The organism is Microbacterium sp. SCN 71-21 (assembly GCF_001725695.1).
Classification (GTDB): Bacteria; Actinomycetota; Actinomycetes; order Actinomycetales; family Microbacteriaceae; genus Microbacterium; species Microbacterium ginsengisoli.
The window spans coordinates 1-44,330 of sequence record NZ_MEGA01000013.1 but is presented as its reverse complement, the minus strand read 5'-3'; the positions used below and the strand labels follow the sequence as shown (position 1 = coordinate 44,330).

Here is a 44,330-nt window from a genome sequence, read left to right as displayed (position 1 = left end):
GCGTCGGCGGCTCACCGGCACCGTCCCAGTGCGCGCTCAGCCAGTCCCGCACGATCTGCTTGTCGAAGCTCGCCATGCGCTCGGCCGGGGTCTCGCCGGTGCGCCAGGCCGCGGCATCCCAATAGCGCGACGAATCGGGGGTCAGCACCTCGTCCGCGAGCGTCATCACGCCGTTCGCGTCGAGGCCGAACTCGAACTTCGTGTCCGCGAGGATCAGTCCGCGCTCCTCCGCCGCTGCGGCCGCGCGGCCGTAGACCTCGAGCGAGAGGGCGCGCAGCGTCTCGGCGTTCTCGACCCCGACGAGCTCGATGGTGCGCTCGAAGGTGATGTTCTCGTCGTGCTCGCCGAGCGGCGCCTTGTACGCGGGCGTGAAGATGGGCTCGGGCAGCCGGTCGCCGTTGGTCAGACCCGCCACGATCGGGATGCCGCACACCGTGCCCGACTGCCGGTACTCCGCCCAGCCCGACCCGGTGAGATAGCCGCGCACGACGCACTCGATCGGCTGCATGTCGAGGGCGGCGACCACCATCGCGCGGTCGGCGACCGCCGCCGGGGGCTCGTCTCCCGTGAGGTGATTCGGGATGCCGCGCCCCCCGTCGCCGCCCGCGAGGCGGTCGAACCACCACAGGCTCAGCTGCGTCAGCACGGCGCCCTTCCCGGGGATGCCCGGCTCGAGCACATGGTCGAAGGCGCTCACCCGATCGCTCGCCACGACGAGGAGGCGGGAGGCCGCGGCATCCGCTGCCGTGTCGTCGGGCACATACAGGTCGCGGACCTTGCCGGAGTACACGTGTCGCCAGCCGGGGAGTGCGGGGGTGCTCGTCACCCGCCCATTATCGCGGGCGCGCCCGTCACGCGTCGGCGATGAGGCGCTTGCCGGTCACCGTCACGTCGACGCGTTCGTATCCGAGCGCATCGTAGAAGCCCAGCACCTGCTCGTTGCCGGCGCGCACCATGAGCTGCACCTTCGGACAGCCGAGAGCGGTGAGACGGGACTCGGCCTCGGCGACCAGCGCGCGGCCGATGCCCTCGCCACGGTTCCGGGGGCTGGTCGCGAGGTACGACAGCCACCCACGGTGCCCGTCGTAGCCCGCCATCACCGTCCCGACGATCGCATCGTCGTCCGCGGCGACGAGCAGCAGGTCGGGCCACAGCGTGCGTGCACGTTCGATGTCGCGGCGCGGGTCGTTCCAGGGCCGCGTGAGCCCGCTCTCCTCCCACAGTGCGACGACGGCCTCGATGTCGGCGGGCCGCAGGGGTCGGATGTCGCGGGGCATGCCCCGAGGCTAGCGGGGGCTCACTCGGTGAGTTCGTCGACGAACGCGAAGGCTTCTCCGACCGCGGCGTCCCAATGCGCGAGTTCGGCGACATCGAGCACCGCCCACTCCCGCATCGGCCGCCCTCGCATCGCCATGCGTGTGCCCCAGCCCTCTGCGGAGATCTCGTCCACGCGGGCCTCGGGGAGTTTGAGGATGAGGCCGCCGTCGAACCCGACGAAGGCGAACACCTTGCCCCTCACGCGCAGACCCTCGGAGCCGAACATGCGCCCGATGTCGACCCCGTCGCGCGCGAGATAGCGCTGGGCGATGGGGTCGAATGCCTCGTGGGCGCGGTCGCGCGCGGCGTGATCGACCATGCGCACATCGTAGGGCGCGGATGTCGGTGCCCCCGAGCACGATCTTTCCGGAGCGGCTTCCGATGCCGCCGGCGGGGTATATAGTCCACATGGACTAATCAACTCGGAGTAATCATGTCGGACCACGTCGATCGCCTCAGCCCCATGGGGGTCATGGTGCTCGCTCTGTTGCGCGAAGGCCCGATGCATCCCTACGAGATGATGCGGCTGCTGCGCGAGCGACGCGAAGACCGCCTCCTCACACTCGCGAACGGCACGCTCTACCACGCGGTGGCCAAGCTCGCCGCCGCCGAGCTGATCGTCGAGACCGGTGTCGACCGCGACGGCAACCGCCCCGAGCGAACCACGTACGCCCTCACCCCCGAAGGGGACGAGACGGTCGCAGCCTGGGTGCGTCGCGAGCTTCCCCGCATCGACCGGCCCGCCTCGTTCCGCATCGCGCTCGCCGAGGCCCACAACCTCGACCGCACCGAGACCGTCGCGCTGCTGCGTGAGCGCCGCGCCGCGCTCGAGGCCGAGGCCGACGACATCGCCCGCATGCGCTGCGATGCCGACGCCCGCGGGTCCGAGCCCCAATACCTCGTCGAGATCGTGCGGCAGCAGGCGCTGCTCACCGCCGACCTCGCCTGGATCGACCGACTCCTCGACGACCTGGTCACCCAGGCCTACCCGTGGGGCGTGCACGCGTCCGCGTGAGCCCCGACCCCCCGCATCCTCTTCGCCAGAAAGGCACCCCGTGAGCCAGACCTCCACCGGAGCGACCCGCACCCCCGCGGCCGCCCACCCGCGCAGCCCGTGGCCCGCGCTGTGGGCCCTCATCATCGGCTTCTTCATGATCCTGGTCGACACCACGATCGTCTCCGTCGCCAACCCCGCCATCAAGGCGGCGCTCGATCCCGCGACCTCCAACCTCGACAACGTCGTGTGGGTCACGAGCGCCTACCTGCTCACCTACGCCGTGCCGCTGCTGATCACCGGACGTCTCGGCGACCGATTCGGCCCGAAGAACATCTACCTCATCGGTCTCGCCGTCTTCACGCTCGCCTCGGTCGGCTGCGGACTGTCCACGACCCTTCCGATGCTCATCGCGATGCGCGCCGTGCAGGGCCTCGGCGCGGCCCTGGTCACGCCGCAGACCATGGCCGTCATCACGCGCACCTTCCCGCCGAACCAGCGCGGTGCCGCCATGGGCCTGTGGGGCGCGACGGCCGGTGTGGCCATGCTCGTCGGCCCGCTCGCCGGCGGCCTGCTCGTCGACGGCCTCGGCTGGGAGTGGATCTTCTTCGTCAACCTGCCGGTCGGCATCATCGGCTTCGTCATGGCCGTCATCCTCGTGCCGAAGCTGCCCACCCACCCCCACAAGTTCGACCTCGTCGGGGTCGTGCTGAGCGCCGCCGCGCTGTTCCTCATCGTCTTCGGCCTGCAGGAGGGGGAGAGCTACGACTGGAACGGCTGGATCTGGACGATGATCGCCGGGGGCGTGGTGCTTCTCGTCCTCTTCGTGTGGACCCAGGCGCGCACCAAGAGCGAGCCGCTCGTGCCGCTCGGGCTGTTCCGGGATCGCAACTTCTCCGCCGCCAACCTCGGCATCGCCGCCGTCGGCTTCACCGTGACGAGCATGTCGCTGCCGCTGATGTTCTTCTACCAGCTCGCCCTCGGGCGAACGCCGACCGAGTCGGCGCTGCTGCTCATCCCCATGGCGCTGTTCGCGGGCGGTCTCGCGCCGGTCGCCGGTCGTCTCCTCGACCGCATCGACCCGCGCCTCATGCTCGTTCCCGCCCTGCTCGCGGTCGCCGGATCCCTCGTCTGGTACGCCCTCATCATGAAGCCCGACACCCCGGTGTGGGCATTCCTGCTGCCCTCGGCGCTCATGGGTATCGGCAACGCGGGAATGTGGGGGCCGCTCGCCACCTCGGCGACCCGCAACCTGCCGCCCCGCCAGGCGGGCGCCGGCGCGGGCATCTACAACACCACCCGCACGATCGGCTCGGTCATCGGCTCCGCCGCGGTCGCCGCCTTCATGCAGGGGCGGCTCCAGGACAACCTTCCCGGAGCGGGCTCGCACACGGGCGACTTCACCGCCGGCGCCCTCCCGAGCATGATCGCGGGACCGTTCGCGACGGCGATGGCGCAGACGATGATCCTGCCGATCGTGGTGATCTTCGTCGCGGTGATCGCCGCGCTGTTCCTGCGCAAGGTACCGGCGCCGACCTACGGCGCGGGCGCTCCCGCCGGCGAGCCTGCTGCCTCGGCCGGCGGCCACTGACCCGACACCACGAGGCCCGCACCCCGATCAGGGTGCGGGCCTCGTGGTGTGCAGGGGCGGATGCCGCGGCTCAGTGCTCCACGACGCGCGCGGCGATGTCGGTGCGGTACTGGCCGCCGTCGAGCTCGATGCGGGACAGGGCGTCGTAGGCGCGCTCCCGCGCCTCGCCGAAGGTGGATCCGAGCGCGACCACGTTGAGCACGCGACCCCCGGTGGCGATGAGTCCCTGCTCGGTGTCGGCAGTCGCGGCGTGCGCGACGTGGACGCCGTCGACGGCGTCGGCGGCGTCGAGCCCGCGGAGAGCGCGTCCGGTCTGCGGGGCATCCGGGTAGCCCTCGCTCGCCAGCACGACCGTCACCGCGACCGCGTCGGCGAAGGCGGGCTTCGGCTGGTCCTCGAGCGTGCCGGATGCCGCGGCCAGCAGCAGCCGCGACAGCGGATCGATGAGGCGCGGCAGCACGATCTGGGTCTCGGGGTCGCCGAAGCGTGCGTTGAACTCGATGACCTTCACGCCCGCCTCCGTGATGATGAGGCCCGCGTAGAGGAGCCCGATGAACGGGGTGCCCTCGGAGTCGAGCTGACGGATGACGGGCTCGGCGACGTCCCGGGTCACGAGCTCGACGAACTCCTCCTCGCCACCGAAGCGCTCCGACAGCCAGGGGAGGGGCGAGTAGGCGCCCATGCCGCCGGTGTTCGGGCCTTCGTCGCCGTCGCGCAGACGCTTGAAGTCCTGGGCGGGGGAGAGCGGCAGCACGTGGTCGCCGTCGCTGAGGAAGAAGAGCGACACCTCGGGTCCGTCGAGGAACTCCTCGACGAGCACCGGTCCCGACGGCAGGTAGCGGGCGGCGTGGGCGAGGGCGGCCTCGCGGTCGCTCGTCACGATCACGCCCTTGCCGGCGGCGAGCCCGTCGGCCTTGACGACGTGGGGGGCGCCCAGATCGTCGAGCGCCGCGGCGGTCGACGCCAGATCGTGCGCGCGGATCGCCCGCCCGGTCGGCACGCCCGCGGCATCCATGATGCGCTTCGCGAACGCCTTCGAGCCTTCGAGCTGGGCGGCAGCGCGGCTCGGGCCGAAGACGGGGATGCCGCGCTCGCGCACCGCGTCGGCGACGCCGGCGACGAGCGGCGCCTCGGGGCCGATCACCACGAGGGCGATGTCGTGCTCGAGTGCGAAGGCGGTGACGGCCGCGGGGTCGACCGGGTCGAGGTCGACGAGGGCGGCGTCGCGGGCGATGCCGGCGTTGCCGGGGGCCGCGAAGATGACGTGCTCCTCGTCCTCCGAGCGCAGCGAGAGGATGATGGCGTGCTCGCGCGCGCCCGAGCCGAGGACGAGGATTCTCACCCGGTCAGCCTACCGACGGGCTACCGTCGAGCTGTGCCCCCGAAGATCGACACCGGCGACGGCCGGGCCGCCCTCGCGGCGGTCGCCGCGACCGACGCGCCGGCCCGCGCCGATCTGGCGACGGCGGTGCGCTACCTGCTGCAGCTGCTCCTCGAGAAGGCGCCCGGGCACACGGTCGAGGTGCGGGTGCCGCCGTTCGGGGCCGTGCAGGTCATCGAGGGTCCGCGGCACACGCGCGGCACGCCGCCGAACGTCGTCGAGACCGACGCGCGCACCTGGATCGCCCTCGCGACGGGCCAGCGGTCGTGGGCGGATGCCGCGGCCGCCGGCCTCATCGTCGCGTCGGGCGTGCGCGCCGACATCTCCGATCTGCTGCCGCTGCGCCCCTGAGCCGCGGCGCTCCGCCGCGCGCGGCACTGGAAGGCACGCCGCGCGCCGCGCGGAACCCCGCCCGCCGCGCGGCGTGCCTTCTCACCGGCGTCGCGGCACGAGCACAGGCATGCCGGCGGCGTCGGTCAGGCGATCGACCGGCTGCCCGTAGACCTCGCTCACCCGCTCCGGGGTGAGCACGTCGGCGGCGCTCCCGGTCGCAACGACGCGCCCCGCGGCGAGCAGGGTGACCGTGTCCGCATAGGCGAGCGCCGCGTTGAGGTCGTGCAGCACGACGACCACGGCGTCGCCCGCCCGGGCTCGATCCCTCGCGATGCGCAGCACGTCCTCCTGGTGGCGCAGGTCGAGCGCCGCGGTCGGCTCGTCGAGCAGCAGCACATCCGCGCGTTGCGCGAGCACGCGCGCGAGCCCCACCCGGGCGCGTTCGCCGCCCGAGAGCGAGGTCACGACGCGGTCGGCGAGGTGGGTCACATCGGTGGCGGCGAGTGCCTCGGCGATCACGTCGTCATCCTCGGATGCCGCGGCGCTCCCCTGCCACGGAGCGCGACCCATCGCCACCACCTCCCGGGCGCGGAACGCGAACGACACCGTGTTCTGCTGCAGCAGCACGGCCCGGCGCCGGGCGAGCGCTCGAGACCCGAGACGGTCGAGCGGGGTGCCGTCGAGCGTGACCGCGCCGGCGGATGGCCCGATGTCGCCGGCGAGCACGCCGAGCAGGGTCGACTTCCCCGCGCCGTTCGGGCCGACGAGGGCGTGGAAGGTGCCGGGGCGCACTGCGAGGTCGACGTCGGCGAGCAGAGACGTCGCACGCCCGGCGATCTGCACGTGCACGCCCGCGGCGCGCAGCATCCGTTCGGTCATCCCCAGCCCCCCGCCTGCCGACGCGTGCGCACGAGGAGCCAGAGGAAGAACGGCCCTCCGACGAGGGCGGTGAGCATGCCGATCGGCAGGTCCGCGAGAGGCACCGCGGTGCGCGCGATGAGGTCGGCGATCGCGAGCAGCAGGGCGCCGCCCAGTGCGCTCGCAACCGTGAGGCGCAGATGGCCGGGGCCGATGAGCATGCGCATGAGGTGCGGGACGACGAGCCCGACGAAGCCGATGATGCCCGCGAACGACACCGCCGCGCACACCAGCACGGCGACGACCACGATCACGAACAGCCGCAGCGCCTCGACGCGCACCCCGAGATGGCGCGCCGTGCGCTCGCCGAGGGCGAGCAGGTCGAGGCGCCGAGCCACCACGATCGTCGCGACGACACCGGCGATCACGAGCGGGGCGACGAGCGCGATGCTCGACCAGAGCGCGCCGTTCAGGCTGCCGAGCTGCCAGAAGACGATCTGCTCCCGGGTCGACGACGTGCCGAGGAAAGTGAGCAGAGCGAGGCCGGCGCCGCCGATCGCGTTGATCGCGATGCCGGTGAGCAGCAGGGTCACGACTTCTGTGCGCCCACCCGACCGGCTGATGGCGTACACGGCGAGCACGGCGGCGAGTCCGCCGACGAAGGCGAGTGCGGGAGTCGTCCACGTGCCGAGCACGCTGAGCCCGAAGGTGAGGCTGGCCGCGGCGCCGAGGGCTGCGCCGGACGAGACGCCGACCACTCCGGCGTCGGCGAGCGGATTGCCGAAGATGGCCTGCATCGCGACACCCGAGACGGCGAGGGCCGCGCCCACGAGCACGCCGAGCACGATGCGCGGCAGGCGCACGCTCGTGACGACTCCGGCGGCGGGGGAGGGGGCGGCATGCCCGGAGAGCGCATGCCAGAGCGCCTCGACCACCTGCATCGGGCTGAGAGGGTACTGACCCGCCCCGAGCGAAATGACGAGGGTGACCAGGAGCGCGACGGCGAGCACGACGACGGTGGTCGCGAAGCGCCCGCGGCCCGCGCGTGCGGGCGCCGGCAGCACGGTCTCGCCGCTCATGAGGCGGGGGTTGCGCTCGCGCCGGCACCCGGGGCGTCGTCGCCGGGAGTGCGCAGCGCCGCGGCGAGCGCGCGCACCACGTCGGCGGAGTGTGGCCCGAACGCCAGGATCTGCCCGTCGGCCATGTCGACGACCCGGCGGTGCTCTCCGGCGGGCGTCTGCTGCAGGGCCGGCACCCGCTCGAGCAGTCCGTCGATGCCGCCGACTGAGGCGAGCCCGTCGGTCATCATCAGCAGCACGTCGGGCTGCGCGGCGGCGAGAGCCTCCGCTGTCATCGGACGCATCCCCTCCCAGCCGATCTCGCCGGCGACGTCGATGCCGCCGATCGCCTCGATGAGGGAGTCGGCGCCGGAGTCCCGGCCGAAGATGTAGTACACGTTCGCGCTGCCGCGCACGTAGAGGAACAGCACGCGGGGGCGGGCGGATGCGGCATCCGTCGCCGCGACCTCGGCCTGCGCCGCCGCGACGTCCGCCGTCAGCCGTGCCGCGAGGGCGGAGCCCCGGCTCGGCACCCCGAGAGCGCGCGCGATCTCGTCGGTGAGAGCCGCCGTGCCGTCGAGCCTCCGCTCGGATGAGATCACGACGACCGCGATGCCGGCGTCGCGCAGCTGCTGGCGCACCTCCTTCGGGCCGATCGTCGTGTCGGTGAGCACGACCGTCGGCGCGAGGGACAGGATCGCCTCCGCGTTGAGCGTGTGGCCGCCCTGCGTGACGACGGGCAGGTTCTCCGCGCCCGGAAAGGTCGTCGACGAGTCACGGCCGACGACGTGGTCGCCGAGTCCGAGTCCGAAGACGGTGGCGGCGATCGTGCCGGAGATGTCGATAGGCAGGATGCGTTCGATCGAGGCGACGGTGACGCTCCGGTCCTCGGCGTCGACGACGGTCGTGGGCAGCACGGCCGCGGTCTGATCGGCGACCGGGGTGATTGCCCGGTCATCGAGGCAGGCGGTGGTGACGCCGGTGAGGCCGCGCGCGTCGACGACGGCGGCGGCCGATGCCGGGGTGTCGCAGGTCGCTGATGCCGTGCTTCCGGCGCTCGCGCACGCGGTGAGGGTGATCGCGAGGGCCGTGGCAGCGAGCGCAGCCGACGTCGAACGGATGCGGTGAGAGAGGCTCATATTTAGGCAAGGCTAACCTAAAACTTGACGATCTCTCAGCGGGACCTCTAGCGTGCAAGGGAGGTTAGGTCACCCTAACTCGTTCCTTCCCATCCCGATCCGCGCCGTGTCCCGGCGCCCGCAGGAGCATGCCGTGAGTTCCCTCGCACCACCCCGTTCTCCCCGTCCCGTCATCGCGTCCGTGGTCGCGATGCTGCTCGTGATCATGGGCCTCGTCGTGCCGACGCAGCTCGCCGTCGCGGCCGATTCGCCCACGCTGTCGGCCGGTCTCGTCCCGCGCGCCGGCGGTGCCGTCACCGTGACCGGTTCCGGCTTCAGCTCCGCATCCCCCGGGCTCTACCTGGGCGTTCGAGCGGAGGGCGCATCGAGCGACACCTTCACCGTCTGGCTCGACGTCGCGAACACCGACGGCGACCTTCCCGGCCTGGGTCGCACGGCGCCGATGAACGCCGACGGATCCTTCCAAGTGGATGTCACGGTGCCCGCCGCGACGGACGGCACGTCCTACGTGCTGTTCGCCCGCAAGGCTCACGGCATCCCTGACGCGTCGCAGCGGGTCACGCAGTCCTTGACCTACGCGCCGGTGCCCGCGACCCCGTCGCTGACCGTCTCTCAGACCTCCGGTCTCGACCCGCAGGGCCAGACCCTCACGGTCATCGCCAGCGGCTACGACGGTTCCGCCGTCTCCCGCTACGGGGCCGGCAAGGCGGGCTTCTACATCCAGGTCGGCTGGCTCGCGCCCACGTGGCGCCCGTCCGAGGGTGCCCTGTCGTCGGCGCGCTCGAACGCCGCATCGACGTGGGTCGCCGACGCCGCCAACTCGTTCGCCCCCACGAAATGGACGGTCGCCGCCGACGGCACCGTCGGAGCCGAGTGGACCGTCGACGTGACCCAGGCCGCGCTCGACGCCGTCAAGATCGAGGGCGGCAGCCTGGCCGTCTTCACCGTCGGCGCCGGCGGCGTCGTGCAGGCCGCGGCCGAGCGGGCGGTGCCGATCACCTTCGCGCCCGATCGGCGGGCTGCGGCATCCGTCACCTCTGCCACGGCCGATCAGGGCCTCGCCGTGCATGTCGACGCGACCGGGCTCGGCTCGGTCTCCGGCGCGTACGTCGCACTCATCGAGAAGGGAACCGAGGCGGATGTCACCGCTTCCGACGGCTCCGCAGCGATGACGTGGGCGCGCGGCATCACCGGCGGCGTGCTGAGTACCGACCTGATCGCGCCCGCCGCAAAGCTCGACCCCGCGCTCGACTACGAGGTCATCGTGTGGCAGCAGCACACCCTCCCGTCGGCGGGCACCCTGTACGCCCGCGCCGACCTGGCCGTCACCGAGGCTCAGTGGCAGCAGGTCTTCCCCGGCACCCCGACCCCGACCGACACGCCCACGCCGAACCCGACGTCGTCCCCGACGCCCACACCAACGCCGACGCCGACCGCCCCCGCCCCCGAGACGGTGGCCGGCGGATCGCTCTCATGGCCGATCTCGTCGAGCTTCACGCGCTACGTGACCGGTCCGATCGCCCACGGCAGCGTGATCGTGTCGGGAGGCGCGACCCTGAGTGACGGCGTCTACCGCTTCGGTCAGGCCGCAGGCAGCACGTTCGACGGCTCGATGGGAACCGTCTCGTACGTCGGCTCGGTGCGATACGTCGGGCACGGGGGCATCTTGGACGTCACCGTCGCCAACCCGCAGATCCGCCTGACGTCGGCGACCGCGGGCGCCCTCGTGGTCACCTCGGGCGGTCGGGAGGTCGTCTTCGCCACCCTCGAGCTCGCGGGCGCCACCCGCACCGAGGCGAGCGGCGCCGTCACCTACGCCGGTGTGGCGGCGACCCTCACCGACGCCGGCCGCACACAGGTGTTCGGCGGGAACGCCACCACGCTCGACCCGCTCACCTTCACCGTCGGCGCGGCGGCGGCGGCGCCTGCGGGCGCGACGGGCACGGTCGCGACCGCGTCGAGTGCGGTCCGCACCACCCGATCGATCCCGGCGACCCCGCCGGCGACCACGGGCATCGAGCTCGACGAGGCGACCCTCGCCGCGCTGCAGTCCGGTGACCGCGTGACCGTCACGGCGAGCGGCTTCCAGTCGGGCGAGACCGGCATCTCGATCGTCGTCTACTCGACGCCGACGCTGCTCGACACGGTGGCGGCGGATGCCTCGGGCACCGCCACCTGGACCGGCACGCTGCCGGCGACCCTCGCCGACGGCGCACACACGCTGACGTTCCAGGGGTCGGTGAGCCGCGGCATCCCGTTCACCCTCACCCGCGCCGTCGCGACAGCGCTCGGCACCTGCCAGGCGACCGCCGCGACGCTCGACTGGGGCGTCAAGGAGTCGTTCCGCACCTACATCGAGGGTATCGCCGCCGGCGGCTGGCAGCTCGAGGGCGTGACCTACGCCTACCCGGTGTTCTCGTGGGCCACGGGCACCGGCGCCGTCGACCCCGAGGCGCTGGTCGGCACGGTCATGTTCGGCGGCAGCGTCCGGTTCACAGGTCACGGCGGCGCTCTGGACACGACGCTCGCGAACGCGCGGATCGAGTTCGCCGGAGACGTCGGCTATCTCGTGTTCGACGTGACCGGCACGACCCAGGCCGGTGAGGCCGTGGCGCAGCACGACGTGCGGTTCGCCCAGTTCGCCCTGACCCCGTCGGTGCGGGACGCAGCCGGCATCACCCTGACGGATGCCGCCACCACCCTCACCCCTGCGGGCGCAGCGGCGTTCGGCACGTACTCGGCCGGGGAGCAGCTCGATCCGGTGTCGGCGTCGATCGCCCTGCCGTCCGGGTGCGCGGCCGCGGCGCAGTCCTCGAGCGGGTCGGGCGCAACCGAGGTCACGGCCGCGGGCGCCGAGCTCACCTCCGATGACACCGCGCTCGTGTGGCCGTGGTTCGTGGGCGGCGGCGTGCTGCTCGCGGCCGCCGTGCTCGCCGCGGTGCTGGTGGTGCGGCGCCGCCGGGCCTGAGCCCCGGTCGGTCAGCCGGCCGGTCGGTCCGCCGCACCGTCGCGCGCTGGCGCACGGGGGCCGAGGTGTCGGGGGGGTCGCTCACGTCTCCATTGTCGCACCGTGCCGTCTCACCGACATCGCCGCGCGCTGTGCGGTTCCCGCCGCGGAAGCCGCGCGGCGACCACGGTGCGACAATGGAGACGTGAGCGACACCCCCGACACCTCGGCCCCCGTGCGCCAGCGCGCGACGGTGCGGCGCGCGCCGAAGTTCACGGTCTTCCTCGTGATCGGCGCGGCGGTCGGGCTCGTGGCCGCGATGGTGCTGACCTTCGCGTTCCACGGTGCGGACGAGACGAGCGTGACGGGCGTCACCTACACGCAGCTGCAGGTCTTCGGCTTCCTGCTGCTCGTGTGCGTGGCCGTCGGCGTGCTGCTGGCGCTGCTGGTCGCTGTGGTGCTCGATCGCACCGTCGGCCGCCGGGTCGTCGAGGTCGAGGTCGAGCGCGACCGCATCCGCATCGAGGAGTGACGCGCCCGGTCACGCCAGGTCGGCGATGATCGGGTGCAGCGCCGAGTCGAACGCCACCACGTCGTCGCGCAGCCCGTCGGTCACCGCGATCGTGAGTGAGCCGATCCACCACACGCCGCGCTGAGCCAGCGGTAGCACCTGCACGTTCAGTTCGAACGAGTGGGCGGGGCGGCCCACCTGCCGCTCGTGATCGGCGATCGCGCTGCGGTACGCCCGCGCCGACGCGCGCGGGGTGGCGGCGGCATCCGCACGATACGACTCGTGTGCACGCTCGGCGTACGCGAGCGCCGGCCGCGCGTGCGGGGCGATGTGCTGGCGCAGCTCGTCGGCTCCCTCGATCGGCAGGGCGACGAGCGTCTCGAATCCGCCGACCAGCGCGAGGGGAACGGGCGACGGATGCGCCTGCGGCTCGACCGTCATGGCCCAGAACGCGCGCCACTGCCGTTCGAGGGTCTGCTGCAGGTCGGCGTCGCGGGCGGGGTCGGCGAGAGGGATGCCGCGCAGCACCGGCAGCTCGTCAGGGGAGCGGAGCCCCAGCACCTGCCTCAGATAGAGGGCGAGGAGAACCGGGCGTCCGGCATCCTCACGGACCACCCACTGCGCATCCCCGGCGCTCATGGCGCCAGTGTAGGGCGGAGGTGCGCGCGTCGCGGGTAGGCTGGGCGCGTGGTCGATTCCCCGCGCAATCCGTATTCCGAGGCCGGTGTCGATACGGCGGCGGGTGACCTGGCGGTCGAGCTCATGAAGTCCGCCGTCAAGCGCACGCACGGACCCGAGGTGCTCGGCGGTGTCGGCGGGTTCGCGGGGCTGTTCGACGCCTCGGCGCTCACGGGCTACACGCGCCCGCTGCTCGCCTCCAGCACCGACGGCGTCGGCACGAAGGTCGCGATCGCGCAGGCCATCGACAAGCACGACACCATCGGCCAGGATCTCGTCGGCATGGTCGTCGACGACATCGTCGTGGTCGGTGCGAAGCCGCTGTTCATGACCGACTACATCGCGTGCGGCAAGGTCTTCCCCGAGCGCATCGCCGACATCGTGCGCGGCATCGCGCACGGCTGCGCCGAGACCGGCACGGCCCTGGTCGGCGGCGAGACCGCCGAGCACCCGGGGCTGCTCGGCATCGGTGACTACGACGTGGCGGGCGCGGCGACCGGAGTGGTCGAGGCCGATCGCGTGCTCGGCTACGAGCGCGTGCAGTCCGGCGACGTCGTGCTCGCGCTCGGCTCGAGCGGACTCCACTCGAACGGCTTCTCGCTCGTGCGCCACATCGTCGCGCGTGCGGGCATCCAGTACGGCGACAACGCCGCCGACTTCGGCACGACGTGGGGTGAGGCGCTTCTCGAGCCGACCCGTCTCTACACGACGCCGCTGCTCGGCCTCATCGACGCGTTCGGCGACCGCATCCATGCGCTCAGCCACGTCACCGGCGGCGGCATCGCCGCCAACCTCGCCCGGGTGCTGCCCCGGTCGACCTGGGTCGAGCTCGACCGCTCCACCTGGTCGCCCGCGCCCGTCTTCCGTGTGCTCGCCGACCTCGGCCAGCTCGACCTCGTCGAGACCGAGGGCACCTGGAACCTCGGCATCGGCTTCCTCGCGATCGTCTCGGCCGACAAGGCGGATGCCGCGGCATCCGCTCTCATCGATGCCGGCATCCCCACGTGGCAGGTCGGCGTCGTGCGCGACGGCGCCCTGCCCGACGGCCACTTCGAGCATGGCGCCAAGGGGGTCGACGGCGGCTCGGTCCGTCTCGTCGGCGCTTACGCCGGCGGCCCCGCCACCCACCTCACCCCCGGAGCGAAGTAACACCTCTATGTGCGGCATCGTCGGCATGGTCGGCCAAGGGCTGGTCAATCAGGAGATCTATGACGCCCTGCTGCTGCTGCAGCACCGTGGGCAGGACTCGACGGGCATCGCCACCGCCGAGCGCAGCGGCGTCTTCCATCAGGTGAAGGCGCGCGGGCAGGTGCGCGAGGCCTTCCGCACCCGCGACATGCGGTCGCTGCTGGGCGAGATCGGGCTCGGTCATGTGCGCTACGCGACGAAGGGCACCGCGTCGAGCGAGGAGGAGGCGCAGCCGTTCTACGTGAACGCCCCCTACGGCATCGTGCTCGTGCACAACGGCAACCTCACCAACACGCGTGAACTGACCGACGAGCTGTTCCACAAGGACCGCCGGCACCTCAACACGAGCTCCGACACCGAGCTGCTCGTGAACGTGCTCGCCGGCGAGCTGCAGCAGGTCATCTCGGGGCTCGAGCTCGACCCCGACCAGATCTTCGAGGCGGTGAGCCGCGTGCACCGCCGCGTCGAGGGCTCGTACGCCACGATCGCTCTCATCGCCGGGTATGGTCTCCTCGCGTTCCGCGACCCGTTCGGCATCCGCCCGCTGATCATCGGCACCCGCCAGGCCGCCAACGGCCGCTACGAGTGGATCGTGGCATCCGAGTCGCTCGTGCTGGAGAACGCCGGCTTCGAGGTCGTGCGCGACGTGCTGCCGGGGGAGGCCGTGTTCATCGACCTCGAGGGCACGCTGCACACGCGGCAGTGCGCCGAGCAGGCCACGCTCTTCCCGTGCTCGTTCGAGTACGTCTATCTCGCGCGTCCCGACTCGATCATGAACGGCATCTCGGTCTACGAGACGCGCCTGCGCATGGGCGACCGTCTGGCCGACACCATCGCGAAGTACACCCCGGCCGGCACGATCGACGTGGTCATGCCGATCCCCGACTCGTCGCGTCCCGCGGCGATGCAGGTGGCCCGCAAGCTCGGCATCGAGTACCGCGAGGGCTTCTACAAGAACCGCTACATCGGCCGCACGTTCATCATGCCCGGCCAGGCGGTGCGCAAGAAGAGCGTGCGCCAGAAGCTCAATGCGATGTCGAGCGAGTTCAAGGGCAAGAACGTGCTGCTGGTCGACGACTCGATCGTGCGCGGCACGACGAGCAAGGAGATCATCCAGATGGCGCGCGACGCGGGCGCGAAGAGCGTGACGTTCGCATCGGCCGCGCCGCCGGTGCGCTACCCGCACGTCTACGGCATCAACATGCCCTCCCGCCACGAGCTCGTCGCCCACGGCCGCACGATCCCCGAGATCGCCAAGGAGCTCGGCGCCGACTACATGGTCTACCAGGAGATCGACGACCTGAAGGCGGCGATCCTCGAGGGCTCCGACGTCGAGGATCTCGACATGAGCTGCTTCGACGGCCGCTACGTCACGGGCACGGTCAGTGAGGAATACCTGGCCTGGGTCGAGGGCACGCAGACGTCCTGAGGGCGGTCGTCGCGAGCGGATGCCGCGTGCCCGCGTCGGCGCCACGTGGCGGGTGAGAGCGGGTCGGGCTCAGGCCTTCTCGTTGTCGAAGGCGTCTTCCTCTTCGAGCTCGTCCTCGTCGTCGTACTCGTCGGCCCACTTGTCGACGTACTGGTCGCCCTCGTCGCTGGGATGCCCGAGCTCACGCTCCAGCGCGGCGTAGTTCACGCTCGGGCTGTACGACTTGAGCTCACGGGCGATCTTGGTGTGCTTCGCCTTTTGACGGCCACGCCCCATGCGAGACCCCCTCACGATCTGAGAAGCGGGCTTCGAGGGGCCCGACGTATCCACGAGTCCGGCTGAGGAGCCGGGAAGAATAGCACTCAGAATAACACGGCGCATCGCCCCGCCTCCGTGCAGGGTGCGGGGCGATGCGCACGGTGTCGCCATGGTGCCGGACGCCGGGGTGCGGCATCCGAGAACCGCAGCGGCACTCAGCGCCGCAGGGCCCGGGTCAGCTCCCGCGCGGCCTCGTCGAGTGCGCGCTCCACCTCGTCGACCACGGTCGCGGCGAGCTCCCCGCCGCGCGCGACGTGGGTGCGGGCGTCGGCGCGCACCTGGGCGCGGAACTCGTTCACCACGACGTCGAGTCGGCGCACCTGCTCGCGGCTGTCGGCGCGGTCGTCGGGCTCGGTCACGAACGATCGCGGGGTGTGGCTGCGCTGGTCGGCCTTGGCCGCCGCGAGGTCGGCGCGCAGGCTCTTCATCGCGTCGCGCACGCTGCCGCGCACCTCTTCGGCGATGAGGCGCACCGAGTCCGACAGGTGCGCCTCGATGCCGTCGAGGTCGCCCCGGCGGGATGCCACTTCGGCGCGTCCGGCGTCGGTGATCTCGTAGACGGTCTTGCGTCCGTCGACGGTCTTGGTGACGAGCCCCTCCTCCTCCAGCTTCGACAGCCGCGGATAGATGGTTCCGGCGCTTGGCGTGTAGGTACCGCCGGTGCGGTCGGCGAGGGCCTGCATGAGGTCGTAGCCGTGTCGGGGGGACTCGTCGAGCAGGTTCAGCAGGTAGAGGCGCAGGTCGCCGTGGGAGAAGACCGCGGGAGTCATCGGGCACCGTCCTCAGGGGAGAGCGCCGCGTCGGGGGTGTGGCGCAGCAGCGTGACGTCGCCCGAGACCGAGTTGACGCGCACGTCGGCGAACGAGCCGCTGAGCTCGCCGATCGATCCGGTGAAGTTCACGCCCGGGCCGTTGCCGCGATGCACGATGCCGTCGAGCTGCACCTTCCCGCTGACACTGCGCAGCACGTAGTTGACGGCGAGGTCGGGGTCCAGACGCACGGTCGCGTCGCCCGACACCGTGTTGAAGCCGATCTGATGCACCGGGCCGGTCGAGTCGAACAGCAGCGCGCCCGACACGGTGTCGACGTCGGCCTTGGTGATGACGCCCGTCGCGGCGACGTCGCCCGACACGCTGTTGGCGCCGAGTCGACCTTCGAGCCCGCGCACCTGGACGTCGCCCGACACCGCGTTGAGGGTGAGCGATCCGGTGTGGCCGTCGACGATGATGTCGCCCGAGACGGTGTTGAGACGCGCGTCGCGCTGGAGGCCGGCGACGAGAGCGCTCGCGTTGACGACGCCGAGGGTGAGCGCGATGTCGCGGGGGACGGCCACGCTGATCTCGGCCTTGGGGCCGCCCGAGCCGAAGTTGCGGAACACCTCGAGGAAGTTGTCCCACCGCAGCTGGGGGTGGTCGATCTCGACGCGGTCGCCGTCGACCTCGACCCGGAGGTCTTTGACGGTGACGCCGTGCACCTCGATGCGCACGGTCGGCTCGTCGTGGGCGACGATGTCGACCTCGCCGCCCACGAGCCCCACCTTGAGGGCGGTCGCGGATGCGATGTCGATGACCCGGGTCTCGCCCGGGTGGATGAGCCACTTCTCAGGGGTCATGTCGTTCTCCTGGTTCGATGAACGCGATATATCGCGTGCTGTGACGATAACACGATATATCGCGTTTGCGTAAGCGCTGATCGAGAATCGGATGTCGCGGGCTTGACCTTGACGCGGCGTCAATCCCTACGCTCGAACCCGACGCCGACGGACATCCTCGCCGGCGCCGCACCCCGACGAACGGAGACCGCATGCGCAGCATCACGGACGTCACCCGCATCGCCGGCGTCACGAGCCGCACCCTGCGGCACTACGACGCGATCGGACTCCTGCCGGCGTCCTCGACAACCGCCGCCGGCTACCGCCTGTACGACGACGCCGCGCTCGTGCGCCTGCAGCGCATCCTGCTGCTGCGGGAGCTCGGGCTGCCGCTCTCCGACATCGCTGCCGCGCTCGACCGCGACGCCGACACGGCCACGGCGCTCGAGGTCCACCTCGACGCCATCGAACGCCGGCAGGAGCGGCTGCGGCGACAGGCGGCATCCGTCACCCACACCATCCACGCACTCCGGAGAGGAGAACGGCTCATGGCCGAGAACATGTTCGACGGGTTCGCCCACGAGGAGCACCGCGAGGAGGTCGAGCGGCGCTGGGGCGCGGATGCCTACGCCCGCAGCGACGCGTGGTGGCGCGGCATGAGCGCCGACGATCGCGCCGCGTGGCAGGAGCGCTCCCGCGCGCTGCAGTCCGACTGGCGCGCCGCGGCGATCGCCGGGGAGGATCCGTCCGGCGACGACGCGCAACGCCTCGCCGACCGTCACGTCGCCTGGCTGTGCGCGATTCCCGGCACGCCCGCGGGCGACGGCGGCGACGTACGCGCCTACGTGCGCGGCCTCGGCGACATGTACGTCGCCGATCCGCGTTTCGCCGCGAACTACGGCGGCGTCGACGGTGCGACGTTCGTGCGCGACGCGCTTCGCATGTGGGCCGATCGCGCCGACACGTGATGCCCGGACACAAAAGGATGCCGCGGCAGAAAGCCGCGGCATCCGCTCTCCTTGGGGGGACGGAGAGTCGACGGCGCGCGCACCCGAAACGCGCGACGTCCGGGGGAAGCGTCAGGCCTTGCGGCCGCCGATGACCCTCAGCAGGAATGCGATGAGCGCGATGACGCCCACGATCAGCGCGACCCACAGCAACCAGCTGAGGGCGGCGTTCAGTCCGCTGACGATCGCCACCACGATGGCGATGACGATGATGAGAACCAGGGCGATGTTCATGGATCCTCCGGTGGGTCGGCGCGAGGGGTCTCCTCGCAGAGGCGCACGACGGCGCACGCCCAGAGTGGCATCACGCCCCGCCCGCCGGCCCAGGCTTGACGACGCCCGCGCCCCGGTGCTAGCGCGGCCGTCGGCGGTGACGGATGCCGCGGCCGCGACCGGCAGCATCCCTCAGTCATACAGAAGGATCGGCGTGCGATACTGACCCCGATACAGACGTGTATCGGCCGGACTCCGGCATCCGTCAACGATCACGAAGGCCGACCGTGTCGCACCTCGCCGTCCTCAGCCTCAAGAACCGCGCTCTGATCGCCCTCGTCACCATCGTCGTGGCGATCTTCGGTGGCATCGCGCTCACGAGCCTCAAGCAGGAGCTCATCCCCTCCGTCGAGTTCCCGCAGCTCGCGATCGTCTCGAGCTACCCCGGGGCATCGCCCGAGGTCGTCTCGAACGATGTCTCGACCCCGATCGAGACGGCGATCCAGGGGGTGCCCGGTCTCGAGTCCTCGAGTGCGACCAGCACCGCCAACTCGTCGATCGTGCAGGCGTCGTTCACGTACGGCACCGACCTCACCACCGCCGAGCAGAAGGTCTCGCTCGCGATCGACCGCATCAAGAGCACGCTGCCCAGCGGCGTCGACCCGAGTGTGGTGACCGCGAGCGTGTCCGACTTCCCCGTCATCCAGGTCGCGGTGTCGGGATACTCCGACGAGGCGGCAGCCCAGGCGCGCCTCGAGTCGGTCATCGCGCCCAAGCTGCAGCAGCTTGCGGGTGTGAACGCCGCCCAGATCGTCGGCGGGCGGGCCCAGCAGGTCACGATCGTCCCCGATCCGGCAAAGCTCGCCGCACACGGCTACACGCAGACCGCCGTCAAGGACGCCCTGTCGCAGAACGGCATCCTCTTCCCCGGCGGAACGATCACCGAGGGCGACCAGACCCTCACGGTGCAGACCGGCACCAAACTGACGTCGGTCGATCAGATCACCGCACTCCCGCTCGTGCCCACGACCGCGCCGCAGCTGCTGAAGGGCGCTGTCACGATCGGCGACGTCGCCACCGTCACGCTCGGCCAGGCGCCGATCACCTCGATCTCCCGAGTGAACGGTGAGCCGTCCCTCACGATCGCGATCACGAAGCTCCCGTCCGCGAACACCGTCGACGTCTCCCGCGAGGTGCGCGACGCGCTGCCGGATCTCACCACCCAGCTCGGCGGCGGCTCGTTCACCGTCGTCTTCGATCAGGCGCCGTTCATCGAGCAGTCGATCCAGTCGCTCGCCGAAGAGGGACTGCTCGGACTCGTGTTCGCGGTCGTGGTGATCCTGCTGTTCCTGCTGTCGGTGCGCTCGACGCTCGTCACGGCCATCTCGATCCCGACGAGCGTGCTCATCACCTTCATCGGCATCCAGGCGTTCGGGTACTCGCTCAACATCCTGACCCTCGGTGCGCTGACGATCGCGATCGGCCGCGTCGTCGACGACTCCATCGTCGTCATCGAGAACATCAAACGTCACTACGTCGGCGATGCCGAGAAGCTCCCCTCGATCATCAAGGCGGTGCGCGAGGTCGCGACCGCGGTGAGCGCCTCGACGCTCACCACCGTGGCCGTCTTCCTGCCGATCGCCTTCGTCGGCGACATCACCGGCGAGCTGTTCCGCCCCTTCGCGCTCACGGTCACCCTGGCGATGGTCGCCTCGCTCTTCGTGGCGCTGACCATCGTGCCGGTGCTGGCGTACTGGTTCCTGCGGCCGGGCAAGCCCGTGACGGATGCCGCGGGCGCCCCGATCGACCCCGAGCACGTGGATGCCCCGCCCACCCGCCTGCAGAAGGCGTACCTGCCGATCATCCGCTGGACGCTGAGGCACTCCTGGGTGACACTGCTCATCGCCGTGCTCGTGCTGGTCGGCACCGGCGGGCTGGCGCCGCTCATGAAGATCAACTTCTTGGGCGACTCCGGTCAGAACACGCTCACGGTGACGCAGTCGCTCGGCAACGCGGCCAGCCTCGACTCCGAGGACGCCGCAGCGAAACAGGTCGAGCAGGCGCTGAAGGGCGTCAGCGGCGTCCAGACGGTGCAGACCTCGATCGGCTCGAGCGGGTCGTCGTTGCGCGACGCCTTCTCGGGCGGCGGGTCAGGCGTGACCTACTCGATCACCACCGACGCCTCGGTCGATCAGGTCGATCTGCGCACCCGCGTGGAGTCGACGCTGTCGGCGCTTCCGAACGTCGGCACCGTGCAGGTGCAGGCGTCGGGCGGCGGGTTCACGTCGAGCAACATCGAGATCGACATCACCGCACCGGATGAGTCCTCGCTGCAGCAGTCGAGCGACGCGCTCGTGAAGGCCGTGCAGGGGAAGGCGGGCATCGGTCAGATCTCCAGCAACCTGTCCGCCTCGCTGCCCTTCATCGCCGTCACGGTCGACCGTGCGAAGGCCGCCGCGGCCGGGCTCTCCGAGGTCGCGGTCGGGAGCATCGTCTCGAACACCATGCGTCCGCAGCAGGTCGGCACCGTCGAGCTGAACGGAACCGGCGTGAGTGTCTACCTGCAGGCGAGCGACGTGCCCACGACTGTCGATGCGCTCAAGGCGCTGCAGATCCCGACGGCGGCCGGCGAGGTGCGCCTCGACTCGCTCGCCACTGTCGCGCAGAGTCAGGGCCCGGTCTCGATCACGACCGACCGTGGCCAGCGCACCGCGGCGATCACCATCACGCCGTCGACCGACAACCTGGCGACAGCGACCGCGAGCGTCAACACCGCGCTCAAGGACACCGTGCTGCCCAGTGGCGCGACCGCCACGATCGGCGGTGTCGCCTCCGATCAGTCGTCGGCGTTCTCGCAGCTCGGGCTCGCGCTGCTCGCGGCGATCCTCATCGTCTACATCGTCATGGTCGCGACCTTCAAGTCGCTGCGTCAGCCGCTGCTGCTGCTGGTGTCGGTGCCGTTCGCCGCGACCGGTGCCATCATCCTGCAGGTCGTCACGGGCGTGCCGCTCGGTGTCGCGTCTCTCATCGGCGTGTTGATGCTCATCGGCATCGTCGTGACGAACGCGATCGTGCTCGTCGACCTCGTCAACCAGTACCGCGAGAAGGGTCTCTCGGCCCACGACGCCGTCATCGCCGGCGGCTCGCGGCGTCTGCGCCCGATCCTCATGACGGCGCTCGCGACGATCTTCGCGCTGACCCCGATGGCGCTCGGCATCACCGGGCACGGCGGGTTCATCTCGCAGCCGCTCGCGATCATCGTGATCGGCGGGCTCGTGTCGTCGACGCTTCTCACCCTGCTCGTGCTGCCGACGCTCTACAACCTCGTCGAGGGTGCCAAGGAGCGTCGTCAGGCGCGTCGGGCGGCGAAGACCTCGGCCGTGGCGGAGGCGAGCCCCGCGCACTGACCGGACGAGTGGCGCGGCGCCGGCTCCGGGAGGATGATCACCCCATGCAGTTCCTGGTGAACGTGGTCGACAGTCGCAGCTCGTCGGCGACGCCTGAGGAGATGGCCGCGATCGACGTCTTCAACCAGACGCTCGTCGACGGCGGCCACTGGGTGTTCGGGGCGGGCCTCGCGCATCCTGCGGCATCCGTTCTCATCGACGGTCGCGGCGCCGATCCGGTGCTCGTCGACGGACCTCTCGTCGAGGCGCCCGAGTGGACGTCGGGGTTCTGGATCATCGAGGCGGACGATGAGGATGCCGCGCGCACCCTGATGATCGAGGGTTCACGCGCGTGCAACCGCCGCCTCGAGCTGCGGCCGCTGCTCGGCCCGCCCGCGGACTGAGCGCGACGCGCCGAGCGCAGCAGCGGGCCGGCCGCAGCAGTCGGGACGACGCGGCTCTGCGCGCCGACCCGACTCCGTGCTCACGGTTCGAGCACGACCTTGCCGCGCAGGTGGCCCGCCTTCAGGTGCGCGTAGGCCGCTGTCACCTGATCGAGCGGGTACACCGAGTCGATCGGGAAGAGGATCTCGCCCGCGGCGATGCGGCCGGCGAGCTCGGCCAGGTCTTTATTGTCGGCTTTCGCGCCGCCGACGGAGGAGATGCCGTGCTGCGCCGCGAAGGAGTGCTCCGCGATCGTGTTGATGCGTCCGGTCGGCACGCCGAGCTCGACCGCGGCCTCGAGGGTCGCGCGACCCTGGTTGTCGAGCACCGCGTCGATGCCCTCGGGCGCGAGCTCGCGCAGACGCTCGACGAGTCCGTCGCCGTAGGCGACCGGCTCGATGCCGAGTTCGGTGAGGTAGCCGTGGTTGGCAGGGCTCGCCGTGCCGATCACGCGGGCTCCCGCGAGGCGGACCAGCTGCGCGGCGATGACGCCGACGCCGCCCGCGGCCGCCGAGACGAGCACGGTCTCGCCCGCCTGCGGTGCGACCTGACGGACGCTCGCCACAGCCGTGCGGCCGACGATGTCGAGTCCGCCGGCCTGCGCGACGGTGAGCCCGTCGGGGATCGGGATGACGCTGCCGGCGTCGACGACGACGTACTCGGCCTGCGCGAAGTAGCGGCTGCCGCCGAAGACCGCATCACCGACGGAGACCCCCGTGACACCCTCGCCGACCTGGTCGACGACACCGGCGTAGTCGTTGCCGTTGCCCGACGGCAGCACGATGTGGGCGCCATAGCCGCCCGGCTTGTCCTGCATCACCTCGATGATCTTCCAATCGACGGGGTTGAGTCCCGTCGCCTGCACCTTCACCCGCACCTGTCCGCCGTCCGCCTCGGGCGTGGGGATGTCCCGCACTTCGAGGTCGTCGGTGGTGCCCCAGCTCACGATCTGCACTGACTTCATGGGAGTTCCTTTCCGAGGAGGCCGCAACCGCGCGGCATCCATCGCCATTCCCCCGACGCGCGGGGTGTCGTCATCCGTGGTCACACGACGAGATCGATGCCCCAGACCAGTCGCCAGCTCTCACCGGGCGCCAGCCAGCGCAGCCCATCGCCCGAGTTGAGGGCGTCGGCGGGTGCCGTCATCGGCTCGATCGCGATCGCGACGGGGGTGCCGGGGAAACGGTCGGTGGTGAAGGCCTGCAGGTGGGTGAAGCCCTCGCCCGCCCAGAGGTCGACGGTGCGTCCGTCCGGGGCGCGCAGCAGCCCGTGGATGCGCCCCTCGTCGTCGCGCACCGGGTCGGCGTACGCGGTGTCGATGTCGAGGTCGCCGACCCGACGCGGCGTGCGCAGGTCGTGGGCGGCATCGACCGGGGCGGTACCGACGGGCAGCTTGCGGTCGTCGAGCAGATAGCGGGTCGCGGCGTCGATCTCGACGGTCAGGTCGGCGGTCGCGACATCCGAGATCTGCAGGTACGGATGCGTTCCGACGGCGACGGGCGCGTCCTCTCCGCCGACATTGGTGATCTCATGACGTACCTCGATGCCGCGCTCCGCGATGCGATACGTGACGCGCGTGTCGAGGTGGAACGGATAGCCGGTCTGGGGCACGACCGGTGCCCGCAGGGTGACGCTGTCCGGGGCGACCTCGTCGGCTGCATACGTGGCGAAGCGCAGCAGCCCGTGCGAGGCGTTGCCCAGCTGAGGCTCGGTGAGCGCGAGCTGGTAGCTGCGGTCGCGCTGGCTCCAGGCTCCGGCACGCACACGGTTCGGCCACGGCACCAGCACGACCCCGCACGCAGCGGGTGTGGGCAGCTCATCGGGGTAGCCGGGCACGAGATCGACGCCGTCGACCGTCACCGCGCGCAGCGCCGCGCCGACGGGGGCGATGGACGCCGAGACCGCGCCCCGACCGATGTGAAACGGGATGCCCGTGGCCGGCGCAGCACTCATGTCTTCAGCGTAATGCGACGTGCGCTAAGATAGAGGGTCGGCTTCGGACACCGCGTGACGCGGTTTTCTTTCTTGTGTGAGTCCTCGGGGCCGATGGTGTGCGCTATTCGGCGCTCATGACCACCATCACTTGAACGGCCCCCGGCCCACGTGCGCCCGGGATGCTCGGCATGAACCGAGCGCTGTTCTCGTGCGTTCAGACACGAGGAAGAAGAACTCACCATGCCCAAGAACAAGAAGCCCGCCGGCGGTCGTCCGGCGAAGAACTTCGACCCGCGCTACGGGTCGAAGACCGGGTTCCAGGACCGCAAGCGCCGCCCGGGCGAGAGCTCGAGCGCCACGGCCCGTCCCGGCTCCAAGAGCCCCAACCACCGCGGATATCGCGCCGACGAGCAGGCCGCCGAGGCGCCCAAGCGTCGCTGGAGCGCCCAGGAGAAGGCCGGCCGCGACGAGGCTCGCGGCATCCGTCAGCACGCCGCCGACGGCGGTCGCGGCTCGTACCGCGACGACCGTCGTTCCTTCGAGGACCGCGGCGAGCGTCGCCCTTACGGCGACCGCGACCAGCGTCCGTCGTACGGCGACCGCACCGATCGTCCCGCCCGCGGCGGAGAGCGTCCGTCGTACCGCGATCGCGGCGACCGCCCCGCGTACGGCGACCGCGGCGACCGTCCCTCCTTCGGCGACCGCGCCGAGCGTCGTCCGTACGGCGAGCGTTCCGAGCGTCCGTCGTACGGTGACCGGGCGGAGCGTCGTCCGGCGCGTGACCGTGACGACCGCCCGTCGTATCGCGACCGCGGCGAGCGTCCCGCGTACGGTCAGCGGTCCGAGCGTCCCGCATACGGCGACCGCGACCAGCGTCCGTCGTACGGTGACCGTGCCGAGCGTCGTCCGGCGCGTGACCGTGACGAGCGTCCCGCGTACGGCGACCGCGGCGACCGGCCCTCCTTCGGCGATCGCGCCGAGCGTCGTCCGTACGGCGAGCGTTCCGAGCGTCCGTCGTACGGTGACCGGGCGGAGCGTCGTCCGGCTCGTGACCGTGACGACCGTCCGTCGTACCGCGACCGCGGCGACCGTCCCTCCTTCGGCGACCGCGACCGCCGCGACGACCGCGCCCCGCGCACGGGTGACCGCCGCGATGCCCGTCCCCGTCGTGACGACGCCCCGAACCGCGCCGACTGGAACGCGAAGCCTGCCCGCTTCGAGGAGCACGTCGACGTCGTGCACGAGCGTCTCGAGGCGCAGGCCGTCGAGGCCGAGACCGTCGAGGGTCAGGGTTTTGCCGAGCTCGGTCTCGGTCAGAACATCGTGAAGGCCCTCGCCGAGCTCGGCGCCGCCGCCCCGTTCGCGATCCAGGCGGCGACGATCGGCCCGATCCTCGCCGGCCGTGACGTGCTGGCCCGCGGTCGCACCGGCTCCGGCAAGACGATCGCGTTCGGCGCGCCGCTCGTCGAGTCGATCCTGCGCGCGCAGGCCGGCAGCAAGCGCGAGTACGGTCGCGCCCCCAAGGCGATCATCCTCGCGCCGACGCGCGAGCTGGCGCTGCAGATCGACCGCACCGTGCAGCCGATCGCCCGCAGCGTCGGCCTGTTCACCACGCAGATCTACGGCGGCGTCCCGCAGGCCCGTCAGGTCGGCGCGCTGAAGAAGGGCGTCGACATCATCATCGGCACCCCGGGCCGCATCGAGGACCTCATCGAGCAGGGTCGTCTCGACCTCTCGGAGGTGAGCATCGCGGTGCTCGACGAGGCCGACCACATGTGCGAGCTCGGTTTCGTCGAGCCGGTGCAGCGCATCCTGCGTCGCACCGCCGAGGGCAGTCAGAAGCTGCTCTTCTCGGCGACCCTCGACCGTGAGGTCGCGGCGCTCGTCGACGAGTTCCTCGTCGAGCCCGAGGTCTACGAGGTCGCCGGTGAGACGCAGGAGTCGGGCACGATCGACCACCGCGTGCTCGTGATCGACCACCGCGACAAGGCCGAGGTCGTCACCTCGCTCGTCGACCGTGAGGGCAAGACGCTCGTCTTCGCCCGCACCCGCGCCTACGCCGAGATGCTCGCCGAGAGCTTCGACGACGCCGGCATCCCGGCCGTCGCGCTGCACGGCGACCTCAACCAGGCCAAGCGCACCCGCAACCTGCAGCGTCTGACCGACGGCAAGGTGCGTGTGCTGGTGGCGACGGATGTCGCGGCCCGCGGCATCCACGTCGACGACATCGACCTCGTAGTGCAGGCCGACGCTCCCGACGAGTACAAGACCTACCTGCACCGCTCGGGCCGCACCGGACGCGCGGGTCGCAGCGGCACGGTCGTGACCCTCATCACCCGTCAGCGTCGTCGTCGCATGACGGAGATGCTCGAGCGCGCCGAGATCAACGCGCCCTTCGAGGATGCCCGCCCGGGCGACGACCTCATCGAGGAGCTCGCCGGTCGCCAGCTCGCCGAGGTCGACGCCTGATCCGATGACGCGGGCCCGAGCCGAGCCCCGTCGCCGCCTTCGCGGCCGTCCGTCAGAACAGACGGGCGGCCGCGGTCGTCTGTGGGGTGGGCACCGCGGAGGCGCCCGTCGTGCGCACCGCGGGCGGGGCGGATGCCGCGCCCCGACGGGTGCGCGTGGGCAGTTCGGTCTCATCCCGCCCGTCAAGTCGATGGGCGCGCAGCAGCGGACGCATCCGTCGCGCGAGCCATTGCCGGTAGGCGGCCGGGGTCGTCGCCGACACCCCGGGGAACAGCCCGCGGTACGACCCGACGAGGTCGGGCCTCTCCCGCGCGAGCCACGAGAAGAACCACGGCTTCACGCCCGGGCGCAGGTGCAGAGCGCCGTAGACGACGCGCGCCGCTCCCGCCTCACGGATACGCCGCAGCGCATCGTCGAGCTGGGCGATCGAGTCGGTGAGGTGGGGGAGCACGGGCATCAGGAACACCGTCGGGCGGAAGCCCGCGTCGGCGGCGGCGCGCACCGTCGCCAGGCGCGCGGCGGCCGTCGGGGTGCCGGGTTCGAGAGCGCTCTGCAGGGCGTCGTCGAACACGGCGATCGAGAACGCGAGTGATACGTCCACCTCGTCGTGCGCGGCGGCGAGCAGCGGGAGGTCGCGGCGCAGCAGCGTGCCCTTGGTGAGGATCGACAGCGGTGTGCCCGAGGAGGCGAGCGCGTCGATGATGCCCGGCATGAGCCGATAGCGCCCCTCCGCCCGCTGATACGGATCGGTGTTGGTGCCGAGGGCGACGTGCTCCCGGCCCCAGCTGCCGCGGCGCACCTCGGCGGCGAGCACCTCCGCGACGTTGATCTTCACGACGATCTGGGTGTCGAAGTCGCGACCGCCGTCGAGGTCGAGATACGTGTGCGTGCCGCGCGCGAAGCAGTAGACGCAGGCGTGACTGCACCCGCGGTAGGGGTTCACCGTCCAGTCGAACGGCATCGCGGATGCCCCCGGCACGTGGTTCAGCGCCGACTTGGCCAGCACCTCGTGGAAGGTGATGCCTGCGAACTCGGGAGTCGTGACGCTGCGCACGATGCCGCCATCGCGGTCGAGGCCCGCGAGGGCCGCGGCATCCGTCTCTCCGACGCGTTGACCGTTCCACCTCATGCGCACAGTCGAACAAAGCATCGATGTTAAGTCAAGTCTGGTGGGGCCCAATATCGTAAATAGATGAGGGGATGTGAAAGCGATGGGTCGCGGCCGCACGCAACGCGGCACACAATGGACTGATGGCCGACGCCCCGCGGATCTCCGCGCTCCGATGGACCGTCACGATCGGCCTGGTCGCGATCGTGGTGGCGTCGGCGTGCGCGTTCGCGGTGCTGCCGCGTCTCGTGGCGCCGCGACACGTGGCCGCTGCGCCTGCCGTCGCTGCCGCTCTCCCCGTCCCGGCACTCACGTCGACGCCCAACCCGGCGCCGCAGCCCTGCGACGACCCGGCGGTCACCGCGGCGCTCGCCGCGCGTGACGACGAGGCCGTCATCACGGCCGTGGGCGGTGGTGCCGCGTTCCGCGACGCCGTGGTCTCCGGAGACGCCCCCTGCATCACCCTCGCCGACGCGAACCACGTCTGGGTCGTCGTCGACAAGGCGCGCCCGCTCGAGCCGCTGTCCTTCGCGCCGGCCGCGCTCGCCAAGGTCGGTGTGCGCCTCGTGAACGGGGCAGGTCAACTGCAGCCGTCCGCCGCTGCCGCCCTCACCACGATGTCGGATGCCGCGGCCGCTGCGGGCGTGGGCGGCCTCGGGGTGGTGAGCGGCTACCGGTCGTACCAGACGCAGGTGAGCACGTACGCGTCGAATGTCGCGAACGGCGGCAAGGCGGCTGCCGATGCGACGAGCGCTCATCCCGGATACAGCGAGCACCAGACCGGGTTCGCGACGGACGTCGTCTCGTGCACCTCTGCCGGATGCGGCACGATGGACGGCTTCGGCACGTCGGCGGCCGGGAAATGGGTGGCCGAGAACGGCTGGCGCTACGGATTCATCGTGCGCTACGAGCCGGGGCAGACGGCGGTGTCGGGGTACGACTCCGAGCCCTGGCACCTGCGCTACATCGGGCCGCAGCTCGCGGCGGCGTACCATGACGGCGGGTTCCACACGCTCGAGGCGTTCTTCGGACTGCCCGCCGCGCCGAACTACCTCGGGTGACCGGTCCGGCCACCCGAGGCATCCGTCATCGCTCGTCGTGTCGATCGCGCCGCGCGGCTCGCGCCAGACGCGTTGCCTCTTCCGCTCGAATCGCGTCGGTCGACACTTCGGACGGACGCTCGCCCTCGTCCCACAGTCGATCCACCGCTGCGGCGGGGGATGTCGTTGCGGCGAGCGAGGCCTCGAGGGCACGCTCATAACGGTTCTGACGACGCTTGAGCCACAGTCCCGCGGTGACGAGCACGATCAGCACCGCGTAACACGTCGCCGCGAACGGATGCAGCACGAGATCGCCCATGTTGCCCTGGCTCAGCTGGAGCGCCTTGCGCAGCTGCTGCTCGCCCATCGGGCCGAGGATGAGGCCGACGATGAGGGGGGCCACCGGGTAGCCGAAGCGCCGCATGACATACCCGAGTGCCCCGACGATCAGAAGGATGAGCACGTCGATCGTCGAGAACCGCACCGCGTAGGCGCCGAGGGCGGCGAACGTCAGGATTCCGGCGTAGAGGTACGGACGGGGGATCTGCAGGAGCTTCACCCAGATGCCCGCGAGCGGCAGATTCAGCACCAGTAGCAGCACGTTGCCGATGTAGAGGCTCGCGATGAGCGCCCACACCAGGTCGCCCTGCGACTGGAAGAGCTGCGGCCCGGGCTGGATGCCGTACGACTGGAATGCCGTGATGATGATCGCGGCGGTCGCGGTCGTCGGAAGACCGAGTGTCAGGAGCGGGACGAGCACACCGGCGGCGGCGGCGTTGTTGGCTGCCTCGGGGCCGGCGACCCCTTCGATCGCCCCACGGCCGAACTGCTTCTTGTGGCGCGAGAAGCGCTTCTCGGTGGCGTACGACAGGAACGTGGCGACATCGGCGCCGCCCGCGGGGATCGTGCCGATCGGGAACCCGATCGCAGTGCCGCGCAGCCATGGCTTCCACGATCGGCGCCAGTCCTCGCGGGACATCCAGCTGCGCCATCCGCGAGTCACGGGGATGATCGGGATCGGCCCGCTGCGCAGTCTCGCTGCAACGTAGAGCGCCTCGCCGACTGCGAACAGCGCGACCGCGACGAGAACCACACTGATGCCGTCGGAGAGCGCAAGCATGCCCATCGTGTAGCGCGCCTGACCGGTGGTCTGCTCGGTGCCGACGAGGCCGATGAGCAGGCCGATGCCGAGAGAGGCGATGCCGCGGGAGACCGACGAACCCAGCAGCGCGCCTACCGTGATGAACGCCACGACGATGAGGGCCACGAAGTCGGCCGGCGCGAGGTTGACCGCGAAGCCGGCGATCACTGGTGCGAAGAGGGTCAGGAGGGCGGTCGCGATGGTGCCGGCGACGAATGAGCCGATGGCGGCAGTCGCGAGCGCTGCTGCTCCCCGACCGAGTTTGGCCATCTTGTTGCCTTCGATCGCCGTGATGACCGACGCCGACTCGCCCGGGGTGTTCAGCAGGATGCTCGTGGTCGAGCCGCCATACATGCCGCCGTAGTAGATGCCTGCGAACGTGATGATCGCGGCGGTGGGCGGCAGTGAGTACGTCAACGGCAGCAGGAGCGCCACCGTCATCGCCGGACCGATGCCGGGGAGTACGCCGACGGCAGTTCCGACGAGCACGCCGATGAACGCGAACAGCAGGTACTCGGGCTGGACGGCCGTGGCGAAGCCCTGCAGGAGGAGGGAGATGTTGTCCATGAGGTTCCTAGAAGAGGGGGCCGGGGCCGTACCAGGCGTCGAATGCCCAGCCGCGGGGGAGGAAGAGCCCGAGGCCCTCGCCGAACAGGATCTGGGTTGCGATGCCCAGAACGAGCCCGGCGGTGAGAGCGATCCACCACTTCTTGGCGCCGAGGCTGAGGGCTGCGCCGCCGAACAGAAGTGCTGCGGTGAGCCACCAGCCGAGAACGTCCAGCAGCAGAACGACGCCGACGAACAGCAGCACGAGCTTCGTGATCGTCCACCAGTCGGTGCGGGCACTCGAATCGATGTCCTCGCCCTCCTCGCGCTGACCGAGGCGGCCGCGGAGCACGCCGAAGATGAGAGCGACGCCGGCACCGATGAGCAGCGCCGACACGAGGAACGGGAAGACGCGCGGGCCCACCTGGGCGCCGGCGGGGGTGCGGATCGCAAAGGCGCCGATCAGCGCGTAGAGGCCGAGGCCGAACACCAGCGCCGCGAACACGAGCTCCCCGATGCGATCCCCGCTCCACCTCCGGGGCGGCGACGCCGCCCCGGAGGTGGGAGTGATGTCCGTCGTCACGACGTGAGCCCGATGTTCTTCAGCGTCGACTGCACGTCGGAGATGTTGGCGGTGAGGAATGTCGAGAGCTCATCCCCGGTGAGGAACGCGTCCGTCCAGCCCTTGTCCTTGAGCGTCGCCTGCCACGCAGCCGATGCGTGCATGCGGGTGATCAGGTCGACCAGTTGCTGCTTCTGCTCGGCGCTGATACCGCCCGGTGCGAGAAGCCCGCGCCAGTTCGTGTAGACGACGTCGTAGCCCTGCGAGGTCATGGTGGGCGCCGAAGGGATCAGGGCCGCCGGAGCGTCACTGGACACCGCGAGGGCGCGCAGGTCACCCGAGGTGACGTACTCGGCGAATTCGCCGACGCCGGAGATGCCGGCCGACGCGTTCTTGCCGAGAAGCAGCGACACCGCTTCACCGCCGCCGGAGTTGGGCACATAGTTGAGCTTCTCGGTGATGCCCGCCCCGTCGAGGCCTGCGGACTCGAGCAGCAGCCCCGCGAGGATGTGGTCGGCGCCACCGGCGGAGCCGCCGGTGATGGTGATCTTCTGCCCATCGGCGAGCACCGCGTCGACCAACTCCTTGAGCGTCTGGTACGGCGAATCCTTGGGCACGACGACCACCAGGGGCTCGTCGGTCAGCCGGGCGATCGGTGTCGTGTCCTCGAGTCGGTTCTGCGCCGAGTTCGTCTCCACCGCGCCCACCATGACCAGGCCCGTGACCATGAGGGTGTACGGGTTGCGCTCATTCGCGAGCGAGGCGAGGCCGACCGTGCCTCCGGCGCCGCCCACGTTGTTGACCGGAGCGGCGCCGACCAGCTTGTCGCCGGTGAGAGTCGACGAGATCGCGCGACCGGTCTGGTCCCAGCCGCCGCCAGGATCGGCGGGAACGATGATCTGCACAGATGACGGTCCGGCTGCAGAGCCGCCGCTCGATGCCTGCGGATGGCAGGCCGTCAAGCTGAGGGCGACCGCCGCGAGCAGGGCGGCGGTGGCGAAGCGTGTACGCATGTGAGGTCGACTCTCCTTCGAGTACGGGGATGCGCCGTCGCATCCCCTCAATGCCACCCGACGTTAGGGGGGTCGATGTGCTCGGGCGCGCTTGCGAAAGTAAGCGAGGGTTCGGAAAGTATTGGTCTCGTGCGCGCCGCCGTCAGCGCCGCCCAACGGGCAGAATGTCCTCCATGCGCCGAGCAATGTCGCTGAGGCTGCAGTTGCTTCTGCTGCAGGCCGCCATCGTGTGCGTGGTGACGGTCGCGACGGGCGCGGTCGCCATCAGCGTGCAGGAACTGGCCATCAGAGACGCCCATCGTGAGCGCATGGTCGGCGTCGCTCAATCGATCGCCCGTTTGCCCTCGATCCATGACGCCCTCGACTCGCCGAATCCGAGCGCGAAGATCCAGCCGATCGCCGAGGTGCTGCGCGAGTCCTCGCAGCTCGCCTATGTCGTCGTGACGGATGCCGCCGGCATTCGGCTGAGCCATCCGAACCCTGAGCGCATCGGCGAGAAGGTGTCGACCGATCCCTCGGTTCCGCTGTCCGGTGAGGTCTATGTCGGCACGCAGACCGGGACCCTCGGCGAGTCGTGGCGCGTGAAGGTCCCGATCTTTGACGACGCGCAGCGCGTGATCGGAACCGTGTCCGTCGGCATGCTGGAGTCGGCCCTCGCCGCGGACGTGCAGATCTGGCTGCCCTGGCTGCTGGTCGCGGTCGCCGGGTCGACGCTGGTCGGCGTGTTCGGAGCGGCTGGAGTCACCGCCCTCGTTCGCCGGCGCATCTTCCGGCTGGAGCCCCAGCAGATCGCCGAGCTCGTCGACAGCCGGGAGACGATGCTCCACCGTCTCAGTGAGGGTGTCGTCACCGTCGACAGCGACGGCCGTGTCTCGATGGCCAACGACGCCGCAGCACGACTGCTCAACGTCGACGATCTGGTCGGGCGCCCGCTCACCGAGGTGGTCGATGCGCCGATCCTCGCCGTGCTCGAGGAAGGCGAGCCCGACGGGCGACTCGTGCTGGCGGGCGAGCGGGCACTGATCGCCCGCGGCACCGGCACGATCGACGATGACGGCCGGCGCGTGGGCGGCACTCTGCTGCTGAGGGATCACACCGAGCTCCACGCGGCGCTGCGGGAGATGGATGGCACGCAGTCGCTCACCGACGGACTGCGCGCGCAGGCACACGAGTTCTCCAACTCCCTGCATGTCATCTCCGGACTGCTCGAGATCGGCCAGATCGATGAGGCTCGGGAGTTCGTCGCAAAGAGTCGCTCAGGCGGGGCGCTCGCCGTCGATGAGCCGGCCGCGAACCTCGGCGCGGAACTGGCGGCGCTGCTGTCGGTGAAGCTCGCGCAGGCGCGCGAGCGGGGGCTCGTGATGACGGTGGACGTCGAGGGGACGGTGCCGGGGGAGGCATCCGATGATCTGCGCACGGTGATCGGCAACCTCATCGACAACGCGTTCGACGCGTGTCGTGCCGAGGATCGCGTCGCGGTGGTCGTGCAGGCGGTGTCGGGCGAGGTGCGTGTGAGGGTGAACGATTCGGGCCCCGGCCTCGACGATGAGGTCGCTCGGCGCGCCTTCGACGAAGGGTTCAGCACGAAGGATGTCGCCGGTCGCCGCCGCGGCATCGGCCTCGCTCTCGTCGCGCGGGTCGCGCGGCGTCGCGGTGGCGGGGCCCGGGTGTCGCGGTCTCCCTGGGGCGGGGCGTGCTTCGAGGTCGAGCTACGGGTGCCGATGGCGGTGACCGCACGATGAACGTCCTCCGCGTGCTCATCGTCGACGATGTTCCGGCCGTCGCATCTCTGCACGCCCGGTTCGTGGACGCCCACGGCGGATGTCAGGTCGTGGGCACGGCTGCGACCGGTCCGGAAGCGGTGCGACTGGTGCGCGATCTCGCGCCCGATCTCGTGCTGCTCGACGTGTTCCTCCCCGGTTTCACCGGGCTCGAGGCCCTGCGGGTGCTGCGTTCCGACGGCACGATCGTGCAGCCGGAGGTCATCGCGGTGACGGCGGCCCGTGACGTCGACACCGTGCGAGCGGCTCGCATGCGCGGTGCTCGGCATTACCTGGTGAAGCCGTTCACGGCGGACGATCTTCATGCGCGTATCGACGATGTCCTTGCTGAGCGACGGGTGCCGCAGTCAATGCGCCCGGGGCTCGACCAGGATTCGGTCGATGCTCTGATGCGACCCGGCGCCAGGCGGCAGCTGCCCAAGGGTTTGAGTGCTCCGACGCTCCTCGTCGTGCGCAGTGCGCTCGCCGAGGCGGGCGAGGCGAGCGCTGCCGAAATCGCGGACCTCGCGGGACTCTCTCGCGTCAGCTGTCGGCGCTACCTCGAGCACCTCGCCGACTCGGGCACCGCGACCCGGTCACTTGACTACGGCACTGCCGGTCGCCCTCGAACGCGGTACCGGATCGCCGCGGAATCCCGCTGCTCCGGCCCGGTTGCGGCATCCCCACAACGCTGACACCGAGTTCCGCAGACGGTGACATGCAATTCCACAATGCCCTGGCCTGCGGCCCGCCTCGCGACCTAGGATCGCAGGGGCGGCGTGGCCACGAGCGCAGCCGCGAGCGGGTATCCCGCCGAAGCGAAGACGGAAGGACTGCGCACATGGAGCGCGACATCTACGACGAGGACCACGAGGCGTTCCGCGACGTCGTCAAGGAGTTCCTCAAGCGGTACGCGACGAACGAGAAGCGCGTGCAGTGGGAGAAGGACGGCGAGATCGACCGCGCGACCATGCTGGCCGCGGGTGAGGCGGGCATCATCGGCCTGTCGGTGCCGGAGGAGTTCGGCGGCGCCGGCATGCTGCAGGACTACCGCTTCCGCTCGATTGTGCTCGAGGAGACGATCGGCGTCGGACAGGGCTCGCTTGCCGGTGCGTTCGGCATCCAGGACGACCTGGCGGTTCCGTACCTCGTGCACATGGGCACCCAGGAGCAGAAGGAGAAGTGGCTCCCGCGCATGGCCACCGGCGAGGTGCTCGGTGCGCTTGCGATGACCGAGCCCGGCGCGGGCAGCGACCTGCGCGGCATCAAGACCACCGCGAAGAAGGTCGACGGCGGCTACATCGTCAACGGCGCCAAGACCTTCATCTCCTCGGGCAAGACCGCGGACATCGTCGTCACGTTCGTGAAGACCGGTGAGGGCAACCGTCCCGAGGCCTTCAGCCTGCTGATCCTCGAGAGCGGCATGGAGGGCTTCGACCACGGCAAGAAGCTCGAGAAGATGGGCTTCCACGGGTGGGACACCGCCGAACTCTCGTTCAGCGACGTCTTCGTGCCCGACGAGAACCTCATCGGCGGCAAGGAGGGCCTCGGCTTCATCCAGCTCATGATGAACCTGCCTCTCGAGCGCCTCTCGATCGGTGTCGCGGCGGCCGCCGCGGGCGAGGCCGCGTTCGTCTGGACGCGCGACTACACGCTCAGCCGTGAGGCGTTCGGCCAGTCGATCTCCGACTTCCAGAACACCCGGTTCCGTCTCGCCGACATGGCCACGACCGTCGATGTGATGTGGGCGTACATCGACCGCGCGATGCTGCTCTACAAGGACAAGAAGCTCACGGCCGAGGAGGCCGCGAAGGTGAAGTTCTGGGCGACCGACCGCGAGTGGGAGCTGCTCGATCTCGGCGTGCAGCTGCACGGCGGCTACGGCTACATCACCGAGTACCCGATCGCCCGGGCGTTCCTCGACGCGCGCGTGCACCGCATCTACGGCGGCACGAACGAGATCATGCGCGACATCGTGTCGCGTCAGATCGTCGGCAAGCGCTGACGCTCGGCACGAGGGGGACGGGGCGGATGCCTCGTCCCCCTCGTCATGCGCGGGCAGGAGCCGCCGCCCCGCGGCGTGGGTCTCGGGTCAGGATGCGGCGACGACGACGAAGACCGCGACGGTGAGCACCCAGCCCCCGGCGACCACGGCGGTGTCGAGGCGATGCCAGCGTGCGACCCGCGGCTCGGTGCGAGTCGCGTGGGCGCCGAACGCGCGCGCGTCCATCGCGAGCGCCACGCGTTCCGCGTGGCGGATGGCCCCGGCCAGCAGCGGCACCGCGTAGCCGAATCCCCGCGCGAGCGCGGTGAACGGGCCGGGGGGCGCGGCATCCCTCACCCGGTGCGCGCGCCGGATGACGTCGAGCTCGCGCGCGAACCGGGGCACGAAACGCAGCGCGGCGAGGGCGGCGTAGCCGACGCGGTAGGGCACGCGCAGGTGCTGCACGAGCGCCCGCACGAGGTCCGGTCCGTCGGCCGCCGAGCCCGCGGCGAACAGCAGCGCGGTGATGGCCGCCAGCCGCAGTGCCGTGGCCGCCCCGACGGTGAGCGCGCCGACGGTGAGGTCGCGCCCGGCGATGCCCACCGCGACGCGGGTGTCGGCGACCGTGGCGGGGTCGACCCACAGCGCGAACAGCAGCGCGAGCGCGACGATCGCGACCGGCAGCGCCAGCACGAGCAGAGCGAGCACGCGTGCCGACACGCGCGAGACGATCAGCGCGAGCGCCAGCCCGATGCCGAGGAACACCAGCGGCACCACCAGGTCGCGCGTGAACACGAGCCCGATCGAGGCCGGGATCACCGCGGCGAACAGTGTCAGCGGATCGAGTCCGAGACGCGTGCGGATCACCGTCGGTGCCGACGCGTCGATGGGAGTGGCGGTGGTCATCCGGCCACCGTCGTTCCCCGCACGGCGTCGAGGTCGGCGAGCCGCATCACACCCGACAGCGCCGGCTGGCCAGGCAGATCGGCGAACGCGACCCGCAACGGCGGCACCCGTAGCCGCGCACGCCGCACGAGCGGTTCGTCGGCGAACAGCACGGCGGGGGAGGCATCCGCGATCACCCGGCCGCGCTCGATCACGAGCACCCGCTCGGCGTGCTCGGCGACCACCTGCATGTCGTGCGTCACCACGACGACCGTCGTGCCCTGCGCGTGCAGGTCGCCCAGCAGGCGCAGCAGCTCATCGGCGCGGGCGCGATCCTGCCCGTAGGTCGGCTCGTCGAGCACCAGCACGTCGGCGCCCCCGATGAGCGCGGTCGCGACGGACAGGCGCCGCTTCTGGCCCCCCGACAGCAGAAACGGATGCCGCGTCGCGTGCGCCGTCAGATCGAACCGCTCGAGCATGGCGTCGACCCGCTCGGCGACCTCGGCGGCCGAGCGCCCGCGCAGGCTGTGCGCGAGTTCCTCCCGCACCGTCGGTGCCACGAACTGATGCTCGGGGTTCTGGAACACGAAGCCGATGCGCCGGGTGGTGCGTCGGCGCGCGACGTCCGCACCCCGCACGTGGACGGTGCCGCGCGGCGTGCGTCGCACGCCCGCGATCGCCTGCGCGAGCGTCGTCTTGCCGGCGCCGTTGGGGCCGACGATCGCGACGAACTCGCCCGCGGCGATCGTGAGGGAGACGTCGTGCAGCACCTCGTCGCGCCCGTGGCGCAGCGTGAGTCCCGACACTTCGACGGCGTTCGCGGCGGGAGCGGTCGTGGAAGCGTCGGCCGGCGTGCGCGCTGCAGACGACGACGGTGCGTCGGCCGTCGCATCGATCGGCGGGGCCGCCGCGACGGCGGCGCGCAGCTCGGCGGCGGTCAGCGGCATCCGCTCGATCGGCACCCCGGCGCGCTGCAGCCGCAGGGCCGCCAGGGTGACCGCGGGAAGCCAGACACCGAGGGCATCGAGCTCGGCGGCGCGGGCGCGCAGCACGTCGTCGACCGAGCCGTCGGCGACCGTGCGACCGGTGGCATCGAGCACGACCACGCGGTGGGCCACCTCGACCAGCTCGTCGAGATCGTGCTCGATCACGACGATCGCGTGATCGCCGGCCGACGCCAGGTCGCGCAGGGCGGCAAACACCTCGGCGGCGCCGGCCGGATCGAGGTTCGCGGTCGGCTCGTCGAGCACGATCGCGGGGGTGCCCATTGCGAGGGCCGCGGCGATCGCGAGCCGCTGCCGACCGCCTCCGGAGAGGATGTCGGGGTCGTCGTCACGGCGCTCCCACAGGTCGAGTCGCCGCAGGGCCGTCTCGACGCGCGTCGCGATCTCGGCGAGCGGGACGCGCAGGTTCTCGGGGCCGAAGGCGACCTCGTCGCGCACGCGGGCGGTCACGATCTGCGCATCCGGGTCCTGGAAGACCAGCGCGACCCGCGACGACAGCTCGGCGACGGTCGACGCGGATGCCGCGGCATCCCCGATCACGACGTCCCCCGTCACCTCGGCGTCGAGGTGGTGCGGGATGAGTCCGTTGAGGGTGAGCGCGAACGTCGACTTTCCCGACCCGCTCGGCCCGAGCAGCAGCACCACCTCGCCAGGGTGAGCGCTCAAGCTCGCGCCCGCGGGCACCGGCGTGTCGGCGTCGATGTGGCGCACGGCGACGCCGTTCGCGTGGATGACGGGAGCAGGGGACACGAGACCTCGACCGACGGAAGTGAGCATCACCTAACCTACCCGGCTGTCCGCGGGAGGATCCTGTCAGCGACGGGCGGCGACTCCCGCGCTGCGCAGCCGGGCGCCGACGGCGAGACCGACGGCCGTCCACGCGACGGGGCCGAGCACGCTGATCGTGAGGTACGCCGCCTGAACCCACGGCGCGAAGCTCCCGAGGTCGACGATGAGCGCGACGACGACGGCGATGATCGCACCGACGATGACCGCGGACACGAAGAAGCGCCATGGAGCCCACGACCGGTACCGGGTGAGGGCGGCGACGCCCTCCTGGATGCCGCCGATGAGCAGGGCGGTGCCGATGTAGCGACCCGCCCACTGCGGGCTGGTGGCGCTGGCGACGAGCGCCGCGAGCACGTGCGCGAGCAGCGCCACCCAGGGCAGCCGCACGACCTCCTGCGCGATGATGCCGGGCAGCACGTGCACGCCGAGCACCAGGCCGTAGAGCATCGGTGCGGTCGCGATGACGATCGGGGTGATCCATCCGGCGATGCCCCCGAGGAGCCCGGTGGCGACGCCGATCGCGGCGCAGATCAGCAGGACACGGGTGGAGAGGGCGGATGGTCGGGCGGCCACGTGCTCAGCGTAGCGACGCGTTCTCGTGAGAGTTCTCTCATGAACCGTGGATATGTGTTCGTTGAGAATTCGCTGTGAGGTACCTTCGGGCCCACGCGGCCTCCGGGCCGTGGCACGTGTTCCGACATCCCCCCACGAATGGAGCGCAGTACATGGCACACCTCCGCCTGAAAGCTGCGGCGGCCGTCACCCTGGCCGCACTGATCGTCAGCGGCTCGGCCGCGGCGAGCACCGCAGCCGAGCCCGGCCCCGCCGCGCCCACCCCTCTCGATCTGCCCGGCGGCCGCTACATCGTGCTGCTCGACGAGAAGCCCGTCGCCACCTACGAAGGGGGCGAGCCCGGCCTCGCCCCCACCAAGGCGAAGGAGGGCGAACGGCTCGACGCGGCCTCACCGCAGGCGAAGCAGTACTCGAGGTTCCTCCAGAACCGGCAGAAGGATGTCGCCTCCAGCGCCGGAGTGACACCCGACACGACCTACCAGATCACCCTCAACGGCTTCAGCGCGAACCTCAGCGGCGCGCAGGCGTCGAAGCTCAAGGGCACGAAGGGGGTGCTCGGCGTCTACGCCGACGAAGTGCGGCATCCCGATGCCGTCCCGTCGACCCAGTTCCTCGGTCTCGAGGGCGCGGGCGGAGTGTGGGAGGGCGTCGGCGGCATCGACAAGGCCGGCGCGGGCATCGTCGTCGGCGTCGTCGACACCGGCATCTCGCCCGAGAACCCGTCGTTCGCGGGCGACCCGCTGTCGACGACCCCGAGTGACACGCAGCCCTACCTCGCCGCCGGCACCGACGCCGACGGCGCCGCCGTCACGCAGGTGGTCTACAAGAAGTCCGACGGCGGAGAGTTCCGCAGCACGGTCGTCGACAAGCCGGGAGCCGGCAAGGACGCCTGGAGTGCCGAGCAGTACTCGACCAAGCTCGTCGGCGCGCAGTACTTCAGCGAGGGCGCCGCCGCCACCGGGTTCTCGTTCGCCTACGACTACCTGTCGCCGCGCGACGGTGCCGGTCACGGCTCCCACACGGCCTCGACCGCTGCGGGCAACAACGGGGTCGACGCGACCGTGGAGGGCGTCGCCTTCGGCGCGATCTCGGGTGTCGCCCCGGCCGCCAAGGTCGCCGCCTACAAGGCCTGCTACGACGGCCCCGATCCGCTCGTCACGACCGACGACATCTGCGCCCTGAGCGACCTGCTCGGCGCGATCGATCAGGCGACGGCCGACGGCGTCGACGTCATCAACTACTCGATCGGCGGCGGGTCGGCGACATCCGTGCTGCAGCCCGACGACATCTCGTTCTACAACGCGGCCGCCGCGGGCGTGTTCGTCTCGGTCAGCGCCGGCAATTCGGGACCGGATGCCTCGACCGCCGACCACGCGTCGCCCTGGTACACGACCGTCGCCGCCTCGACCATCCCGACCTGGGAGGGCACCGTCGAACTGCCGAACGGCTTCCAGAAGGCCGGCGCCTCGGTGAGTGTTCCGTTCGGTGAGCGGGTCACCGGCCCCGTCGTCTACTCCGGCGACGTGGCGCTCGCCGGTAACGCCAACGCACCGCTGTGCTACCTCGGCTCGCTCGACCCGGCGAAGGTCGCCGGCAAGATCGTCGTCTGCGACCGCGGTTCGAACGCCCGCGTCGAGAAGTCGCAGGCGGTCAAGGAGGCCGGCGGCATCGGCATGATCCTCGTGAACGTCACGCCGGGCTCGCTCGACAACGACTTCCACAGCGTGCCGACCGTGCACCTCCCCGACACCGATCGCACGGCTCTGCTCGACTACGTGCGCGGCACGGCGGACGCGACGGCGACCCTGATCGGCGAGAACGTGACCGGCGTCGAGACACCCACCCCGCAGGTGGCCGGATTCTCGAGCCGCGGCCCGATGCTCGCCGACGGCAGCGACGTCATCAAGCCCGACATCTCGGCGCCCGGCGTCGCGATCCTCGCGGCCACGAACAACGCGCCGGGCGCCGACCCCACGTTCGGCATCCTGTCGGGCACGTCGATGGCGGCGCCCCACATCGCGGGGCTCGCGGCGCTCTACCTCGGTGAGCGACCGAACGCGACGCCCGCCGAGATCAAGTCGGCCATGATGACGACCGCCTACGACACGAAGGATGCCGCGGGCGCCGCGGTCACCGATCCGTTCACGCAGGGCGCCGGTCACGTCGACCCGACCGCGTACTTCTCGCCGAGCCTGCTGTACCTGAACGGACCGGCGGACTGGGCGGCCTACCTGCAGGGCCTCGGGCTGCACGACTTCGGCGTCTCGCCCATCGACGCGAGCGACCTCAACCTCGCCTCCATCGGGATCGGCTCGCTGGCCGGCTCGCAGACGGTGACCCGCACGATCACGGCCACCGAGGACGCCACGTTCACCGCGAACGTCGACCTCCCTGGCTTCGACGTCACGGTCGCGCCGTCGACGGTGAGCCTGAAGTCGGGCGAGAAGGCCGACGTGAAGATCACGGTGACCCGCACGGACGCCCCCGTCGAGAAGTGGACCCACGGGTTCCTGACGTGGACGGGTGGCACGCACGCCGCCCGCTCGCCGATCGCGGTGTACCCGGTCTCGGTCGATGCCCCGGCATCGGTGTCCGGCACAGGAATCTCGGGCACCGCCGACGTGACGGTGACCCCGGCGGTGACCGGCGACCTCGACCTCGCCGTCTCCGGCCTCGCCCCGGCGACTCTGCTGACCGACCCCGACCTGCCCGCCGTGCCCGGTCACTCCGGTGACCAGGACACCTTCTCGGAGGAGGACGGCCAGTACAACGCCTACATGGTGGTGGATGTCCCGCAGGGGTCGACGTATGCCCGGTTCGACGTCGACTCCTCGGATGACACCGGGTCCGACCTCGACCTGACGGTCTACCGGGTGGTGTCGCCGACCGACTGGCGCTACTACGAGAACTGGTCATCGGCGACGTCGTCGGCCGACGAGTCCGTCGCGCTCATCGCGCCGACGGCGGGCACCTACCTTGTGCAGGTCAACCGCTATGCCTTCACGTCGCCGTTCACGTGGGATGCGACGGCTGCGGTCGTCGGCGACGGCGCGGGTGTCGGCTCGCTGACCGCCTCGCCGGACCCGCTGCCGACGACGAGCGGGCAGCCCGCGACCTACACGCTCAGCTGGTCGGGGCTCGACGCGTCCACCCGCTACTTCGGGATCGTGCGCTACGGCGATTCGGCGGCGACGACGGTGCTCACGGTCGACAGCGGTGCGGCCGCTCCGGTCGCCACCGCCCCGCCGACCGTCACGGGCACGCCGAAGGTGGGCAGCACTCTCACCGCGACGGGCGGCACCTGGAATCCCGCGGACGTGACGCTCGCCTATCAGTGGCTGCGCGACGGCTCACCGATCGACGGCGCGACCGGCACGACGTACAAGGTCACCAAGGCCGACGCGGGCACGACGCTGTCGGTCAGGGTGACCGCGACTGCCGCCTCCTCGCCCAACGCCGGCACGGCGGACAGCGCCGGCGTCGTCGTGAAGGCGTCCTCGTCGCTGAGCGTCACCGTGAACCCGTACCTCGGGCGCACGTCGACCACCTTCGTGGTGAACCTCGCGGTGAAGCCGTCCCACGGTCCCGCGGCGACCGGCGCCGTCACGGTGTGGGTCGACGGCCGGAAGTACACGGCCGACCTCGCCGACGGGAAGGCGTCGATCACCCTGCCGAAGCAGTCCCGCGGTGTGCACGTGATCGTCGCCCAATACGGCGGCAGTGCGGTGCTCGACGGGTCGTTCGGGGCATCCGGGTTCCTGGTGTTCTGACACCCGACCAGGTGGACGAGGGCGTCTCGGCTCCGGCCGGGGCGCCCTCGGCGCTCGTCAGACCCGGCGGCGCCGGGTGGTGAGCCGAACACCCGGCAGCGGCGGGGCCGGGATCCGCTCATCGCCGTGGTCGACGACGCGGCCGAAGCGCTCGGCCCCCGCCTCCCAGGAGTCCCGGGCGGCGACGATCTCCTCGTGCGTGCGCGCGACGAAGTTCCACCACATCACGATGTCGTCCTCGAACGGCTCGCCACCGAGCAGGAACAGCGTCGCGCCGCCGTCGGTGCTCACCTCGATCTCGTCCCGGTCGGTGCCGAGGTAGATCAGGTCGCCCACCCCGAGCGACGCGGGGGTCGCCGGCGTCGTGTCGGTCTGCACGGCGAGATCGCCGTCGACGGCGAGCACAGCGTGCTCCCACGCGGCATCCACCGGCAACACGACCCGCGAGCCCGGCGCAAGATGCACCTCGGCGCCCACGAGCGGGCTGTAGGCGGTGGCCGGCGAGGTCACTCCGGCGAAGGACCCCATCACGACCAAGCCGACGGCGGGCTCCCCCACGGTCGCCGCGAGCGTCACTTCGGGTAGTCGTTCGTGACGTTCGAACGCGGCCTCGCCGTGCCGCCGCGCCTCGGGAAGCGCCACCCACAGCTGGAGTGCGTCGAGCGGGATCGGGCCGTCGCCCACCGAGTACTCCGAATGCGCGACGCCGGCGCCCGCGGTCATGAGGTTGAGCTGTCCGCGCGTGATGACCACGTCGCTCGAGACCGAGTCGCGGTGCCGCACGCGGCCCTCGAACGGCCACGTCACGGTCTGCAGCCCGATGTGCGGATGGGGTTCGACGCGCATCGTGGTCGTCTGCGGGCCGAATCGGTCGAGGAAGCACCATGCGCCGACCATCGGCAGATCACGCTGCGGCAGCGCTCGCGTGACGGTCATGCCGCGCACACCGCCGAGCGGAACATCGCGCGAGCCGAGCACCAGCGCGCGGGGTCCGACGCGTCGGACGGATGCCGCGACATCCGTCTCGTCGTCGGTCATGACCGCACCTCGGGCCATGCGATCACGAGACCGGCGACCTCCGTCTGCTCGAGGTAGCGCACCACGAACGGGCACAGCGGCACGATCGTGGTGCCGCGGGCGGCCTCGTCGGCCAGGGCCGCGCTCACGAGCACCGAGCCGAGTCCCCGACCGCCGAACGCCGGGTCGACCACCGTGTGCGGATAGACCGCGCGGCCGTCGTCGTCGATCTCGAACACCGTGAACCCCGCGATCGCGCCGTCGACGGTGACCTCGTACCGCCCGGCCTCATCGTTGCGCGTCACGGTGATCTGCTCGTCCTGCGGGGGCATGCGGCATCCTCTCGTCGAC

At 71.0% G+C, this 44,330-nt stretch carries 39 protein-coding genes; 16 read left to right on the top strand and 23 right to left on the bottom strand.

Annotation, left to right across the window (positions count from 1 at the left end; genetic code table 11):
• The 3 genes from ABT08_RS03310 to ABT08_RS03300 form a co-directional block, all read right to left on the bottom strand.
• A partial coding sequence (locus ABT08_RS03310) for a phosphoribosylaminoimidazolesuccinocarboxamide synthase (protein ID WP_288113984.1) occupies positions 1-826 on the bottom strand: 826 nt, incomplete at its 3' end.
• 25 nt (positions 827-851) lie between these two features.
• The gene (locus tag ABT08_RS03305) at positions 852-1,277 is read right to left on the bottom strand and encodes a GNAT family acetyltransferase (RefSeq protein ID WP_056206256.1); all 426 of its coding nucleotides are present in this window, start codon (positions 1,275-1,277) and stop codon (positions 852-854) included.
• A gap of 20 nt (positions 1,278-1,297) precedes the next feature.
• Positions 1,298-1,636 carry a hypothetical protein gene (locus ABT08_RS03300; protein WP_056206259.1) on the bottom strand — a complete coding sequence of 113 codons (339 nt, stop codon included), beginning with the start codon at positions 1,634-1,636 and terminating at the stop codon, positions 1,298-1,300.
• Positions 1,637-1,750: 114 nt separating this feature from the next.
• Between ABT08_RS03300 and ABT08_RS03295 the strand changes: the two genes are divergently transcribed.
• Both ABT08_RS03295 and ABT08_RS03290 read left to right on the top strand, forming a co-directional pair.
• The gene (locus tag ABT08_RS03295; protein ID WP_056206260.1) at positions 1,751-2,332 is read left to right on the top strand and encodes a PadR family transcriptional regulator; all 582 of its coding nucleotides are present in this window, start codon (positions 1,751-1,753) and stop codon (positions 2,330-2,332) included.
• A gap of 136 nt (positions 2,333-2,468) precedes the next feature.
• Positions 2,469-3,902 (top strand): DHA2 family efflux MFS transporter permease subunit, encoded by a 1,434-nt coding sequence (locus tag ABT08_RS03290; RefSeq protein ID WP_156454804.1) that lies wholly within the window; start codon positions 2,469-2,471, stop codon positions 3,900-3,902.
• Between the two features lie 70 nt (positions 3,903-3,972).
• Here the strand turns inward: ABT08_RS03290 and purD are convergent, their stop codons facing one another.
• Positions 3,973-5,244, bottom strand: a complete 1,272-nt coding sequence (gene purD, locus ABT08_RS03285) for a phosphoribosylamine--glycine ligase (RefSeq protein WP_288113983.1) — start codon at positions 5,242-5,244, stop codon at positions 3,973-3,975.
• A 33-nt stretch (positions 5,245-5,277) separates the two neighbouring features.
• Between purD and ABT08_RS03280 the strand changes: the two genes are divergently transcribed.
• The gene (locus tag ABT08_RS03280) at positions 5,278-5,634 is read left to right on the top strand and encodes a sterol carrier family protein (RefSeq protein WP_045247582.1); all 357 of its coding nucleotides are present in this window, start codon (positions 5,278-5,280) and stop codon (positions 5,632-5,634) included.
• Between the two features lie 81 nt (positions 5,635-5,715).
• Here the strand turns inward: ABT08_RS03280 and ABT08_RS03275 are convergent, their stop codons facing one another.
• Genes ABT08_RS03275 through ABT08_RS03265 form a run of 3 tightly spaced genes read right to left on the bottom strand, consistent with a single transcriptional unit; the run spans position 5,716 to position 8,671 of the window.
• A complete protein-coding gene (locus ABT08_RS03275; protein ID WP_288113982.1) occupies positions 5,716-6,495 on the bottom strand; it encodes a heme ABC transporter ATP-binding protein in 780 nt (259 codons plus the stop codon).
• Complete coding sequence (locus ABT08_RS03270) at positions 6,492-7,553, bottom strand: FecCD family ABC transporter permease (protein WP_288113981.1); 1,062 nt, start codon at positions 7,551-7,553, stop codon at positions 6,492-6,494. The genes ABT08_RS03275 and ABT08_RS03270 overlap by 4 nt, the downstream gene beginning before the upstream one ends.
• Positions 7,550-8,671, bottom strand: a complete 1,122-nt coding sequence (locus tag ABT08_RS03265; RefSeq protein WP_235557464.1) for a heme/hemin ABC transporter substrate-binding protein — start codon at positions 8,669-8,671, stop codon at positions 7,550-7,552. Before ABT08_RS03265 ends, ABT08_RS03270 begins: the two co-directional genes overlap by 4 nt.
• 133 nt (positions 8,672-8,804) lie before the next feature.
• Between ABT08_RS03265 and ABT08_RS03260 the strand changes: the two genes are divergently transcribed.
• Together ABT08_RS03260 and ABT08_RS03255 are read left to right on the top strand one after the other, a co-directional pair.
• Complete coding sequence (locus ABT08_RS03260) at positions 8,805-11,639, top strand: HtaA domain-containing protein (protein WP_288113979.1); 2,835 nt, start codon at positions 8,805-8,807, stop codon at positions 11,637-11,639.
• Positions 11,640-11,823: 184 nt separating this feature from the next.
• Positions 11,824-12,150, top strand: a complete 327-nt coding sequence (locus ABT08_RS03255; protein WP_048809093.1) for a hypothetical protein — start codon at positions 11,824-11,826, stop codon at positions 12,148-12,150.
• 9 nt (positions 12,151-12,159) lie between these two features.
• Here ABT08_RS03255 and ABT08_RS03250 read toward each other — a convergent pair whose 3' ends face one another.
• Entirely contained in the window at positions 12,160-12,768 is a 609-nt protein-coding gene (locus ABT08_RS03250; protein ID WP_045247551.1) for a hypothetical protein, read from the bottom strand.
• Positions 12,769-12,816: 48 nt separating this feature from the next.
• On the opposite strand from ABT08_RS03250, the gene purM reads away from it, so the two are divergent.
• Both purM and purF read left to right on the top strand, forming a co-directional pair.
• Positions 12,817-13,956: a phosphoribosylformylglycinamidine cyclo-ligase gene (gene purM / locus ABT08_RS03245; protein ID WP_056206270.1), complete on the top strand. Its 1,140-nt coding sequence runs from the start codon at positions 12,817-12,819 to the stop codon at positions 13,954-13,956.
• A gap of 7 nt (positions 13,957-13,963) precedes the next feature.
• Positions 13,964-15,424: an amidophosphoribosyltransferase gene (gene purF, locus ABT08_RS03240; protein WP_056206271.1), complete on the top strand. Its 1,461-nt coding sequence runs from the start codon at positions 13,964-13,966 to the stop codon at positions 15,422-15,424.
• 69 nt (positions 15,425-15,493) lie between these two features.
• Here the strand turns inward: purF and ABT08_RS03235 are convergent, their stop codons facing one another.
• The 3 genes from ABT08_RS03235 to ABT08_RS03225 all read right to left on the bottom strand — a co-directional run bounded on the left by ABT08_RS03235 (position 15,494) and on the right by ABT08_RS03225 (position 17,354).
• A complete protein-coding gene (locus ABT08_RS03235) occupies positions 15,494-15,700 on the bottom strand; it encodes a DUF3073 domain-containing protein (RefSeq protein ID WP_045247548.1) in 207 nt (68 codons plus the stop codon).
• A gap of 197 nt (positions 15,701-15,897) precedes the next feature.
• Complete coding sequence (locus ABT08_RS03230; protein WP_045247547.1) at positions 15,898-16,512, bottom strand: PadR family transcriptional regulator; 615 nt, start codon at positions 16,510-16,512, stop codon at positions 15,898-15,900.
• Positions 16,509-17,354: a DUF4097 family beta strand repeat-containing protein gene (locus ABT08_RS03225; protein ID WP_045247546.1), complete on the bottom strand. Its 846-nt coding sequence runs from the start codon at positions 17,352-17,354 to the stop codon at positions 16,509-16,511. The genes ABT08_RS03230 and ABT08_RS03225 overlap by 4 nt, the downstream gene beginning before the upstream one ends.
• A 191-nt stretch (positions 17,355-17,545) precedes the next feature.
• Between ABT08_RS03225 and ABT08_RS03220 the strand changes: the two genes are divergently transcribed.
• Positions 17,546-18,301, top strand: a complete 756-nt coding sequence (locus tag ABT08_RS03220) for a MerR family transcriptional regulator (RefSeq protein ID WP_137877188.1) — start codon at positions 17,546-17,548, stop codon at positions 18,299-18,301.
• A 111-nt stretch (positions 18,302-18,412) separates the two neighbouring features.
• Here ABT08_RS03220 and ABT08_RS03215 read toward each other — a convergent pair whose 3' ends face one another.
• Complete coding sequence (locus tag ABT08_RS03215; protein WP_048809092.1) at positions 18,413-18,574, bottom strand: hypothetical protein; 162 nt, start codon at positions 18,572-18,574, stop codon at positions 18,413-18,415.
• 266 nt (positions 18,575-18,840) lie between these two features.
• Here ABT08_RS03215 and ABT08_RS03210 point away from each other — a divergent pair, with 266 nt between their 5' ends.
• Both ABT08_RS03210 and ABT08_RS03205 read left to right on the top strand, forming a co-directional pair.
• On the top strand, positions 18,841-21,960 hold the full coding sequence (locus tag ABT08_RS03210) for an efflux RND transporter permease subunit (RefSeq protein WP_288113976.1): 3,120 nt from the start codon (positions 18,841-18,843) through the stop codon (positions 21,958-21,960).
• Positions 21,961-22,004: 44 nt separating this feature from the next.
• Positions 22,005-22,343 carry a YciI family protein gene (locus ABT08_RS03205; protein ID WP_056206277.1) on the top strand — a complete coding sequence of 113 codons (339 nt, stop codon included), beginning with the start codon at positions 22,005-22,007 and terminating at the stop codon, positions 22,341-22,343.
• A gap of 80 nt (positions 22,344-22,423) precedes the next feature.
• On the opposite strand, the gene ABT08_RS03200 is transcribed toward ABT08_RS03205, so the two are convergent.
• Together ABT08_RS03200 and ABT08_RS03195 are read right to left on the bottom strand one after the other, a co-directional pair.
• A complete protein-coding gene (locus tag ABT08_RS03200; protein WP_288113975.1) occupies positions 22,424-23,347 on the bottom strand; it encodes an NADP-dependent oxidoreductase in 924 nt (307 codons plus the stop codon).
• Positions 23,348-23,427: 80 nt separating this feature from the next.
• Positions 23,428-24,336: an aldose 1-epimerase family protein gene (locus tag ABT08_RS03195; RefSeq protein WP_288113974.1), complete on the bottom strand. Its 909-nt coding sequence runs from the start codon at positions 24,334-24,336 to the stop codon at positions 23,428-23,430.
• A 222-nt stretch (positions 24,337-24,558) separates the two neighbouring features.
• Here ABT08_RS03195 and ABT08_RS03190 point away from each other — a divergent pair, with 222 nt between their 5' ends.
• On the top strand, positions 24,559-26,787 hold the full coding sequence (locus ABT08_RS03190; RefSeq protein WP_056519715.1) for a DEAD/DEAH box helicase: 2,229 nt from the start codon (positions 24,559-24,561) through the stop codon (positions 26,785-26,787).
• 52 nt (positions 26,788-26,839) lie between these two features.
• Here ABT08_RS03190 and ABT08_RS03185 read toward each other — a convergent pair whose 3' ends face one another.
• Positions 26,840-27,916 carry an Rv2578c family radical SAM protein gene (locus tag ABT08_RS03185; RefSeq protein WP_056519718.1) on the bottom strand — a complete coding sequence of 359 codons (1,077 nt, stop codon included), beginning with the start codon at positions 27,914-27,916 and terminating at the stop codon, positions 26,840-26,842.
• A 122-nt stretch (positions 27,917-28,038) separates the two neighbouring features.
• On the opposite strand from ABT08_RS03185, the gene ABT08_RS03180 reads away from it, so the two are divergent.
• The gene (locus ABT08_RS03180) at positions 28,039-28,956 is read left to right on the top strand and encodes a M15 family metallopeptidase (protein ID WP_288113973.1); all 918 of its coding nucleotides are present in this window, start codon (positions 28,039-28,041) and stop codon (positions 28,954-28,956) included.
• A 25-nt stretch (positions 28,957-28,981) separates the two neighbouring features.
• Here the strand turns inward: ABT08_RS03180 and ABT08_RS03175 are convergent, their stop codons facing one another.
• Genes ABT08_RS03175 through ABT08_RS03165 form a run of 3 tightly spaced genes read right to left on the bottom strand, consistent with a single transcriptional unit; the run spans position 28,982 to position 32,197 of the window.
• Entirely contained in the window at positions 28,982-30,643 is a 1,662-nt protein-coding gene (locus ABT08_RS03175; protein WP_288113972.1) for a tripartite tricarboxylate transporter permease, read from the bottom strand.
• A gap of 7 nt (positions 30,644-30,650) precedes the next feature.
• A complete protein-coding gene (locus tag ABT08_RS03170) occupies positions 30,651-31,205 on the bottom strand; it encodes a tripartite tricarboxylate transporter TctB family protein (RefSeq protein WP_082482965.1) in 555 nt (184 codons plus the stop codon).
• Positions 31,202-32,197, bottom strand: a complete 996-nt coding sequence (locus ABT08_RS03165; RefSeq protein ID WP_056206286.1) for a Bug family tripartite tricarboxylate transporter substrate binding protein — start codon at positions 32,195-32,197, stop codon at positions 31,202-31,204. Before ABT08_RS03165 ends, ABT08_RS03170 begins: the two co-directional genes overlap by 4 nt.
• Before the next feature lie 173 nt (positions 32,198-32,370).
• Here ABT08_RS03165 and ABT08_RS03160 point away from each other — a divergent pair, with 173 nt between their 5' ends.
• The 3 genes from ABT08_RS03160 (at position 32,371) to ABT08_RS03150 (ending at position 35,962) form a co-directional block, all read left to right on the top strand.
• Entirely contained in the window at positions 32,371-33,939 is a 1,569-nt protein-coding gene (locus ABT08_RS03160; RefSeq protein ID WP_288113970.1) for an ATP-binding protein, read from the top strand.
• A complete protein-coding gene (locus tag ABT08_RS03155; protein ID WP_056209604.1) occupies positions 33,936-34,652 on the top strand; it encodes a response regulator in 717 nt (238 codons plus the stop codon). Before ABT08_RS03160 ends, ABT08_RS03155 begins: the two co-directional genes overlap by 4 nt.
• A gap of 146 nt (positions 34,653-34,798) precedes the next feature.
• The gene (locus ABT08_RS03150) at positions 34,799-35,962 is read left to right on the top strand and encodes an acyl-CoA dehydrogenase family protein (RefSeq protein WP_045247535.1); all 1,164 of its coding nucleotides are present in this window, start codon (positions 34,799-34,801) and stop codon (positions 35,960-35,962) included.
• An 87-nt stretch (positions 35,963-36,049) separates the two neighbouring features.
• On the opposite strand, the gene ABT08_RS03145 is transcribed toward ABT08_RS03150, so the two are convergent.
• Genes ABT08_RS03145 through ABT08_RS03135 form a run of 3 tightly spaced genes read right to left on the bottom strand, consistent with a single transcriptional unit; the run spans position 36,050 to position 39,192 of the window.
• The gene (locus ABT08_RS03145; RefSeq protein ID WP_056209607.1) at positions 36,050-36,847 is read right to left on the bottom strand and encodes an energy-coupling factor transporter transmembrane component T family protein; all 798 of its coding nucleotides are present in this window, start codon (positions 36,845-36,847) and stop codon (positions 36,050-36,052) included.
• Complete coding sequence (locus ABT08_RS03140; protein ID WP_288113968.1) at positions 36,844-38,607, bottom strand: ABC transporter ATP-binding protein; 1,764 nt, start codon at positions 38,605-38,607, stop codon at positions 36,844-36,846. The genes ABT08_RS03145 and ABT08_RS03140 overlap by 4 nt, the downstream gene beginning before the upstream one ends.
• Before the next feature lie 36 nt (positions 38,608-38,643).
• The gene (locus ABT08_RS03135) at positions 38,644-39,192 is read right to left on the bottom strand and encodes an ECF transporter S component (RefSeq protein WP_045247532.1); all 549 of its coding nucleotides are present in this window, start codon (positions 39,190-39,192) and stop codon (positions 38,644-38,646) included.
• A 152-nt stretch (positions 39,193-39,344) separates the two neighbouring features.
• Here ABT08_RS03135 and ABT08_RS03130 point away from each other — a divergent pair, with 152 nt between their 5' ends.
• Positions 39,345-42,962, top strand: a complete 3,618-nt coding sequence (locus tag ABT08_RS03130; protein ID WP_288113967.1) for a S8 family serine peptidase — start codon at positions 39,345-39,347, stop codon at positions 42,960-42,962.
• Between the two features lie 57 nt (positions 42,963-43,019).
• On the opposite strand, the gene ABT08_RS03125 is transcribed toward ABT08_RS03130, so the two are convergent.
• Positions 43,020-44,000, bottom strand: coding sequence for a pirin family protein (locus tag ABT08_RS03125; protein ID WP_056519843.1), 981 nt, complete (start codon positions 43,998-44,000; stop codon positions 43,020-43,022).
• Positions 43,997-44,311, bottom strand: coding sequence for a GNAT family N-acetyltransferase (locus ABT08_RS03120; RefSeq protein ID WP_056519819.1), 315 nt, complete (start codon positions 44,309-44,311; stop codon positions 43,997-43,999). Before ABT08_RS03120 ends, ABT08_RS03125 begins: the two co-directional genes overlap by 4 nt.
• Positions 44,312-44,330 lie beyond the last annotated feature (19 nt).

Coding starts and splice junctions, on each gene's coding strand:
- ABT08_RS03305 (WP_056206256.1), bottom strand. CDS start 1,277: ATGCCCCGCGACATCCGACCCCTGCGGCCCGCCGACATCGAGGCCGTC.
- ABT08_RS03300 (WP_056206259.1), bottom strand. CDS start 1,636: ATGGTCGATCACGCCGCGCGCGACCGCGCCCACGAGGCATTCGACCCC.
- ABT08_RS03295 (WP_056206260.1), top strand. CDS start 1,751: ATGTCGGACCACGTCGATCGCCTCAGCCCCATGGGGGTCATGGTGCTC.
- ABT08_RS03290 (WP_156454804.1), top strand. CDS start 2,469: ATGATCCTGGTCGACACCACGATCGTCTCCGTCGCCAACCCCGCCATC.
- ABT08_RS03275 (WP_288113982.1), bottom strand. CDS start 6,495: ATGACCGAACGGATGCTGCGCGCCGCGGGCGTGCACGTGCAGATCGCC.
- ABT08_RS03270 (WP_288113981.1), bottom strand. CDS start 7,553: ATGAGCGGCGAGACCGTGCTGCCGGCGCCCGCACGCGCGGGCCGCGGG.
- ABT08_RS03265 (WP_235557464.1), bottom strand. CDS start 8,671: ATGAGCCTCTCTCACCGCATCCGTTCGACGTCGGCTGCGCTCGCTGCC.
- ABT08_RS03250 (WP_045247551.1), bottom strand. CDS start 12,768: ATGAGCGCCGGGGATGCGCAGTGGGTGGTCCGTGAGGATGCCGGACGC.
- purF (WP_056206271.1), top strand. CDS start 13,964: ATGTGCGGCATCGTCGGCATGGTCGGCCAAGGGCTGGTCAATCAGGAG.
- ABT08_RS03235 (WP_045247548.1), bottom strand. CDS start 15,700: ATGGGGCGTGGCCGTCAAAAGGCGAAGCACACCAAGATCGCCCGTGAG.
- ABT08_RS03230 (WP_045247547.1), bottom strand. CDS start 16,512: ATGACTCCCGCGGTCTTCTCCCACGGCGACCTGCGCCTCTACCTGCTG.
- ABT08_RS03225 (WP_045247546.1), bottom strand. CDS start 17,354: ATGACCCCTGAGAAGTGGCTCATCCACCCGGGCGAGACCCGGGTCATC.
- ABT08_RS03220 (WP_137877188.1), top strand. CDS start 17,546: ATGCGCAGCATCACGGACGTCACCCGCATCGCCGGCGTCACGAGCCGC.
- ABT08_RS03215 (WP_048809092.1), bottom strand. CDS start 18,574: ATGAACATCGCCCTGGTTCTCATCATCGTCATCGCCATCGTGGTGGCG.
- ABT08_RS03205 (WP_056206277.1), top strand. CDS start 22,005: ATGCAGTTCCTGGTGAACGTGGTCGACAGTCGCAGCTCGTCGGCGACG.
- ABT08_RS03200 (WP_288113975.1), bottom strand. CDS start 23,347: ATGAAGTCAGTGCAGATCGTGAGCTGGGGCACCACCGACGACCTCGAA.
- ABT08_RS03195 (WP_288113974.1), bottom strand. CDS start 24,336: ATGAGTGCTGCGCCGGCCACGGGCATCCCGTTTCACATCGGTCGGGGC.
- ABT08_RS03190 (WP_056519715.1), top strand. CDS start 24,559: ATGCCCAAGAACAAGAAGCCCGCCGGCGGTCGTCCGGCGAAGAACTTC.
- ABT08_RS03185 (WP_056519718.1), bottom strand. CDS start 27,916: ATGAGGTGGAACGGTCAACGCGTCGGAGAGACGGATGCCGCGGCCCTC.
- ABT08_RS03180 (WP_288113973.1), top strand. CDS start 28,039: ATGGCCGACGCCCCGCGGATCTCCGCGCTCCGATGGACCGTCACGATC.
- ABT08_RS03175 (WP_288113972.1), bottom strand. CDS start 30,643: ATGGACAACATCTCCCTCCTCCTGCAGGGCTTCGCCACGGCCGTCCAG.
- ABT08_RS03165 (WP_056206286.1), bottom strand. CDS start 32,197: ATGCGTACACGCTTCGCCACCGCCGCCCTGCTCGCGGCGGTCGCCCTC.
- ABT08_RS03160 (WP_288113970.1), top strand. CDS start 32,371: ATGCGCCGAGCAATGTCGCTGAGGCTGCAGTTGCTTCTGCTGCAGGCC.
- ABT08_RS03155 (WP_056209604.1), top strand. CDS start 33,936: ATGAACGTCCTCCGCGTGCTCATCGTCGACGATGTTCCGGCCGTCGCA.
- ABT08_RS03150 (WP_045247535.1), top strand. CDS start 34,799: ATGGAGCGCGACATCTACGACGAGGACCACGAGGCGTTCCGCGACGTC.
- ABT08_RS03145 (WP_056209607.1), bottom strand. CDS start 36,847: ATGACCACCGCCACTCCCATCGACGCGTCGGCACCGACGGTGATCCGC.
- ABT08_RS03140 (WP_288113968.1), bottom strand. CDS start 38,607: ATGCTCACTTCCGTCGGTCGAGGTCTCGTGTCCCCTGCTCCCGTCATC.
- ABT08_RS03130 (WP_288113967.1), top strand. CDS start 39,345: ATGGCACACCTCCGCCTGAAAGCTGCGGCGGCCGTCACCCTGGCCGCA.
- ABT08_RS03125 (WP_056519843.1), bottom strand. CDS start 44,000: ATGACCGACGACGAGACGGATGTCGCGGCATCCGTCCGACGCGTCGGA.
- ABT08_RS03120 (WP_056519819.1), bottom strand. CDS start 44,311: ATGCCCCCGCAGGACGAGCAGATCACCGTGACGCGCAACGATGAGGCC.